At 41.5% G+C, this 57,671-nt stretch carries 45 protein-coding genes, 2 tRNA genes and 1 other RNA gene (2 of these 48 cut by a window edge); 23 read left to right on the top strand and 25 right to left on the bottom strand.

Features of this window, described 5'->3' with window-relative positions:
* Positions 1 to 17, top strand: the end of a protein-coding gene (locus I3249_RS06530; protein WP_102078541.1) for a ClpXP protease specificity-enhancing factor. Its footprint begins 421 nt before the window's first position; 17 of the gene's 438 nt are visible here — the last part of the coding sequence; the start codon falls outside the window, past its left edge; its stop codon occupies positions 15 to 17.
* A 120-nt stretch (positions 18 to 137) separates the two neighbouring features.
* On the opposite strand, the gene dcd is transcribed toward I3249_RS06530, so the two are convergent.
* The 8 genes from dcd to I3249_RS06490 form a co-directional block, all read right to left on the bottom strand.
* On the bottom strand, positions 138 to 713 hold the full coding sequence (gene dcd / locus I3249_RS06525) for a dCTP deaminase (RefSeq protein WP_058024138.1): 576 nt from the start codon (positions 711 to 713) through the stop codon (positions 138 to 140).
* A gap of 128 nt (positions 714 to 841) precedes the next feature.
* On the bottom strand, positions 842 to 2,011 hold the full coding sequence (locus I3249_RS06520) for a DUF2804 domain-containing protein (protein ID WP_238069181.1): 1,170 nt from the start codon (positions 2,009 to 2,011) through the stop codon (positions 842 to 844).
* A gap of 12 nt (positions 2,012 to 2,023) precedes the next feature.
* On the bottom strand, positions 2,024 to 2,461 hold the full coding sequence (locus I3249_RS06515; protein WP_238069180.1) for a hypothetical protein: 438 nt from the start codon (positions 2,459 to 2,461) through the stop codon (positions 2,024 to 2,026).
* Positions 2,462 to 2,525: 64 nt separating this feature from the next.
* Entirely contained in the window at positions 2,526 to 3,749 is a 1,224-nt protein-coding gene (apbC, locus tag I3249_RS06510; protein ID WP_238069179.1) for an iron-sulfur cluster carrier protein ApbC, read from the bottom strand.
* A gap of 196 nt (positions 3,750 to 3,945) precedes the next feature.
* On the bottom strand, positions 3,946 to 4,746 hold the full coding sequence (locus I3249_RS06505; protein WP_238053161.1) for a 3-hydroxybutyrate dehydrogenase: 801 nt from the start codon (positions 4,744 to 4,746) through the stop codon (positions 3,946 to 3,948).
* A 141-nt stretch (positions 4,747 to 4,887) separates the two neighbouring features.
* Positions 4,888 to 5,517 (bottom strand): 3-oxoacid CoA-transferase subunit B, encoded by a 630-nt coding sequence (locus I3249_RS06500; protein WP_238069178.1) that lies wholly within the window; start codon positions 5,515 to 5,517, stop codon positions 4,888 to 4,890.
* Positions 5,518 to 5,658: 141 nt separating this feature from the next.
* Complete coding sequence (locus tag I3249_RS06495; RefSeq protein WP_238069177.1) at positions 5,659 to 6,372, bottom strand: CoA transferase subunit A; 714 nt, start codon at positions 6,370 to 6,372, stop codon at positions 5,659 to 5,661.
* 255 nt (positions 6,373 to 6,627) lie between these two features.
* Positions 6,628 to 7,968: a TIGR00366 family protein gene (locus I3249_RS06490; RefSeq protein ID WP_238069176.1), complete on the bottom strand. Its 1,341-nt coding sequence runs from the start codon at positions 7,966 to 7,968 to the stop codon at positions 6,628 to 6,630.
* A 392-nt stretch (positions 7,969 to 8,360) separates the two neighbouring features.
* On the opposite strand from I3249_RS06490, the gene I3249_RS06485 reads away from it, so the two are divergent.
* Both I3249_RS06485 and metG read left to right on the top strand, forming a co-directional pair.
* Positions 8,361 to 9,776 (top strand): GntP family permease, encoded by a 1,416-nt coding sequence (locus tag I3249_RS06485; protein ID WP_238069175.1) that lies wholly within the window; start codon positions 8,361 to 8,363, stop codon positions 9,774 to 9,776.
* A gap of 376 nt (positions 9,777 to 10,152) precedes the next feature.
* Positions 10,153 to 12,246 (top strand): methionine--tRNA ligase, encoded by a 2,094-nt coding sequence (metG, locus tag I3249_RS06480; protein WP_238069174.1) that lies wholly within the window; start codon positions 10,153 to 10,155, stop codon positions 12,244 to 12,246.
* A 93-nt stretch (positions 12,247 to 12,339) separates the two neighbouring features.
* On the opposite strand, the gene I3249_RS06475 is transcribed toward metG, so the two are convergent.
* Complete coding sequence (locus I3249_RS06475; RefSeq protein ID WP_238069173.1) at positions 12,340 to 12,741, bottom strand: hypothetical protein; 402 nt, start codon at positions 12,739 to 12,741, stop codon at positions 12,340 to 12,342.
* Positions 12,742 to 13,360: 619 nt separating this feature from the next.
* Here I3249_RS06475 and I3249_RS06470 point away from each other — a divergent pair.
* The 11 genes from I3249_RS06470 (at position 13,361) to I3249_RS06420 (ending at position 26,087) form a co-directional block, all read left to right on the top strand.
* A complete protein-coding gene (locus I3249_RS06470; RefSeq protein ID WP_102094939.1) occupies positions 13,361 to 14,410 on the top strand; it encodes an ABC transporter substrate-binding protein in 1,050 nt (349 codons plus the stop codon).
* Between the two features lie 77 nt (positions 14,411 to 14,487).
* Positions 14,488 to 15,528, top strand: coding sequence for an ABC transporter substrate-binding protein (locus tag I3249_RS06465; RefSeq protein ID WP_160020900.1), 1,041 nt, complete (start codon positions 14,488 to 14,490; stop codon positions 15,526 to 15,528).
* A 441-nt stretch (positions 15,529 to 15,969) separates the two neighbouring features.
* The gene (locus I3249_RS06460; RefSeq protein ID WP_101204314.1) at positions 15,970 to 16,869 is read left to right on the top strand and encodes an ABC transporter permease; all 900 of its coding nucleotides are present in this window, start codon (positions 15,970 to 15,972) and stop codon (positions 16,867 to 16,869) included.
* 64 nt (positions 16,870 to 16,933) lie between these two features.
* Positions 16,934 to 17,728: an ABC transporter ATP-binding protein gene (locus tag I3249_RS06455; protein WP_057759272.1), complete on the top strand. Its 795-nt coding sequence runs from the start codon at positions 16,934 to 16,936 to the stop codon at positions 17,726 to 17,728.
* Between the two features lie 216 nt (positions 17,729 to 17,944).
* Positions 17,945 to 20,266 (top strand): FdhF/YdeP family oxidoreductase, encoded by a 2,322-nt coding sequence (locus tag I3249_RS06450; protein WP_238069171.1) that lies wholly within the window; start codon positions 17,945 to 17,947, stop codon positions 20,264 to 20,266.
* Positions 20,267 to 20,353: 87 nt separating this feature from the next.
* On the top strand, positions 20,354 to 21,436 hold the full coding sequence (fdhD, locus tag I3249_RS06445; RefSeq protein ID WP_238069170.1) for a formate dehydrogenase accessory sulfurtransferase FdhD: 1,083 nt from the start codon (positions 20,354 to 20,356) through the stop codon (positions 21,434 to 21,436).
* A 785-nt stretch (positions 21,437 to 22,221) separates the two neighbouring features.
* Positions 22,222 to 23,871 (top strand): sodium:solute symporter family protein, encoded by a 1,650-nt coding sequence (locus tag I3249_RS06440; RefSeq protein WP_319823146.1) that lies wholly within the window; start codon positions 22,222 to 22,224, stop codon positions 23,869 to 23,871.
* Between the two features lie 91 nt (positions 23,872 to 23,962).
* The gene (locus I3249_RS06435) at positions 23,963 to 24,097 is read left to right on the top strand and encodes a putative transporter small subunit (RefSeq protein WP_219621825.1); all 135 of its coding nucleotides are present in this window, start codon (positions 23,963 to 23,965) and stop codon (positions 24,095 to 24,097) included.
* 181 nt (positions 24,098 to 24,278) lie between these two features.
* Positions 24,279 to 24,352 (top strand) — tRNA-Cys (locus I3249_RS06430).
* Positions 24,353 to 24,476: 124 nt separating this feature from the next.
* A tRNA-Leu gene (locus I3249_RS06425) sits at positions 24,477 to 24,563 on the top strand.
* A 165-nt stretch (positions 24,564 to 24,728) separates the two neighbouring features.
* On the top strand, positions 24,729 to 26,087 hold the full coding sequence (locus I3249_RS06420; RefSeq protein ID WP_238069169.1) for a tyrosine-type recombinase/integrase: 1,359 nt from the start codon (positions 24,729 to 24,731) through the stop codon (positions 26,085 to 26,087).
* A 708-nt stretch (positions 26,088 to 26,795) separates the two neighbouring features.
* On the opposite strand, the gene I3249_RS06415 is transcribed toward I3249_RS06420, so the two are convergent.
* The 3 genes from I3249_RS06415 to I3249_RS06405 are packed head-to-tail and all read right to left on the bottom strand — an operon-like array spanning position 26,796 to position 32,930.
* Positions 26,796 to 29,978: a type I restriction endonuclease subunit R gene (locus I3249_RS06415; RefSeq protein ID WP_238069168.1), complete on the bottom strand. Its 3,183-nt coding sequence runs from the start codon at positions 29,976 to 29,978 to the stop codon at positions 26,796 to 26,798.
* Complete coding sequence (locus tag I3249_RS06410) at positions 29,978 to 31,351, bottom strand: restriction endonuclease subunit S (protein WP_238069167.1); 1,374 nt, start codon at positions 31,349 to 31,351, stop codon at positions 29,978 to 29,980. The genes I3249_RS06415 and I3249_RS06410 overlap by 1 nt, the downstream gene beginning before the upstream one ends.
* Positions 31,341 to 32,930 carry a class I SAM-dependent DNA methyltransferase gene (locus I3249_RS06405; protein WP_238069166.1) on the bottom strand — a complete coding sequence of 530 codons (1,590 nt, stop codon included), beginning with the start codon at positions 32,928 to 32,930 and terminating at the stop codon, positions 31,341 to 31,343. Before I3249_RS06405 ends, I3249_RS06410 begins: the two co-directional genes overlap by 11 nt.
* Before the next feature lie 492 nt (positions 32,931 to 33,422).
* On the opposite strand from I3249_RS06405, the gene I3249_RS06400 reads away from it, so the two are divergent.
* Complete coding sequence (locus I3249_RS06400) at positions 33,423 to 34,415, top strand: DUF2939 domain-containing protein (protein WP_238069165.1); 993 nt, start codon at positions 33,423 to 33,425, stop codon at positions 34,413 to 34,415.
* Between the two features lie 119 nt (positions 34,416 to 34,534).
* Here I3249_RS06400 and I3249_RS06395 read toward each other — a convergent pair whose 3' ends face one another.
* Both I3249_RS06395 and I3249_RS06390 read right to left on the bottom strand, forming a co-directional pair.
* Positions 34,535 to 35,341, bottom strand: coding sequence for a tetratricopeptide repeat protein (locus tag I3249_RS06395; RefSeq protein WP_238069164.1), 807 nt, complete (start codon positions 35,339 to 35,341; stop codon positions 34,535 to 34,537).
* A 143-nt stretch (positions 35,342 to 35,484) separates the two neighbouring features.
* Entirely contained in the window at positions 35,485 to 36,546 is a 1,062-nt protein-coding gene (locus I3249_RS06390) for a hypothetical protein (protein WP_238069162.1), read from the bottom strand.
* Positions 36,547 to 36,657: 111 nt separating this feature from the next.
* Between I3249_RS06390 and I3249_RS06385 the strand changes: the two genes are divergently transcribed.
* The 6 genes from I3249_RS06385 (at position 36,658) to I3249_RS06360 (ending at position 41,748) form a co-directional block, all read left to right on the top strand.
* Positions 36,658 to 37,554, top strand: a complete 897-nt coding sequence (locus tag I3249_RS06385; protein ID WP_238069160.1) for a competence protein CoiA family protein — start codon at positions 36,658 to 36,660, stop codon at positions 37,552 to 37,554.
* 90 nt (positions 37,555 to 37,644) lie between these two features.
* Positions 37,645 to 38,028, top strand: a complete 384-nt coding sequence (locus tag I3249_RS06380; protein ID WP_238069158.1) for a Holliday junction resolvase-like protein — start codon at positions 37,645 to 37,647, stop codon at positions 38,026 to 38,028.
* Positions 38,029 to 38,127: 99 nt separating this feature from the next.
* A complete protein-coding gene (locus tag I3249_RS06375; protein WP_238069157.1) occupies positions 38,128 to 38,859 on the top strand; it encodes a DUF3944 domain-containing protein in 732 nt (243 codons plus the stop codon).
* Between the two features lie 12 nt (positions 38,860 to 38,871).
* On the top strand, positions 38,872 to 39,777 hold the full coding sequence (locus I3249_RS06370) for a hypothetical protein (RefSeq protein WP_238069156.1): 906 nt from the start codon (positions 38,872 to 38,874) through the stop codon (positions 39,775 to 39,777).
* 235 nt (positions 39,778 to 40,012) lie between these two features.
* Positions 40,013 to 41,215, top strand: coding sequence for an ATP-binding protein (locus I3249_RS06365; protein ID WP_238069155.1), 1,203 nt, complete (start codon positions 40,013 to 40,015; stop codon positions 41,213 to 41,215).
* Positions 41,216 to 41,226: 11 nt separating this feature from the next.
* Entirely contained in the window at positions 41,227 to 41,748 is a 522-nt protein-coding gene (locus I3249_RS06360; RefSeq protein ID WP_238069154.1) for a hypothetical protein, read from the top strand.
* A gap of 36 nt (positions 41,749 to 41,784) precedes the next feature.
* On the opposite strand, the gene I3249_RS06355 is transcribed toward I3249_RS06360, so the two are convergent.
* The 7 genes from I3249_RS06355 to I3249_RS06325 form a co-directional block, all read right to left on the bottom strand.
* Positions 41,785 to 42,036: an AlpA family phage regulatory protein gene (locus I3249_RS06355; protein ID WP_238069153.1), complete on the bottom strand. Its 252-nt coding sequence runs from the start codon at positions 42,034 to 42,036 to the stop codon at positions 41,785 to 41,787.
* Between the two features lie 166 nt (positions 42,037 to 42,202).
* The gene (locus I3249_RS06350) at positions 42,203 to 43,114 is read right to left on the bottom strand and encodes a hydrolase or metal-binding protein (RefSeq protein ID WP_238069152.1); all 912 of its coding nucleotides are present in this window, start codon (positions 43,112 to 43,114) and stop codon (positions 42,203 to 42,205) included.
* Between the two features lie 140 nt (positions 43,115 to 43,254).
* The gene (locus I3249_RS06345; protein ID WP_238069151.1) at positions 43,255 to 44,376 is read right to left on the bottom strand and encodes a lambda-exonuclease family protein; all 1,122 of its coding nucleotides are present in this window, start codon (positions 44,374 to 44,376) and stop codon (positions 43,255 to 43,257) included.
* A 104-nt stretch (positions 44,377 to 44,480) separates the two neighbouring features.
* Positions 44,481 to 45,473 (bottom strand): DUF932 domain-containing protein, encoded by a 993-nt coding sequence (locus I3249_RS06340; protein ID WP_238069150.1) that lies wholly within the window; start codon positions 45,471 to 45,473, stop codon positions 44,481 to 44,483.
* 34 nt (positions 45,474 to 45,507) lie between these two features.
* The gene (locus I3249_RS06335) at positions 45,508 to 45,798 is read right to left on the bottom strand and encodes a hypothetical protein (RefSeq protein WP_238069148.1); all 291 of its coding nucleotides are present in this window, start codon (positions 45,796 to 45,798) and stop codon (positions 45,508 to 45,510) included.
* 153 nt (positions 45,799 to 45,951) lie between these two features.
* The gene (locus tag I3249_RS06330; protein WP_238069146.1) at positions 45,952 to 46,410 is read right to left on the bottom strand and encodes a hypothetical protein; all 459 of its coding nucleotides are present in this window, start codon (positions 46,408 to 46,410) and stop codon (positions 45,952 to 45,954) included.
* 329 nt (positions 46,411 to 46,739) lie between these two features.
* Complete coding sequence (locus tag I3249_RS06325; protein WP_238069145.1) at positions 46,740 to 47,678, bottom strand: inovirus-type Gp2 protein; 939 nt, start codon at positions 47,676 to 47,678, stop codon at positions 46,740 to 46,742.
* 414 nt (positions 47,679 to 48,092) lie between these two features.
* Between I3249_RS06325 and I3249_RS06320 the strand changes: the two genes are divergently transcribed.
* Positions 48,093 to 49,214 (top strand): hypothetical protein, encoded by a 1,122-nt coding sequence (locus I3249_RS06320; protein ID WP_238069143.1) that lies wholly within the window; start codon positions 48,093 to 48,095, stop codon positions 49,212 to 49,214.
* Between the two features lie 1,376 nt (positions 49,215 to 50,590).
* Here the strand turns inward: I3249_RS06320 and I3249_RS06315 are convergent.
* The 4 genes from I3249_RS06315 to I3249_RS06300 form a co-directional block, all read right to left on the bottom strand.
* The gene (locus I3249_RS06315) at positions 50,591 to 52,792 is read right to left on the bottom strand and encodes an ESPR-type extended signal peptide-containing protein (RefSeq protein ID WP_238069141.1); all 2,202 of its coding nucleotides are present in this window, start codon (positions 52,790 to 52,792) and stop codon (positions 50,591 to 50,593) included.
* A 679-nt stretch (positions 52,793 to 53,471) separates the two neighbouring features.
* Complete coding sequence (locus I3249_RS06310; protein WP_238069140.1) at positions 53,472 to 55,100, bottom strand: long-chain-fatty-acid--CoA ligase; 1,629 nt, start codon at positions 55,098 to 55,100, stop codon at positions 53,472 to 53,474.
* A 292-nt stretch (positions 55,101 to 55,392) separates the two neighbouring features.
* Positions 55,393 to 55,751: a transfer-messenger RNA gene (ssrA, locus tag I3249_RS06305) on the bottom strand.
* Between the two features lie 85 nt (positions 55,752 to 55,836).
* Positions 55,837 to 56,508 carry a dienelactone hydrolase family protein gene (locus I3249_RS06300; protein ID WP_238069139.1) on the bottom strand — a complete coding sequence of 224 codons (672 nt, stop codon included), beginning with the start codon at positions 56,506 to 56,508 and terminating at the stop codon, positions 55,837 to 55,839.
* 397 nt (positions 56,509 to 56,905) lie between these two features.
* Here I3249_RS06300 and I3249_RS06295 point away from each other — a divergent pair, with 397 nt between their 5' ends.
* On the top strand, positions 56,906 to 57,671 hold the 5' portion of the coding sequence (locus I3249_RS06295; protein WP_238069138.1) for a glycerophosphodiester phosphodiesterase family protein. Its footprint extends 605 nt past the window's final position; the window shows 766 of its 1,371 coding nt (coding positions 1-766); the start codon lies at positions 56,906 to 56,908; its stop codon lies off the right edge, out of view.

Raw genomic sequence — 57,671 nt, 5'->3', positions numbered from 1 at the left:
TAAAGGTCTTAAAGTAGAAAGTCTTGAAATAAATAGAACCTTAGAACAGTTCTATTTAACCCAATAAAAAAGCTAGCCATATTTAATATGACTGGCTTTTTTATTACCTGTTTAAGACCCTAATTGGGTGTCACTGACTAGGTTCTTGGCAGTGTCACGCCGCGCTGACCTTGGTATTTACCACCGCGGTCTTTGTAACTGGTCTCACAAACGTCATCAGCATCGCTTTGGAAAAACAGCATTTGCGCAACGCCTTCGCCAGCATAGATACGGGCTGGCAGATTGGTCGTATTACTAAACTCTAAAGTGACGTGCCCTTCCCACTCAGGCTCAAGCGGGGTTACGTTGACGATAATACCGCAGCGCGCGTAAGTCGATTTACCTAGGCAAATAGTCAATACATCACGCGGAATACGGAAGTACTCCATAGTACGGGCTAAAGCAAATGAATTTGGTGGAATGATACATTCGTCACCAACGATATCGATAAAGCTTTTATCATCGAAGTTTTTAGGATCAACGACCACTGAATGTACGTTGGTAAAAACTTTAAACTCAGGAGCACAGCGCACATCATAACCGTAGCTTGAGGTGCCGTAGCTAACCAAACGCTCGCCTGCATCATTGAAGCGCACTTGACCTGGCTCATACGGTTCAATCATGCCGTGCTCTTCGGCCATTTTACGAATCCAGCGGTCAGACTTAATAGACATTGTTGTTCCTTAGCAAATATTTAATAGCGACGATTATACGGAATTGGTGGCTGAATTTATAGAGGAGCGGCTACTTAAAGCTGAATACAGCCATTAATCTCATTTATTCCCATGTTATATCTTAGAAGCTACCATTTGGCAAAATGATCTTCTGCGAGCCCCATGACATTATCAAGCCTAACAACTTCATCTCTTATTCGAATTTCACCACTATAAAAACCTATCCACTGCTCAAAGATACTGGCTATCACACCAAAATTATCGGTCTTTTTATAAACGGTAATCGGTGTGAAGCTCAAATCAATATCGACATTGCTCCACCCGAGATTTTGATGATAGATACGCCATGGCTTTGAGATGCTAGCGTCAGTTTCTACACTTTCTATACTTGGCTCAAGACTATCTGGCTGATTTGATCGAATACTTGAACCTTCACGAGCAAACATAACGGGTGGTAAATAGAATATTTGCCCCTCAAGCCAACACGCATTTTCACTGACTCCTGTCTCATTGACACCCATAGACAGATTGAGCAAAAAGTGACGACCATCTGACAAATAGCTAGTGATACAGCTCCAAAACCAATTGGTCTCATGACGCATATAGCCGAGCGTCCAATCTAGATTGGCAATAGTAGCATCGGTGAATTTTATTTTTTGAGGTTGAGCATCAGGAGCATCAGGAGCATCAGTATGAAATTTTGACTTGGCTTTAATGAGTAAATGCCCAGATAGTGCGGTCAACGGCTCTTTTTGCGTAAACGTCCAGCCACGCCTACCAGTGGGCGTACATATGGCTAACGGTTGTGCGCTTCGTGCTAACGCTGCCGTTATTGCAACATACTGACTGTCGAGCGCAATATTCATCTGAGCAGGACTAAAATCCAAGGTGACGCTGAGCTTTGTATGTGTAAATACCATCTGCCCTTGATAACCATCACCATCTAAGTGCGTATGATGCGTCAAAGGCTGTAGCGCCTCACAGACTTCCAGCTGCTGAGTATCTTCATTATAAATGTAAACGAAAGCACTAGTCGCAAGCTTAATCGTTGCGAGCGCGAGGCACATTCGATACGGGGGCTGGAGTATCTGAATAAAGCAGAATTGGTTGGCTTGTAATTCTTTACGCCAGTTAGGTAAGGATTTTTGTGAAATGAGATGACTATAATAGTCTAAGTAGTTGATACTTTTGACTTGGGAGAAAACACCAAAAACAGGCTGACCATTTTGGATAAGATATTCGAGATTTGCCAGTTTTAAGTTGGCGGCAGTATACGGTTTGTCGTGGCTTTTATTCATGATATCTGCATCCTAGCCAAATTTTTCTAAAGGTACTATCTGTCCTTGATAGCTAACGGTGCTATGTAAAATTCTTCTTTTTGCCTGTACAGAACCCTCAAAAAACGCTTCAGTTATCACCTTAACTTCAATACTGGTTAATCCATCTGCTAGTGTTTGTGTAACATTGATTGATGCAAGCGCACTCATCCATAAAAAGTGTCTTGGAAACTTTTTTAACAGCTCAGCGAGAGCCTTTGCGAATTTGTTAAAATCGGCAATTACCATTCGGCGATTGCTAAAGTCAGCATTAATCTGATAGCGTTTGCTACTGCCATCTTTATAGTAGCAAACGGCAATCAACTGATTGTTTGAGAGTTCAATGATGTATATCGGCGGGCGAAATAATCGTAAGACTCTATACTGCTTGAGAGTATTGTCTAAATGGCTTTGATAAATAGATAAGTTCAAGATATCTTCTTTTTAGACAATACATTTACTTTAAAAGTTGCCAGCTTAGGCTACTTCTCCATCATCAAAAAATCCGCTTATCATCGACAGGCTTTGCGAATTTATTGATGTTGGTTTCGATGTTTTTGGCAATATCTAGATAATATTGTGCAAACTCATCATCAGCTAAGACGCTTGGCACGCCTTTATCAACTTGTGCACGAATGCCACTGGCAAGTGGTAGCTGACCCAATAGCGGTACCTGATACTGCTCAGCGATAAATTCACCGCCACCCGTACCAAAGATCGCTTCGGTGTGATTACAGTTGCTACAGGTATGTAGCGCCATGTTTTCAACTACGCCAAGCACAGGAATGTTGGTTTTGTTAAACATCTCAACGCCTTTTTGCGCATCGAGCAAGGCAACATGCTGCGGTGTCGTGACAATGACAGCACCCGTGACTGGAATACGCTGCGCCAATGTCAGCTGTATATCACCCGTACCGGGTGGCATATCAATCACTAGGTAGTCTAGCTGGGGCCAATTGGTTTGATTATATAGCTGCATCAATGCACCCGTGGCTTTTGGTCCACGCCATGCAACCGGAGTATTATCTCCATCAAGCAAGCTACCGATAGAGAGCATTGCCATACCATGCGCATCGACCGGTACGAATTGCTCGTTTTCTAGTTGCGGCTTCACATCAGCAACGCCTAGCATCGTTGGCATACTAGGACCATAGATATCGGCATCTAGCACACCAACGCGATTGCCAAGCTTCTGTAGTGCTAAGGCAATGTTGACCGTGGTGGTTGATTTGCCAACACCGCCCTTACCTGATGCCACAACAATAATATGACGGATACGAGGATGCGCGGCCAACGATGCTTGCGTAGGTGCAGCTTTCGTAATCGGTGGCTCAGCGTTAGTGTTACTATCATTGTTATTAGCATCAGATGAAGGCTGAGACTCCATCGCATTGGTTGTCTTTGGCATCTGCTTTGGTAAGCTTGAACCTGAACCCTTTTCTGGCGCAGGCAGACGCACGTTCATATGAATCGTGGTAATACCATGCGGGTGTAGCAACTGCCCAAGCTCCTGCTGGATAACTTCAGGATTGCTGTCTTTCGGCAAACGCAGGTCTAACGTAAGTGCTTCGCCATCACGCTCAAGCCCTGTGACCATCGTGGCAATACTGACAGCACCTATCTCATATCCAAGTAGGACTTTGTCGACGGCACTATCACGCTCTGCCTGCTGCTGAGGCGTTTCGGTTTTTGTGGTTTTTTTCTTCATAAAGTTAAACATAGCTACTATTATGGCCTATACAAGTGGGTAGATCTGGCAAATCGCTCAAGTTGTCTCATTGTGTATCTTACAGCTGATAGCGTTAATGAGTATATTAGCCAAACCTTCTATCGTGACAGTGTAGCTGAATTGGAGGCATAAAAAAACCACAACGCCAGTAGGTCTGGCGTTGTGGTATATGCAATTTGTACATATATTAATTCATAAACCAACCATGACTGGCCACGATAGATTGTCCAGTGAATACATTGGTTGGGAAAGCCGCTAAAAATAGTGCCAATTGAGCAATATCTTCTACTGTCGTAAACTCTTTATCTACTGTATTGACCAACATAATATCATTAATAACTGACTCTTCACTGATGCCTTTTTCAGCTGCTTGCTCTGGGATTTGTTTTTCGACCAATGGCGTTTTGACAAATCCTGGGCAAATCACATGCGAGCGTACTTTATGCGCTGCACCTTCTTTGGCCAATACACGGCACAGTCCTAGTAGTCCGTGCTTAGCAGTCACGTAAGGGGCTTTATATAATGAGGCCTCATGCGAGTGCGCAGAACCCATATAAATAACTGTGCCGCCCTTATCACCTTTATACATGTGCTTAATCGCGGCTTTAGTGGTCAAAAAAGCGCCATCTAAGTGGATGTTAAGCATTTTTTTCCAATCGCTAAACGCCATTTTATCGATAGGGTCAATAATCTGAATGCCAGCATTAGAAACCAAAATATCAATACTACCAAAAGTATCAACTAGCTGTTGTACACCGTCGTTTACCGCATCTTCTGAGGTAACATCCATGGCAATTGCTAGAGCACGTCCACCAGCAGCTTCAATAGCATCAACGGTTTTTTGTGCCGCTTCGAGATTAATATCGGCAATACCAACCGCTGCGCCTGCTTTTGCATAAGTTTCAGCGATGTCACGTCCGATACCGCTTGCAGAGCCAGTGACCAATGCTACTTTGCCTGTCAAATCTTGTTCTAATTGGGTCGCCATACATATTCCTTATCATGGTCTAAAATACTATTAGTTTTTATAAAATTGAACTGAACAAATACGCCACTATGATTATAGTGGCGTATTTATTTGCGGGATAAAACAGATTAATCTTACGACAGTCACTTTACTGTACAAAGTTTACTGAATAATACTTACTGGCGTTTTTTCTTGTAGATCATCAAAGCTCACACCATCTGCTAATTCAACCAGTTTGAGGCCTTCATCAGTAACATCTAATACAGCAAGCTCAGTAATGATACGATCAACCACGCCTTTACCCGTCAATGGTAGCTCACAGTTTGCCAAGATTTTTGGTTCGCCATGCTTATTGACTTGTTCCATTAGGACAATCACACGCTGTACGCCTGCAACCAAATCCATCGCCCCGCCCATGCCTTTAACCATCTTTTTGGGAATCATCCAGTTGGCAAGGTCGCCTTTTTCTGAGACTTCCATTGCACCCAATATTGCCAAGTTGACATGACCGCCACGAATCATTGAAAAAGACTCTGAGCTACTAAAATAGCTAGCACCAGCTTCTGCAGTCACCGTTTGCTTGCCCGCATTAATCAAGTCAGCATCAACGTTTTCTGCTGTAGGGAACTCACCAATACCTAGCAAGCCATTCTCTGATTGTAGCCATACGTCCACGCCTTCAGGGATGTAGTTGGCGACCAACGTTGGAAGACCGATGCCTAGGTTCACATAGTAGCCATCTTGTAGCTCTTTTGCAGCGCGTTGCGCCATTTGCTCTCTTGTCCATGCCATGCTGATTTCCTTATTTTTTGCGATATTCTATTTTTATTCATTTAGATAGCCAGTTATCGAATCAATTAGCTTTCTAAACTATTATCAATCTAAAATTAACTGTTGATTTCACGTACGATTAAGCGTCGACCACGTTTTTATTTACGCGCCTTCTACAGCTTTAGTCGTGGTCTTTTCAATACGTTTTTCAGGGCTAGCATTCAATACAATACGCTGAACAAAAATACCTGGCAGATGCACTTCGTCTGGATCAAACGTACCTGTCTCAACGATTTCTTCGACTTCAACAATTGTGATTTTACCGGCCATCGCACAATCTGGATTAAAGTTACGAGCCGTTTTATTAAATATCAGATTGCCCGCTTTATCAGCTTTTTGCGCTTTGATTAGAGCGATATCAGCACGTAAGGAATGCTCCAACACATAAGTACGACCATCAAAATCACGCGTTTCTTTGCCTTCAGCGACTAATGTACCTACGCCTGTTGCGGTATAAAACGCAGGGATACCAGCACCGCCTGAGCGCAGTTTTTCAGCCAAGGTTCCTTGAGGCGTCAACTCAACTTCTAACTCGCCTGCCAAATACTGGCGCTCAAACTCTTTGTTTTCACCCACATAAGATGAAATCATTTTTTTGATTTGGCGTGTCTGTAGCAATAGCCCAAGACCGAAGTCATCGACACCAGCGTTATTACTGATACAAGTCAGCTCTTTAACTTTGCTATCACGCAGCGCTGCAATTAATGCTTCTGGAATACCGCATAGACCGAAGCCACCGATCGCGAGCGTTTGCCCGTCACTAACGACGCCTTTTAGCGCTTCTTCAGCACTGTTATATACTTTTGATTGACTCATGCTTGTCTCCTATGACTGTTATTTATATTTTTAATCCGTGCATAAACTAATGCTGAATTAAGTGTCTCAATTATCCGTTTGATTGTTGCTTTTGATAAAACCTAACAGTGAAAATTCATTATGCTTGTTTTTCTTTTGAGCGTTATAACGCCATATAGACGATTCAATTTAAAAATAGTACAAGGCAACCGAGTGTAGATGTATATTAAATACTTCAAGCGAGGTTAACGCAGTAATACTTTTATAGTGGAATGACTATACCAATAGCCAAAACACGCTCATGATAATGGCACCAGAGACTGCCAGTACTATTAGGCAGTAGCCCATGATAGCGCGTGCATCCAAACCTGCGATACCCAACAATGGCAAAGCCCAAAACGGCTGAATCATATTGGTCCACGCGTCCCCCCATGCAATCGCCATCGCAGTAATGGCTGGACTAACACCTAGCTCAATGCCAGCTGGAATCATAACGGGGCCTTGCACAGCAAACTGTCCACCGCCCGATGGCACAAAGACATTGACCAAGCCAGCACTTAAAAATGCAAAAATTGGGAAACTGTCTGCAGAAGCGGAATTGACAAAAAACTCGGTGACTTGCGTACTGATAGAGATGCCATCCGCATTGGCACCCGTCATAATTCCCATGATACCGCCATAGAAAGGGAACAGCAGTACAATACCTGTGATGCCGCCGATGCCTGAGTGTACGGCACGATAATAACGCTCTAGCGTGCCATGCGATAGCAAACCTATGAACAAGAATAGCCCAATAACGGTATTAAGCCCGAGGTTAAAACCGTTACTACCAAACTCGCTAATATAGTACATCAGTGCTAAGGCCAATAAGATGACAGCAATAATACGGCTATCATCTAATTTTTGTGCAGGCGTGTCTCTTTGTGGCGCGACGTAGATCTCTTCTTTGATCAGCTTAGGATCAATAACCGTAGGATTTTTAGGATGCATAAAGCGATTGACGAGTGGCAAAATAACGATAAGTAAACCCACTAGCAGCATGTTGTAGCCTGCAAATACCGTCTGCGATAAAGGCACTGCTTCTGTCATAGTATTGCCTGACAACGTCAGGAGCGTATCACCGCCCGAGCTAAGTGTCAGCGGTATCGAACCTGAAAAGCCACCATGCCAAATCACAAAGCCTGAATAGGCAGCCGCGACCAATAGCGGATAGTCGACATTAGCGACTTTTCTGGCCAAGGCCTTTGCAAAGATTGCCCCGATGATTAAACCAAAGCCCCAGTTTATCCATGAGCCAACCAATCCCACCAAGGTCGATACGATAATGGCGGTCGTAGGAGAGTGAACACGACTAGCCAGATTGTCCAATAAGCGTTGAATGAATGGCGCACTAGCAAAGGCATAGCCTGTCACTAAAACCAATGCCATTTGCATGGCAAAGCTATGCAGTGACCACAGTCCATTGCCCCAATGCCCTGCCATCGCAATCATATCTTGGCCAGTAATTGCCAGTCCTACAGCAAATGCAATGAGGGTCAATACGATCGAAAACACGAATGGGGATGGTAGATAGCGGTTGACTAACTGTACGCTCGCATTAGTGATGGCACTAAACATATTCACATTCCTTGTAAATTTGATGTTTGGTTTTAAGAGTTATTATTAGAGCTTTATCAGACTTGAGAGCGACGACTGCATACTCTACCTGATAAATGGCACGCATTATATTTTACATTATTATCCATAACAATACATTTTATCTCGCTATATCATGCGTGAAACAGTTGTGATAACTTAACATATTATTTTCGTAGTGATTAGAAAATAACCCAAGAGCACGCGAGTCAACAAAGTATTCCTTATCCTTCAATAATATCGCAATTGGATTTATGTTTAATAGAATATAAAAAAATAAGGTTTTTTGATTAATTTTATTGACCTAAATCTTATTGACCTACATCGATAAGCGCGACATACTCGCTGTCTTAATTTTGCCAAGGAGGGCTATCATGTTTAGTACATTTGCGATTGTCATCACCCTATTATTACTCATGTTTTTTGCTTATCGCGGTTATTCTGTGCTGATCCTAGCACCGATTATGGCGACGCTGGCAGTCTTACTATCAGGTGACTTCTTAAACACCATCCCCGCTTATACCGATGTTTTTATGGGCGCGTTAAGTGGATTCTTGCTTAAGTTTTTTCCTATATTCTTGCTAGGGGCACTATTTGGCCGCCTAATGGCAGACTCTGGCGCAGCAACCGCCATTGCCAATACGGTCGTCGAAAAGCTCGGTGCTAGCAAGGCCATCCTTGCGGTGATTTTGGTCTGTGCTATTTTGACCTATGGCGGCGTATCGTTGTTCGTTGTGGCTTTTGCTATTTATCCAATCGCCAAAGACTTGTTTAGAGCAGCCGATATCCCAAAACGTTTGATTCCAGCAGCGATTGCTCTAGGATCATTTACGTTTACGATGACTGCACTGCCAGGCACGCCAGCCATTCAAAACGCTATTCCCATTCCTTACTACAATACCAACGTATTTGCCGCCCCTATCTTGGGTATCATCGGCGGTACGATCATGTTTATTTGTGGTTGGATGTGGCTGCAATCACGTGCCAGAAAAGCCAATGCAGCGGGCGAAGGTTATGGTCAGCATGACGAAGAAGATGTAGGCGGTGTTGGCGCAACGGCAAAAGAAGCTGAGGTATTAAACACTCATCACACTTCATTCACCGTTGCCATGATTCCGCTGGTATTGGTCATTGGCTTGAACGCTATATTGACCTATGTGGTATTCCCATCGATAGACTTTAGTAGTCTACAAACTCAATTCCCAGACTTGAATATCGCAGGCTCGCTAGGGTTATGGTCAATTATTATCTCGTTGGTCGTAGCTTGTGTGGTGTTAATTCTGCTACGTATTGGACATTGGAATAATCTACAAAAAACCATTAACCGTGGTACTTATGATTCTATGTTGCCGATTTTTAATACCGCATCAGAAGTAGGTTACGGTGCAGTTATCGCGTCGCTCGCAGGCTTCCTTATCATTCGTGATAGCATCCTAAACCTAAACCCTGACAACCCTCTGATCTCAGAAGCGGTCGCTATGACTACGCTTGCTGGTATCACAGGTTCATCGTCTGGCGGCTTGAGTATTGCGCTATCTACATTGGGTGAAGATTATTTAAGAATGGCGGTCAATGCCGGTATCGACCCTGAGCTAATGCACCGCGTAGCCGTCATGGCGGCAGGTGGTCTCGATACGCTTCCGCACAGTGGCGCTGTCATCACCTTGCTAGCGATTTGTGGTCTGACCCACAAACAGTCTTATTTGAACTTGGCGATGGTTACAATGATCATTCCATTGGTCGCTGTGGTCGCTGTGATTATCTTAGGTACGATGTTCGGTTCATTCTAAGCTAACTTAGTCATTTAATCATTTAGTCACTTAGCTATTTATTGTGACTAACTATTGGTATCTAGGTGAATAATGGATAAATAAAAAACCCACTCGGCATACTGCTTGGTGGGTTTTTTCATGGCTGATTGATAACTATTCTATAACTATCAAATACGATGCAAGGCTATTGTTTATGGTTAATAAGTGCTTGCCAAATGAGAAGTAATTACCAAGGAATATCACAAATTTATTTGATTTACGGTATCATAGGCACACTTTTTGAATTTTTATTATTTTTAGAAGTTTTTAGCATTAACGATGTCGCATCGATGAGCGATGAATCGTTTGAGATGTTCGATAACTAACCCGTTTATATAAAAATATAGGTGATTTTGTGCGTGAGATTCTAGTAACCAGTGCGCTGCCCTACGCCAATGGCTATATCCATTTGGGGCATCTTGTAGAATATATTCAAACTGACATTTGGGTACGTGCGATGAAAGCGCAAGGCCATCAGGTTACCTATGTCTGCGCGGATGATGCACACGGTACGGCAATCATGCTCAAAGCAGAAGCCAACAGCGTAACGCCAGAAGAGCAAATTGCCTCAGTTAAAGCCTCACATGAAGCGGATTTTTCAAAGTTCCTTATCAACTTTGATAATTACCACAGCACTCATTCAGAAGAAAACAAACAGTTCTCTGAGCTGATTTATCGTCGTCTCAATGATGCTGGTCATATCAGCACAAAAGACGTCGAGCAGCTATTTGATCCTGAAAAGCAATTATTCTTAGCCGATCGCTTTGTCAAAGGTACTTGTCCAGAGTGTGATTCACCAGACCAGTACGGCGATAACTGTGAAGTATGTGGCACCACTTACGATGCAACGGATCTAAAAGACCCGCATTCGACACTGTCTAATGCAACGCCAGTACTTAAAACCTCTAAGCATTATTTCTTTGATTTGCCAGAGTTTGAGCAGTTCCTAAAAGATTGGACGCGCAGTGACAACCGTTTGCAAACGTCAGTGGCTAATAAACTTCAAGAATGGTTTGAAGCAGGACTTGCCAGCTGGGATATCTCACGCGATGCGCCCTACTTCGGCTTCCAAATTCCAGATACCCCAAGCGATGAGCCAGACAAATACTTTTATGTGTGGCTAGATGCGCCAGTCGGCTACATGGCAAGCTTTAAAAACCTATGTGATAAGCGTGCAGGGACAGACCAAGCACTTGATTTCGACCGCTACTGGGCACAAGAAAACGAGCACAAAACCGAGGTCTATCACTTTATCGGCAAAGACATCGTTTACTTCCATGCCTTGTTTTGGCCAGCCATGCTAGCTGGTAGCGAATACCGTACACCGACAGGCGTCTTTGCCCATGGTTTCTTGATGGTTAATGGCGAAAAAATGAGTAAGTCACGCGGTACTTTTATTAAGGCCGAGACGTATGCTGAGCACTTACATCCTGAATATCTGCGTTATTATTTCGCCAGTAAACTGTCTGATAAAGTTGAAGACATCAACTTAGATTTAGAAGACTTTATGCAGAAGGTAAACTCTGACTTGGTTGGTAAAGTCGTCAATATCGCCAGTCGTAGTGCAGGGTTCTTGGTTAAGAAATACGACGGTATGCTGTCAGAAGTTTGCGTCGAATCAGAGCTGTTAGAAGACATCACCAAAACGGGCGATGAGATTGCTGCTGCCTATGAGAATCGTGAATTCTCGCGTGCTATGCGTTTAATTATGCAGTGTGCGGACAAAGCCAACGAATATATCGATGCCAAAAAGCCATGGTCACTAGCGAAGTTGGAGGGTACTGAGCAAGAAGTTCAAGACGTCTGCTCGGTCGCTATCAATATCTTCCGTCAATTGATGGTTTATCTCGCGCCAGTACTACCTGAGCTGACCGCCAATGCGAAAGAGTTTTTGAACCTTGATGATCTAAGTTTTGCCAGTCGTAATGAGTGGTTACTAGGTCATAAAATTAATAAATTCAAACCACTCATGCAGCGTATCGAAGAAAAAGATATTGAGGCCATGGTGGAAGACTCAAAAGCCTCTCTCGCACAAGTAGACGCTCCTGCCGCGACTGACAATAGCAAGCCTGCCGCAAAAGACAAAGCACCTGCAACAGACGCGGATGCTGAACAAACTAACTATATTGGTATCGAAGACTTTGCCAAAGTCGAGATGAAAGTCGCACACGTTTTAGAGTGTAACCATGTAGAAGGTGCTGATAAGCTACTACAGTTCACGCTAGATGTTGGCGAAGACAAACCACGTAACGTATTCAGTGGTATTCGTAAGTTCTATGAGCCTGAGCAACTGATTAATAAAAAGGTTATTTGCGTGACCAACCTTGCCCCGCGCAAGATGAAATTTGGCGTATCAGAAGGCATGGTATTGTCAACTGGCGAGCCAAAGACAGGCTTAACAGTCGTTACCTTACCGGATGCTTGTGTTGTTGGCGACGTACTGGCATAACGGTTATTTTTAGGATTAAGAAATAAAAAAGATGCCACTAAGGCATCTTTTTTTATGGTTGATTTGTCAAATTTATAAAAACCAAGCCGTAACTTATCTACTCAAGATATCGATAATCTGCAACGTATCATTAATCACTGTCACAATGTTATTCTCTGGGGTACGAATACGAACGTAACGGTCATCATAACGGTCTAAAACGACAGAGCGGTCATAATCCCTTCTATCAATCTTGCCGACTATTCTATAACCGTATCTATCAAGATCACGCTTAAATGAGGCATTCGGGCTAGCATTGCGATAAGCGTTGATACTTGGGTGGGCGTTGCCATTATGCTTATAATTTTTACTGACATGGGCAGAGTTACCTTTGCTATTACCATGTCCATTACCGTGCCCGTTTCCATGACCATCTTTTGCCATAGCAGGCAATCCAATCAAAGAAGTAGCAGTGATACCGGCGATGGTTAATAATTTAAGATTAGCAGTGTTCATAATATTATCCTCAAAATAGTCATTCGAAAAATGGTCATTTGAAAAAGTTAGATAAATGATAGAGTCTATTTCACATCCACTATGGCAGCACAATGTCACCAGAATGACTAGATTATCCTTAGACCTATCATGTTTCTCGTATGAAAATTAGCTTACGTTAATTATGAAGTGAGTACGTAATAGATGCGTTGCTAGGATGTAAGTCTTTTGCATATGGTTTGAGCGAATAAAAGTACCCTAGTGGCATCCGTTATATTTAGATCTGCATAAGAGCTTCAATGCATCACGCGTCTTAATAAGATAAAAAGAAGTGATGATTTTTTTATTATCCATCACCATGACCGCTACACATTAATTTCTTATTGCGATAACTTACATTACTGTCATAATATGAACATAATAATCGATGGAACGATTACTTTATTTAATTGTTAGCCTGCTATCTCAGCATCAACATAGCATTGACTTGGCTAATCTGCATTCTTCAATATCATGGTAAAAAACCAAAGTACACCAAACAGATGAGCAAAATGACTACTATATAAGTTAGTAGGCTCAATCAGTCTGACCGTATCCATTTGGTTTTTACAATTGATATAACCTATGAGTTAACCTAATAATGACTATCGCTTCTACTCTACGCTTAAGCCTATATGGCGTTGCTCTTAGTGCCATTAGCACACTTGGACTAATCGGCTGCTCAAACTCCTCTACCGAGACCGCAGCGACTGCTGAAAATAGCACGGCTACAGACAAACCTGCCAAATCTATTGCCATTACTCAAATCGTTGAGCATCCATCATTAGATGATATGCGCCGCGGTATTATTGATGAGTTGGCTGATAACGGCTATGTCGAAGGTCAAAACCTAACTGTTAACTTTCAAAGTGCGCAAGGGAATACAGCGACCGCAGGACAGATTGCCAAGCAATTTGCAGGAGACAATCCTGATGCAATCGTAGCAATCTCAACGCCTTCTGCGCAGTCAGTGGTAGCCGCGACCACCACTATCCCTATTATCTACACTGCTGTGTCAGATCCGCTAGGTGCCAAGCTCATCACGGCAGATGGCAAGCCTTTTCAAAGCAACTTGACTGGACTATCAAGCCAGTTACCGCTAGAGCCGCAGTTAGATTTGTTACAGCAGATAAAGCCTGACTTAAAGACCATTGGTTATGTCTATAGCCCAGGTGAGGCAAACTCAGTGTCATTACGTGAAAATCTAAAACAAGCTCTGCCAGCACGAGGTCTGTCACTATTAGACATTCCTGCTAATCGCCCAACGGATATCGGTATGGCGACACGCAGTTTGCAAGGACGCGCAGATATCATCTACACCTCATTTGACAACAATGTTGCTTCTGCCTTTGAGGCCATGACCCAAGCAGCAAATGAGCTAAAGTTACCAATTATCGCGTCTGATGAATTCAGTGTAAAACGCGGCGCGACTGCTGCGCTTGGTGTTAATGACTATGATTTTGGTCGTACCACTGGCAAGATGGTATATCGCGTATTAAATGGCGAAGCGGTCAACACCATCAAACCTGAAGTCATGAATGACCTGACCTTATATGTCAGTCCTAAGCACGCCAAAACACAAGGTGTCAGCTTGCCAGCAGAGTTACTAAAAAACGCCATCAATGTTGATATTGATGCTGAAACCAAATAAAAAGTAGTAAGCTATCTATTAGCTCGTCAATTATTTATATAGTGTACGGACACACTATTATTTTAGGAGTAAGACCCATGTTGTCTCAAAATCGTTTTGGTCGTTTTAATTTCGGTAAGGCTTTATTATTAGGTGGTGTATGTACGGCTATCTTGACTGGTTGTAATCAATCAGCACAAGATGATGGCTCCACTGATGCTGCCGCTAGTGGTGATGCAGCGACGGCTATGAAGACCGTTGCTATTACTGCTATCGTCGAACATCCAGCGCTTGATGATGTACGTAAAGGTGTCATCGATGAGCTAAACGAAGCAGGCTTCAAGGACGGTGAAAACCTAACCGTTAACTTCCAAAGCGCACAAGGAAACACTGCTACTGCTGGTCAGATTGCAAAGCAATTTGTCGCTGATGCGCCAGATGTTATCGTCGCTATTGCAACACCGTCTGCACAGTCTGTTGCCGCTTCTACTAGCAGCATTCCATTGGTATTCTCAGCAGTTACTGATCCAGTAGCAGCAAAACTGGTACCTAAGCTAGATGGCTCTGGCACCAATGTTACAGGCGCATCAGATGCCCTACCGTATGAGCCACAAATTGATTTGATGCGTCAAATCATTCCATCATTAAAGAACGTCGGTTATGTCTATAGCCCAGGTGAAGTCAACTCAACGATTATCTTAAAAAATCTAAAAGAGAAACTAACGCCGCTCGGTATCAATGTACTTGAAGCACCTGCACAGCGTAGTAACGACATCGCGATGGCAGCCCGTAGTCTCGAAGGTAAGGTCGATATGATCTATACTTCAACTGACAACAACGTAGTATCAGCGTACGAATCACTTTATCAAATTGCTAAACAAAGTAAGATTCCTCTAATTGCCTCAGATACTAGCTCAGTTGAGCGCGGTGCCGTTGCTGCTCTAGGCGTGAACTACTATGAGCTTGGCCGTGAAACTGGTAAAATTGTCGTACGTATCTTAAACGGTGAAAAAGCAGGTGCTATCCCTGTTTACACTCCACAAGCGCTTGATCTATACGTCAGTCCAAAACATGCTAAAGAAGAAGGCATTACGTTGCCACAAGCGGTTATCGATAAAGCAAAAGAAGTGGTAGAATAACGCACCTTTGTATTTGGCTCACAATAGCAGGTATAAATAGGAAAGCGACACTACTTGATACTGTGTTGTATACCTTAAATATACAGCTAATGATTAAATAAGAAACCCAGCTATGAGTCATTAGGCTGGGCTTCTTGTCTAAACAGAGTCTTTTTTGGAAGCGTGTTTAATAGTGCTGTATTTGTCTGCCAATTTATCTGATACTTGTTAAGTAGAGGATATGTTGATTGATTACACTGCAGTGCCTTGAACCATCGCTTCAAACCAAGGTAGCTTATGATCGTTGTTAATCGTGATATGTTTTGGTTTACCCTAACCGCAGATTGCTTAATCTGTTAAATTCACCGCTTAGCTGTTTAGCAGGTAGATGATTTTGGCAATTGCCATTTACTTATCTTGGTACCATACGCTAGACACTTGGTTATGACTTACTGATCTCTTATGTCTTTAATTGCTTTTTTTGGTGCGCTTGAAAGTGGTCTGATTTATGGCCTAGTAGCACTCGGTGTGCTTATCTCATTTCGTACGCTCGACTTTCCAGATTTGACCGCTGACGGTAGTTTCCCGTTAGGTGGTGCAGTCGCTGGTATTTCTATCATCGCTGGTATCAACCCATGGTTGGCCTGTGCTTTTGGGATGTTAGCAGGTTCAGTCGCTGGTATCGTCACTGCATGGTTGCATGTCAAACTTGGCATCTTGCAACTGCTTGCCAGTATCTTGGTCATGGTTGCCTTATATTCTGTCAACCTACGCATCATGGGCGCGCCAAACCTACCCCTCCTTGGCGAAACCACAGTGTTTAGCACCTTGGTGACCGATGGTAATGGTTATTGGATGCGCTGCCTGATTATCGGTGTCGTTGTCGCAGCTGCTATGTTATTTTTGAACTGGTTCTATAGCACTGAGACAGGTCTGTCGATGCGCGCTACTGGCTCAAACCTAAGAATGGCACAGGCCCAAGGTATCAATACCTCGTGGATGACCATCATCGGTATGGCGATTTCTAATGGTTTGATTGCCTTAGCGGGAGCGCTGTTCGTCCAGACTCAGGGCGGCGCGGACATCTCGATTGGTATCGGTACGATCGTTATCGGTCTAGCAGCGGTCATCATCGGTGAGACCATCATTCCTGCCAAGCGTATTTGGCTGATCACCTTTGCCGTTGTTGTCGGCGCGGTATTGTACAAACTGTTTATTCAGGTCGCACTATCAAGCGATACGCTACGTAGTATCGGCTTTGGTCCACAGGATTTGAACTTGATTACTGCACTGCTCGTGGTACTAGCCTTGGTATTGCCAAAAGCGAAAACCAAGTTTTTATCACGCAAAGTTCGCGCCTAATGACAGTCAAAGCAGGTATTTATAACACTTGCTTCGCTTGAAGAGACAATAAGGAATAACGATTATGATGCAAGCCACTGATTTACGGTTGACCTTTAACCCAGGCACGCCCATCGAAAACCCTGCCCTACGTGGTATCAGCTTAAACATTGCTGATGGTGAATTTGTCACTGTCATCGGTACCAATGGCGCAGGTAAATCTACTTTTTTGAACGCAGTAAGCGGTACGACACGCGTCGATAGTGGCTCAATCTTGCTAAATGGTATTGATGTGACCAAAAAGTCTGCTCATCAACGTGCGCATTGGGTTGCTCGTGTTTTTCAGGATCCGATGGCGGGCACTTGTGAAGCGCTAACGATTGAAGAAAATATGGCTTTGGCCTACAAACGTGGTGGTAATCGCGGTCTGAAATTTGCACTGAACCAGAACAACCGCGATTTGTTTCGAGAAAAACTATCCGTTTTAAAATTAGGTTTAGAAAATCGTCTAACCGATCGTATGGGCTTGCTCTCTGGTGGTCAACGTCAAGCGGTAAGTCTGCTAATGGCATCATTGCAGCCCTCTAAAATCTTGTTGCTTGATGAGCATACTGCAGCTCTCGATCCTAAGACTGCGGCGTTTGTCTTAGAATTGACTGATAAGATTGTCACGGACAATAAGCTGACTACGATGATGGTCACCCATTCAATGCAACAAGCCTTAGCACATGGCACACGCACCGTTATGCTACACCAAGGTCAAGTCGTGTTGGATGTGGCTGGTGACATTCGCAAAGGCATGACCGTACATGATCTACTCGATATGTTCGAGCAAACACGTGGCGAAAAAGTTGAAGATGACAGCCTGATTTTAAGCTAAGTTTTTGAGCTAATACTACCAATAACTTACGACTTATAAATCTGTACCTGTCGAATATAACCACTTCCGACAACTTCAAAGACCTTCAAGAGAATTGATTTTTCTTGGAGGTTTTTTGTTATCTATAGTTAATGATCATATGAACTTTCCACTGACCATTATATAGTTGTCGTCTATCAAAGCTTCGCTGTTGTCACTTACTATATGAGGTCTGTCATGCGCAAAATTCCTATCTACTCCCACCCTGCTGCTGGTTGGCCTGCGCTGATCTCATCTACCCAAAAGCTAATGGACTATAAGACATTTTTGCGCGGCGGTATAAGTGTATTCAAAAGCAATCAGCCCCAAGGCGGATTTGACTGCCCAGGCTGTGCATGGCCTGACCATAAGTCACACAAAGCTATCGATGTTTGTGAGAACGGTATTAAAGTCATTGCCAGTGAGACCATGACCCATAAAGCAGATGCCGAGTTTTTTGCAAGGCATACCGTCACTGAGCTACAAGGATGGTCGGGGTACGAGCTTGAGCATAGTGGTCGTTTATCAGAGCCGATGTATTACGATGCGGCGCAAGATCGCTATGTTCCTATTCCTTGGGAAGCCGCTTATAGCATAATTGCTGAGCAGTTAGGACAGTTAGGTTCACCTGATGAGGCGCTATTTTATACATCAGGACGTGTGACTAACGAGCCTGCCTTCTTATTTCAATTGTTCGTACGCTGCTTTGGTACCAATAATTTGCCTGATTGCTCAAACATGTGTCACGAGCCAACCTCAGTAATGCTAAGCAGACAGCTAGGTATTGGTAAAGCGACAGTGATGTTAGAAGATTTCGAGCAGGCTAAGCTGATATTGATGTTTGGGCAAAACCCAGCGACTAACCACCCACGTATGTTAGAGATGCTCGCCCATGCGCATGAGCAAGGGTGTCGAATCATCTCAATCAACCCGATGCGTGAGCAAGGCCTGAGTAAATTTAGAAATCCACAAAAACCAACGCACATGGCAGCTGGTCAAAGTGCTGATATGGTCGATGATGTTGTTCAAATTCAAATCGGCGGTGATGCAGCGCTATTGACTGGCATTGCCAAGTGGTTAATTGAAAACGATAAAATCAATCATGATTTTATTACCACTCATACTTCAGGATTTGAACCTCTAAAACAGTGGCTAACAGAGCAGTCATGGTCAGATATCACACTTGGCTGCGGTATTTCTCAGACAGATATTATCAATCTCGCTGAGCTAGTAGCTGATAGTCCAGCAACGATTTGCACTTGGGGCATGGGCATTACTCAGCATGTACAGGGTGATGACAATGTCGCGATGATTACCAACTTGCTCCTGCTGATGGGTATGATTGGTATCGACGGCGCTGGTGCATCCCCAGTACGTGGACATTCCAATGTACAGGGCGATCGCACTATGGGTATCCATGAGCGTCCTAGCAAAAGCTTACTAGACAGTTTAGAGCGTGTGTTTGAGCACCCTATGCCGCAAGAGCATGGCTACGATGTCGTTACAGGTGCCAAGGCTCTTATCGCAGGTAAATTGAAAGTCTTTATGGGCATGGGTGGTAACTATGCAGTGGCCGCCCCTGATACCAGCGCGATTGAGCAAGCCTTAACCACTACTCAGCTTAATATATTTGTCGGCACTAAGCTTAATGAGACTATGCTATACCCCAGTGCTAATAATTTGATCCTGCCCTGCCTAGGTCGTACCGAGCGTATTGTCACAACAAAGGGTGAGCAGTTTGCCACTATCGAAGACTCCATGTGTCAGATCGTACCCACTCAGGGCAAACTCAAACCTGTTAGCGACACTTTAAAATCTGAAGCGCAAATCGTAGCGGATATCGCGACTCATGTACTCGGCGCCGACACGTCTATTCCTTGGCTGGCGATGAGTGAAGACTTCAATATTATCCGGGACTATATCGCTCAAGCTATTAATGGATTTGAAGACTTTAATCAACGTATTCGCACCTCTGAGCGTGGCTTTCATTTGTATCATGCAGCGCGTCATCGTGTATGGAATACCGAGAGCGGCAAAGCCCAGTTTGAAGTGCCACAATATCCGATTACTTTTGTCGCTGCACAAATGGCAGCTGCAAATGATATCGATGACCATGCAGATACAGCACAAAAGGTTTGGCAATTGACTAGTGTCCGTAGCCACGATCAATTCAACACTATGATTTTTGGGTTTAAAGACCGCTATCGTCAAACGGATCGCCGTGATGTACTGTTCATGCATCCAGATGAAATAAGCCGTTTGGGTTGGCAAAAAGGTGACCGTGTTATGGTCACTCGCCAGCGTGCTAAAGATAGCCTAGAGCAACCGCGTGTATTAGGCCCATTGGTATTGAGCGAGATGGATATTGCCTCTAACGCTGTTGCCGCTTACTATCCTGAATGCAATGACCTCTTTGATTTGGAGACACATGCGCCAGACTCTCATATCCCAGCTTACAAATCGACCACTGTCGTTTTAGAGCGCGTAGAAGCAAATACGTCGATCACTACGCCTGCGTAAATCATACTGCGAAGAGCCAATAATGATATTTTCATTGGCTCTCTAAATGACCATAAGCACGCCCCTACTTTTAGGCCATGATAAACCGTGATAACCATTGAATATAACGCTGAGCAAAGTGAGGCTATTATCGACCCCGCTATGATAGATAACTCAACCGACATTAAGAGAGTTGTACCTAAATCACCTAACGATGATAGGTTGTCAGAGACACCACTTGCTCGTAGTCACTTAGCACAAAAGCATCATTACCCGTCAGTTATTAGCAACCCTAATAATGACTCTCACCTTCAAATCGAATCTCAGACCACCAGCTTAGCAGTCGAAGCTGCGGTCTCTATCATTATTAATGGGATTCATTATGCTGTGCTGATGGCCAGTCCTCATCAGTTAGAGTATTTAGCTGTTGGGTTCTTATTTAGCGAAGGATTAATTCAATACAGTCACGAGTTACTCGACTGGGAAGTGACTCACCTTGCAGATATCGCTAGCTACCAGAAGTTCGTTCAAGATTCGAGTGACGAAGATCTTGACTCAGTATCAATTGAGCAAAGCTTAGAACAATTTCAAGACTACGATATCTATGTCGTGGAGTTGGTATTGAGCCAACGCTGCCATCAACGTATACAGGCACAAAAGCGGCAGCTCGCAGGGCGTACAGGCTGCGGTATGTGCGGTATTACTGGACTAACGCAAGCTTTGCCTGATTTAAGTACTTACTCACAAGACCATTTACACCATGAACATAACCGACAGATAGGTATAAACGGCATTCAAACGAGCGCACCAAGTCTTGACTCCCTATTGGCACTGCGTCAACAAGTGGATGCCGCGCAACATACGCATCAACTGACAGGTGCGGTACATGCCGCAGCGACGATACATAATCAGCAGCTACATTTATTTGAGGATATAGGCCGCCATAATGCACTTGATAAACTCATCGGTTGGCAATTACGCCAAAAAGCAGACGTTAGCTGTGTGCTTATGACTTCGCGTCTCTCTATTGAACTGGTTCAAAAGTCTATTCGAAGTCAAATCCCGTGGCTAGTTGGCATGTCAGCGCCTACCAGTACAGCAGTGCGCGTGGCTGAGCGTTATGGCCTTGGATTGGCTGGATTTTTACGTGATAACCGAGTCACTTACTATACCAAACAAGATAATATATAAAAATTCACTTCTACTTGTTCATTGAGAGCAACCATCATCTATCGCTCATCATCTATTTTTCTAATGAAAGCTTCAGCTACTCATTCATGGTTATAACTTAGCTCATAGCGATATATCACTCAATGCTACTAATAATAAAACCTTATCTTTCAATGCTTTATTAAAAATCTTATTAAATCTCTTTAAATAAATACTTATATGTCATCTTCGGTCATTGTTTGGTAAATATCGGATAATGTTTGAGGTTAATGACATAATAGGTTACTCTTATCCCGCAAATATGTTACAGGCACTTAACAAATATGTAGTTTTATTTATTAATGCCGCTTAGTAACACATCAATCGCAATAGATGAGTAGAGATTTCTCAGCTATTGTTTATTACAGCTGATAAGGCTGTCTAAATCGAGTTCGGGTCATTTTATCATGGCTTAGTGCTTATTCGTAATTCCGCTATAGACACTCATCACATGAGTTTTCTTTAGCATGTAGCTACCTTTGTGTATGCCTATTAATAGCGTGATGGTTTACCCATTAACTGACGCCTATTGAAAGTAGTCCCTGTCTTTTTGATTTGACAGTATCTGTCTCATTAAGATTTGGGCGTAACACTTAGCATTTGCTTACCACTGCAGTTGGTATTTTCGCTATTTATATTAGCCACATACGTTCGGTATGAGGACTGTGTAGGCTATGCTGTATTCCTAATGGTTTGGTATCTTTCATTTTTGCTGAACTTTATTCATCAACTAACAATTGCGAGGTCTGAGTTTGAAAACTGAGTCATTGTTCCAATTTTCATCATTAACGATTATTTTATTATTATTAGCATTTTATGGCGGCACCTATTTACTGTCCTTATTAATCAAAAAAGATAAAGAGACCACTTCTGGATTTATGGTCGCAGGTCACGGTGTTGGCTTTGGTATGGGTGCAGCCAGCATGACCGCCACTTGGATTTGGGCAGCCTCATTTTACGCTGCGGCCACCTCTGGCTATAAGTACGGCGTATCAGGGCCGATACATTATGGCTTTTGGGGTGCATTGATGATTTTGTTCATCTACCCTTTTGGTATGCGCTTTCGTGAATTGGCACCAGATGGCCATACACTAGGTGAACTGATTCATGCCCGCCACGGTTCATCAAGCCAATTAATCTTAGCCATATCCAATATTATGGGCAGTTTAATTAGCTTGATGGTCAACTTTACCGCTGCTGGGGCATTGGTGTCAGTCCTGTCGCCATTATCGTTCCAAACAGGGGTAATGATCGCAGGTATCGGTGTCCTGAGTTATACATTGACATCAGGGTTTCGAGCATCTGTCTTTACGGATTTCGCCCAGTTGGTCGCTCTAATGGCCATTGGCATTGTCATTATTCCCGCCGTGTTATTTGGCATGGGTGGCCCTGAGGTTATGGTCAGCGGGCTGTCGAACCTGACGTTAGAGCAGCAGAACTTTTTCTCCTCTGAGGCATTCTTTCAACAAGGTGCGCCTTACTTCGTCGCTGTATTAGCATATGCTATCGGTAATCAAACCATCACTCAGCGCCTATTTGCGATTGATAAAACTAAGATTAAAGCGACGTTTATCACTGCTACAGTCGGCTATGCTGGTATCGTTATTGGTCTTGGAATGATTGGACTAATGGCTGTGACGATTGGCGTGGAGCCACTCGATGGCAATATGAACAACCTCATTCCTCAAATGGTCAGTACTTATCTGCATCCTGTCTTTATCGCCTTATTCTTTATCTTAGTGATTGGGTCGTTGTCCTCGACCGCTGACTCAGATTTATCAGCGCTATCAACCATTATGATGGCTGATGTCTACGGTAAAAATATCGCCAAAAAAGGCCATGTTAAACCTAAAACAATGATGCTAATTGGTCGCGGCACGATGATTGTTGCGACAGCAGCTGGACTAATTTTTGCGAGCTTTAAGCTTGATATTCTCGTCATGCTAGTATTCGTTGGTGCACTATGGGGGGCTATTGTCTTCCCTGTTATCGCCAGTGTGTTTTGGAATCGCGTCACCAATACTGCCTTTACCTCAGCAGTGATCGTCGGACTACTCTTATTTTGCGTTGCCCGTTTCGAATTACTCCCAATCACTGGTGTCACCGCCCTATTCTTTGAAATACTGGCCAGTGTCGGTGCAGCGGTTGTTATTGGGCTAATGGTCTTTGGATTCTTAGGTCGTAAGATTGGCATGGTCGCCGCAGTTATCACGCTAGTGCTGATGCTTATCTTCGCTACTGGCTTCTTACGTCAATATATGGTCCTGCTAGCCTCTCTAACAGCTTACGGCGCTAGTACCGTCGTCTGTGTGATTATCAGCCTGATGGGAGACGAACACTTCGACTTCGACTTAATTAAGCAGCGTGTGGGCAATTACGATAAAAAGTCGGAAATCCCATCGTCACTTAAATCTTAAATCTTAAATCAAAGTCGCTTTATCCAAGTGCCGATTGGCCAGAAGTATTTGGCTAATCGCTACTTACTTAGCGATATTATAAGGAGATATCATGGACAACGTTTTTATCTACGGCTTATATATCTTAATTTGGCCCGCCATTACTCTTGGCGTACTCGTATTAATTTGCACGGCCACTTATCGTGATGTGAAAAGTGCCAAACGTAACAATAAAGATATTGTTTAGCGCACTATATTTTAAACCATCATCATTACACGCTGGTTTACTGACGGCTTGAAAAAGCCTATTAATAGCATAAATGTCCTGAAATTGGTGCTAAATATAGATAAGATAATAAATAAGCTGTTTTTAATTAAAAAAGGACTTGTAATTTACTATATTTTTGCTAATATAGGCGACCTTGATTGGCTGGATGGCAGAGTGGTCATGCAGCGGACTGCAACTCCGTTAACGCCGGTTCGATTCCGACTCCAGCCTCCAATTATTTATTAACTTTACGTTAATTTTGGCTTGCATTATTATCACAACCGATTATAATAGCGACCACTTATCTAGTAACTAGATGGTCTATCAGCTAGTTTACATCTTAGATAAAACAAGTTTTGCCCGGGTGGTGAAATTGGTAGACACAAGGGATTTAAAATCCCTCGCTAGCAATAGCGTGCCGGTTCAAGTCCGGCTCCGGGTACCATTACATAGTCCTATACTATCTTATAGAACAGCTAAAGCCCCTGATATCAGGGGCTTTGTTGTATCTGGCGTTCCATACTGTCCTGCTCTATCTATCCCAATCCATGCACTTTGAGTATACTGTCAAGTATACCGAGTTTTGAGTCTACTCATGGAGACCTAGGATATGGAAAGAAAAGCGATCAGTTCAGACCGAAGCATCAGCAGCCATAAGCCTGAAGATAAAAAATACTTCGTTCCTGTCAAAAATCATCCCAAGCTATTCTTAATGGTACGTCCTACTGAAACCAAATCATGGATGTATCGCTACTACCCGCCTTCAGACCTTAAGCAAAGTATTATCTCCATCGGTATATATCCAAGTACCTCATATGCTCGTGCCTGTGAAGTTTGGCGTGAATATGAGGACTTACTAAGTAAAGGTATTGACCCTAAAAATCATCGTGAAGAATTAAAGAAAAGTATTATTAGTAAAACTAAAAACTCTTTTAATCATTTTGCTTGGGAGTATTTTGAAGGACTAGAACATACTCAAAAAGGTAATACGTTGATTCGTAAGAAAGGCCGTTTAGAGCTTATATGCTCCTATATTGGTAATGAACCTATCAGTGAAATTGACTCACCTAGAATGCTTGAAGTGCTACTAGATATTCAGGCTAACTCATTAAATAAAGCTGGCAAGCCCACAGATAAGGCTGAACGCTGTGCTGGTATTGTCAGTGATGTGTTTGTCTATGCTGGGGCACGAGGCTTCTGTACGAGTGATCCTGCGGCGCTCATTAAGAGCCAGTTGGCCAAGTCAAGTTACGGTCATCGTCCTGCGGTTACTAAACCGCAGGACTTGGCTAAACTTCTTAGAGATATTGAAACAATAGAAGGTGATCCAAACACCATAAATTCCCTTAGGCTATTAGCGCTTCTGTTTGTTCGCAATGGTGATTTAAGACGTATGCGCTGGGCTGATCTAGACCTAGAGGCTGGCAGGTGGCGGTTGAAGCCATTGAAAGGACAAGGCAAGGTAAATATGGTCAAAGACATGGTCGTTCCCCTACCTCGGCAAGCGGTAGCTATATTACATGAACAAAAAAAGATTAATGGCCATACTGAATACGTATTTTTTAGCCAGACGGCAAAAAAGCATCAGATCATATCTGATGCGACGGCGAATAAGCGTTTGAAGGATTTAGGCTATAAAGATATACATTGTGCTCATGGCTTTAGAGCGACAGCGAAGACCATCCTACAAGAGCATTTAAAGTATCCGCTTGTGCTTGTAGAGATGGCATTGGGTCATACGACTAAAGATCCTAATGGCACAGCATATGGTCGATTTGAATACATTGATGATCGTAGTGATATGATGCAGAAGTGGGCGGACTATTTAGATGCTTTAAGAGAAGGTAGAGATACGGCAGAGTTTAAAGTGAATACAGACGTAAAGGCTAATCCTACTGCACAGTTACAAGCGTTGATTGCTCAGCTTGGAGAGAATAAGGTATTGGAGCTATTGAGAAATAAGGAGTAGTACTTTAATGCCTAAATAGATTGAAAAACACACTATATCTAAAAAATTCCTTTTTAGCGTATATGGTATCTAAAGAGGTATAGTTATAACGATAGTACCTTTTTATTGAAGAAGTAATTATTGCGGCTACGATAGAACTGACCCCTTCTGTTAGGTATGTATATTAAGATATCTAGAATGATTATGAATTTTAGTGATAGTAAGATGAATGATGGAGGTGTTGTATTGCTATCAAACGTGTTGGATTTTCCACTACTTTTAGGCAGATTGATCTCTAATAAGAGGCGTATTTGGATGGATGCTTTAGCTTTTTCTGAACTACTATGTGTGTTGTAGGCCTTGGTAATAAAGCGTTTTACGGTTCGTGAAGCAATAGTTTTATAAATAGCTATTATAATTTCTTATATGCACCTAATGTCATGATCAATATTATTCTGTTTTAGTATCTGATAATCATATCTCTCTGGTTAAGAATGAAAAATGACTTTATCTATCAAAACTTCCCTACGGGATGATTCAATAGCTAAAGTCATTTTTTGTTGGTAATATTCCAACCCTCGTCAGAAGCTTGCAACTGGAAAGTGAACCGCCCCGACTATATCGAAGGCTGATTCACTTGAGTCAGGTAGCCATGCCTTACATGATGAAGTTAGCATAACCATGCTTTGCAAACTCAAAGAGGTCATACCAAACTCTGTCTAAGTATAACTAAACCACCCGATTTTTCTTAAAGTTCTCAGCCTGCTCAAATATCTCTTTATAGACCTCTTTTGAGTCCACAGGTGGATAGCCCCATTCATCGAGCAATACCATTAGATCAAACTGTAGCTCAGCTCGGATATCCTCTTTTTTATTCCAGTCAGTGTATTTAGACTTCTCATCGATGAGCTTTTTCACTTCTTTTGACAGCTCAAGCAGCTTATCTTCTGGATAGGTAAAATCGTACTTATGCGCCAGTGATAGTAAGATGTCGTAAAATGCTTTTTCTTCAAAGTCGATACCCATCTCACCAAACGATGCCATCTCAACCCGTAGCTCGTGATACAGCTTGATGATCTCATCCGAGAAATCGCCAATGACTTCAGCGCGTAGTACATCTTGCTCATCACGGTCGTTATACTTCTCGACCAAAGCATTCATCTTCTTACTGAAATCGACACCCTTTACCTTGTTGGTTTTTTTCAGCTCACCAATGGCTTTAGCGAGCAGCTGTTGCAGTAACTCTAACTTGGTATTGGGCTGCTTAATCACTTCAAGCTTGGCTAGATAATCTTCATCGAAAATATCGATCTCACCATCAGTGTTATCACCCAGCTTAAATATCTCTTCAACACCATCACTCATCAGCGCGTCTTTCACCAGGTCACGTACCTTTTGGTTCATTTGCTCAACGTCAGGTGCGCCCCCAGTCGTGATCTTAAAGATGATGGTACGAATGGCTAGGTAGTAATGAATCTTGTCTTTGTGCGCCTTGGTGAGCGCTTCACTACCCACGCAAATATCATAGGCAGACTTCAAACGCTTGGCTAAATCCATAAAACGCTTTTCTAGCTTTTTAGATCGCAGTGCAAAGTCAGCCGCCGCATTCAAACAGTTGAGCTGCTCTAGTGGTGTACCGTTGAAGTACAGGGTGGAGTCGAAGTTATGGTAGACAGTATCTAGTAGATTTAAGTGGTCTTTCACCACCACGACTGACTTTTGGATATCGTCTAGGTTTTGAACCTGACCGCCTGTGTAATGCGAGAGCGCAAGGTTCATCTGCTTTTTTATGCCGATATAATCGACCACCAAACCGCTTTCCTTGCCTTCAAATTTACGATTGACCCGTGAGATGGTCTGAATCAGGCTGTGCTTTTGTAGGGGTTTATCTATATAGATGGTATCTAGAAACGGTACATCAAAGCCTGTAAGCCACATATCAACGACGATGGCGATCTTAAAGTTAGACTTGCCGTTTTTAAACTGACGGTCGAGCTCCTTGCGGTAGTCTTTATTACCAAGATTGTCCCACATACCTTTTTCATCGTCTTTGTTACGAGTCATGATCATCTTGACGCGCTCCATAGGCATGACATTTTTCTTGTCGCTCTCTGACAAGGTTGAGCCTTCCTCACACGCTCTTACTTCATTCCATTCAGGACGCAGCTCTATAATGTCTTTATATAACTGATAGGCAGCTTCACGGCTGCTACAGACAAACATCGCCTTACCTTTTTGCGTTGTGCCCTCTTCTACTCGCGCTTCATAATGTGTCACAAAGTCTTCAGCAATGGCTCTGATGCGATCAGGGTCACCAAGAATGGTAGACATACTCGCCATGGCTTTTTTACTTTTCTCTATCTGATACTCATTGGTGCCAGCATCTGCGCTTTCTTTATAGTATTTTTCTACTTCATCAAGCTGTTTGCTATCGAGTAGTACTTTGGCAGCGCGGCCTTCATAGACAATACGTACCGTGATTTCATCGAATACCGACTCAACCATGGTATAGCTATCAATGACTGGACCGAAGACATCAAGCGTGGCATCAATCGGTGTGCCCGTGAAGCCAACGTAAGTGGCATTAGGTAGTGAGTCATGTAGGTACTTAGCGAAGCCGTAAGTCTTTTTGACGCCATCTTCGGTGACGGTGACCTTTTGCTGGAGATTAATTTGGCTGCGGTGCGCTTCATCTGAGATACAGATAACGTTGGTACGCTCGGTGAGTAGGGCTAAGTCTTCGGTGAACTTATGGATGGTGGTCAAGAATACACCGCCACTTCTGCGACCTTTTAACTGTTCGCGTAGATGCGCTCGACTTTCGACACTGATGATATTGTCATCGCCGATATAGGTCTTAGCATTGGTAAAGGTTTCAGACAGCTGACCGTCTAAGTCGGTGCGATCAGTGATTAAGATGATGGTTGGACTGCCAAGCTCAATATCGCGCATTAGCAGACGTGCGAGAAACAGCATGGCAAGACTCTTACCACAGCCAGTGGCGCCAAAGTAAGTACCGCCCTTGCCGTCACGTAAGCCATTATCGTTTATTAAGTTGCCATGACTATCGAGCAACTTCATGTGCTGCTTGATATTGGCGTATAGCTTGGTGGCCGCATAATACTGCGGATAGCGACAAACGATTTTTTCTTCCTTGCTTGATTTGTCAGGTACGTAAATAAAATTACGGATGACATCAAGCAAGCGCGTTTTATCAAATAAACCGCTCATCATGGTCAATAAGGAGTGGATACCGTCTTTCTCTAACTTTTCTTCTCCTGTGACTTTACGCCAAGAATAATAGAACTCATAAGGGGCAAAGAATGAACCCATCTTTGAGTTGACCCCATCGCTAATCACGCATAGGGCGTTGTATTTAAACAGCTCTGGAATATCGCGCTTATAACGGGTGGTCAGCTGGGTATAGGCATCAAACATGGTGGCATCTTCGCGGATGCTGCTCTTAAACTCAAACACCACCAGTGGTAAGCCATTGATATAGAGAATGCCATCAGGAATACGCAGCTCAAAGCCTTGTATCTCCATCTGATTGACGATGCGAAAGCGATTGTTATCGAGTGCTTCATAATCAATCAGCTGGATGTATAAATCTTTTTGAGTATAGTCTTCACGCTTGAGTGTGAAGCCATCAGCAACAAGCTTCATGATGGCTTTGTTGGTGTCGTATAAATCAGACGCAGGGAGGTATTCAAGCTTATGAATGATGGACTCAATCTCATAATCTGTGATTGATTCATCGCGGTAACGAGTCGCTAGAAACTGTCGAAGATCAGACTTAATCAGCACATCATCTGGATTGCGGTCAAGTGCTTCACCAACGGTATGTGGATAGCCCTCGTCTGCTAGTAGCTCGATAATGGCTTGCTCAAGCCGATCTTCAGTAAATTTCACTATACATTCTCCACAAGAACTTCAGCGTCTGGAATTCTTAGCTCACCTGACATGAGCTTAGGTAAAAGGGTGTCTCGGAGTTTTTCAAGATTCCTTATTTCACCTATATTGTTATTAACCGACGTAAACAACGGTTCTACAATTTTAGTAAAACCATGTAAAAGGTTTTCACTAGGTAAGCATAAGTAATAATCAGGAACAGCATTTTTTGATAAATGTAATACTGTCGTACCAGTTGAATGTGAATAATTATGGCTTTGAAAAGCTTCGGTTTGTGCTAGTCCATACAGATAATATTTTTGGCTATCAATCTCTGGTCGTACTACCGCTACATCCAATGAAATTACAAGATGCTTATATCTGATATCATCAATAACCATTGCTGGCTTTCCAATAAGATCAGCTGCTTGCGTTACATCGGTATAAGCAATAACCAAATCTCCAGCTTTTACCTCCTGCTCTTCTTTATACTTCCCAGTGTATTCTTTCAGACCATCTAAGCGATATCCTCCACCTCTCTTAAATGATTTCAGAGTTACTAAGGCAGTTTCAGATTCCGACAACTCAGAACTTTTATATGATTTTCCTTTAACTACTTTTGCAATATCTTTTATTTGTAACTCTTGCCAACCCTTCGGAATCCAACCCATCTCTTCCGTAAACTCAAACTCATCAGGAAATAAGCTTTGAATATCTGAGTTGTCTTTTTTCTCAATCCCTTTACGCAGCTCAGCACGCTCAAAGAACTCATCAGGAATGGCATTACCAGCCGCGAGCGCATTATCAATCACTGGATCAAAATCCACAAACCAGCTTTTAAACAACGCCTGCGCCATCGCTTCTAGCGTTTCGTTCATTTGACGGTTTAGTTCGATTTTATCGTCTAACGAACCAAGGATATAAGCAATGGCTTTTTGTTCTGTGAGTGGTGGTACAAACATTTTTATCTGACTAAAGTCACTTTTGTTCAAAATCGGTTGTGCCGATCCTCCAGCCAGTCCTCTAATTTCCGCCTTTCTTGAGCTTAAATTATAGTAAACAAATTTATAATAAAACTCATCGCTTACTACTATAGAATTAATTTGTTGATTCGTTACAGACAGATATTTTGTAATAGCTGATTTACCCATGTCAGAACCAATACATGACACCGAGATACTATTAGCAGGAATGATAGAGTTTTTGACTGATACAGATCCAACTTTACTTAAATATCTTTCAGTCTCACTAATAATCCTCTGGTCATCCATATCTCTAGGTGTAATAAATGGAATTTCGTGACCAAAATTTTCTATTACTTTTGTTTTAGGTGTTTTCCCTGTAACTACTCTACCAATTTCTCCAAGACTAACCTCTTTCCAATCACTCCCCATAACCCAATACCTCCAAGTTCTGACGAATGGTCGCATCAAGCTTCTCAGATTCTTGCATCTGTGCATATAGCGTTTGGCTTAACTCCAGCATTTTAGTTTCAAACGGAATGCCGTCATCCTCAATCGCAGCAGCACCCACATAACGCCCCGGGGTCAGCACATAATCATTGGCTTTGATATCATCTAAGCTCGCTGATTTACAATAGCCTGCTTCGTCTGCGTAGGCTTCATAACCACCTGCTTCTTTCTCACCGCGCCATGCATGATACGTCTTAGCAATCGCTTCGATATCATCTTTCGTAAGTTCTTTATTCGTGCGGCTAATCATGCTACCGATAGCGCGTGCATCGATGAATAAAGTTTCGCCACTACGGTTACGCAAGCCTCGAGCTTGGCTGTCAGCGGACTGGGCGGCTTTATCTTTACTGATAAACCATAAGCACACAGGAATCTGGGTGGTATAAAACAGCTGCCCTGGTAGCGCAATCATACAATCGACCAAATCATTTTCGATAATCTGCTGACGTATCTCACCCTCACCACTAGTCGTAGTGGACATCGAGCCATTTGCCAGTACGAAACCCGCAGTACCGTGCTCAGAAAGCTTAGATATCATGTGCAATATCCAAGCGTAGTTGGCATTGCCTGTCGGCGGTGTCGGATAGCCTGCCCAGCGTGGGTCATCGACCAGCTCATCAGACGCACGCCAATCCTTTTGATTAAAGGGTGGGTTTGCCATGATGAAGTCAGCTTTGAGGTCTTCGTGCTGATCTTTAAAGAACGTATCAGCAGCCACATCACCCAAGTTGCTAGAGATGCCACGAATAGCAAGGTTCATCTTAGCCAATTTGTACGTGGTGCTGGTGTACTCTTGCCCATAGATAGACACGTCTTTGGTATTGCCGTGATGACTCTCGATGAATTTGATGGACTGGACGAACATACCGCCTGAACCGCAGCAGGGATCATAGATTTTCCCTTGATACGGCTCAACCATTTCTGCAATGAGATTGACCACAGACTTAGGCGTATAGAACTCACCACCGCCTTTGCCTTCAGTCGCGGCAAACTTACCTAAGAAATACTCGTACACGCGCCCGACCGTGTCTTCTTCTGGATTACCAATAGTATCAATGTTATTGACCACATCAATCAAAGCAGCAAGCTTACTGGCTGTTAAGCCTAGACGTGAGAAGTAGTTGTCAGGCAATGCACCTTTGAGTGATTGGTTGGTCTTTTCGATGGTGCTAAGCGCTGTGTCGATTTTAAGCGCGATGTCTTCTTGCTTGGCATTCTGCTGGATGAAACTCCAGCGACTCTCCTCCGGCAAATAGAACACGTTGTCTTTGGTATAGGCTTGTACCATATCGATATGCTTTTCATACCCCGTATCGATCAGTTTTTGGCGCTGCTGCTCAAAGGTATCACTGATAAACTTTAAGAAAATCAGGCTAAGGACAATGTGCTTATATTCTGATGATTCGACGCTACCTCGTAGCTTGTTAGCAGCATCCCAAAGGGCTTCTTCAAAATTGCCATTGTCTGTTTTATCTTTTTTGCTTACCGGTGTTTTAGCCATGTTTTTTGATTCTCTATGTTCTGATAGCTAACCATGCAATAAATGCATGATCAGCCGTACAAGAAAGTGATTTGCTTTGTGGTAACAATTTTAGCGAGATTGTGCTTTTAAGCAAGCTTATCTATCAACTCATTTTTGGAAGGAACTGTTATCTCGTACTCAATATAGATCATAAACAATGGTTAATTTTTATTTTGCTGGACTCAGAATTTATATAGACCTAAGAATATTATCGTACGGACGACAACGGTGATGTTCCTGTCGAATACTAAAAGGTATTTTTGATAAATAGAAGTTTATTAAATTGTTTTACAAGTCAACTAATGTTAGCATTAATTTCTAAATGTTACTACTATGTAAACCTGTATAAATTTGAGAGATTCGCGAGAATTACACTTCTTCAGTATAGCAGCTAAGCATTTCAAACTAAGCGTTAGCTATCCGTATTGCTTCATCGTCTTTTAATATTGTTAAAAATTCAGGAGAGATTTTTTGAAAAAGCTTTTACCTTGGTTGGCTGGCTTGTTTGTTATATTTGCGATTTACCTTTACGCTTCACCATATATAGCTTTGTATAACATTAAAAATGCTGCTGAACAGAAAGACGCAGATAAGCTGTCAGGGTATATTGATTTCCCTAGTGTTAAGCAAAGCATAAAGGATCAAGTCAAAGCCGCTATGGCTGAAGAGCTTGCTGCAAGTGATGAGCAAGATGGCTTTGAGGCTTTAGGAACTATGTTAGCCGCTGCAATGATAGACCCACTTGTTGATGGTTTGGTCACACCTGATGGTGTTGCATTAATGCTTCAAGGGCAAAAATTGGATTTTGACTCAAGTAATGACACGTCTGAAGATAAAGCGAAAGCCAAAAATGAGGATATTGATTATAAAGCTGGCTATCTATCATTTAATCGATTCAAAGTTCAGATCATTGATGCTGATGATTCGGATGAGTCATTAGATGTGATCATGCATAGAGATGGTCTTAGCTGGAAAGTTACAAGGATTTCTTTTTCGTTAGACTCAAAAGATAAAAATTCTAATAAGAACATCGAAGACTCATCTGTCGCTGACTTCGGCTTGATTGATGAAGAGGTTGCAAGTGAAACCTATGATGATATATTCCAAGATCTAAGTGAGCAGCTGGATGCTGACATTACATCCATATCAGACATGAGTGAAACTACTCATGAGATCTCAAATGATGACTACTACGATAATGGGACCGGTGATCACGCTGTAGAAACGACCGAACTACTGACACCAACGCAAGCAGCACACATTGATTACCTCGTTAGTAATGATATTGAAGTATCACAAGACATGGTAGATTTATTAAATGACTTTACCCTTGGTGGTGGCACAGATGCTGATCTGCGTAGATTCATTATTGAACGTTCAGGTTATGACGACGGATATGATCCATCAACCGATTGTCGCAACCCAGATTTAACAGAAGCACAGCATATGAACAACTGCACTTGATAAATAGTAGATGAGTGATAGTTCTAGTAAAAAAATAAGCCACCTTGCGAAATGCGAAGGTGGCTTTTTTATGGATAAAGGGTTGTGAGCAGTTATACAGTTTTTGGGAACCTCCCGTGTTACCTACTCAATAAAACATATTCAGCACAACTAGGCTGATACCCATTATCACAAGATTTGCTATACCACTCTTGGGATTGAGCTTTGTCTTGCTCCACGCCTCTGCCCTCAAAATACATCAAGCCAAGACTATTCTGTGCCTCGGCTATGCCTTGATTTGCAGCTTTCAGATACCATTCGGCTGCTTTTTTATCATTGAACTCAACCCCTTTACCAGTTTCGTACATGTCACCAATATTGTTTTGAGCAGCAGCGTATCCCTGAGCAGCAGCTTTTCTTAACCACTTTAGTGTCTCAGCATAGTCCTGACTTACTCCTTGACCCTCATAGTACATTGCAGCTAAATTGTACTGGGCCAATACAAAATCTTGATCAGCTGACTTCCGATACCATTTCACTGCTTTATAATAATCTTGCGGAATACCTTCACCATTCTGATAAAGCGTTCCAAGATTATATTGAATTTCAGCATTACCTTGTTTAGCAGCCTTTTCATACCACTCAATAGCCTTAGCATAATTTTGACGTACGCCTATGCCATTACTATACATCTCTCCAAGTGCATATTGAGAAAATACTCTACCTCTATAAGCAGCTTCTTTAGTCTTTTCAAATGCTTTAACATCATCTTGACTAATACCATCTCCATTAAGGTACATGTGGCCAAGAGTGGCTTGAGTAGTCGCTACACCGTTATTTACTAATTTACTTACGACACCAAGATCAGCAATAGCTGGTAAGGTTAGCCCACACGATAATCCTATTACCATGATTTTATAGATTACTGTCTTATTGAATTTTTGCATGATAATTATTCTTTCTCATCCAGTTTTTGATTAGTATCCCAGCCTGCTTGATCACATTGATCACTTAAAAACAATCCATGCTATGACTTTAATAATGAAATCGGTACTGTACTAATAACAGCGTTGATGCTATCTCAACTATTCTATGTCTCACCTGTCAAATATCTTGGAACACCCAAAAAGCAACCCTTCATCGTCATCCGATCAAAGCTATACACATGAGCATGCGGCGCTTCCCTACAGCGTCCTACCAATGGCTGTTTTTGATCTGGCTTGCCATTAGCTAGCTCTATCAATCCTGAGCAAATTGGACAAGTTGCAGTGAACTCTGTGACTCTCGCTACATTCAGCCTATCTTTATCCCAATACATCTCAATATCCGCATTAACGACATTAATATTTGCAAAGAACATAGGCGCTTTAATAACACGATAATAAGGTAGTCTATATAACGGCACAAAGAAATATCGCCAGTTAAGATAAGCCAGAGGAATAAATGCCACAAAAAGTATGGCTTGCCAAAGCTTAAAATTTGGCAAATCGCTTAGTAATAAAATGACGAGTAACGAAAATATAGCAATAAAGATATCTACCAAAAAACTTAGCATCAGCAAGATCATTAGCAAAACGCCTCGAAAGCTTAAGATCTTTAGCTCACCCTTTTTGAAGAAAAGCCGAGTGAATAAAGATGGCTTAATCTCAGAAGCCGCTTTGCGCTCATAAGTAATACCACTTAAATCCTCATCATCCTCATCAGACTCAAAGACAGCAGATTCAGCTATTCGCTCTTCATCTACTTCCTTGTTTTCAATAGCTTTAATACTCATCCATATTAGGGTTCTGTTCTTGGCACCACCCTCTGATACAGATGAAATAACTTCTGGTAAATAACCTATATCCTTAAAAGCCTGTTTACAGTCTGGTTGTGATTCGATAAATTTTTCTAACTCTACATTTAATCTATCCGTTTTTATCTTATTTTTAGCAACTTGACTGCTCACAGTATTTTTATTCACGCCCCTCGCTTTGGCATAGATATCTTGTCTTGATAACTTATTAGGTTCAAACGCTTCATCCGAATACTTTATTTTGTTGAGCTGTGCTTCGACTATTATTCTGAGGCAATGATCATAAAAAGTATTTCTTGGAAAATTAAGAAATTGTTTTTCGAGCTCTTCAAAGACACCTAAGTGTATGTTTTTCATAGTTAAATACCGATTAAAATCCTATTACGCCCCCAATAGCAGTCTGTTTTAGAGGCAGAATTCTTCTCATAATTACCTCACTCCTAACCAACTAACAAGAGGATGGTAACTATGACTATGTCAATAGCTGTTAATGAGCAAAAGCAAATCGTCAATGTTAAGCAAGTCGAGCGAGGGCTGGCTTGTATGTGTTTTTGCTTTGAATGCGCGGAGCCTGTAGTGGCTCGTAAAGGTGAAAAGAATGAGCACCATTTTGCACACCTAAACAATAAGGAAAGCTGCACTATTCATCCTGAAAGTATCCTACACAAGTTTGCTAAACAAGTCATTATGCAAGAGAGGTATTTAACACTGCCATCACTACCTGATGACGAACGCAGTGAGGATAAAACGTGGCAATTTGATCATTTGATTGAAGAGCAATCTGTAGGCTGTATTCGACCTGATATAGTCGCAACGGTAGATGATGAAATGATGTTTATTGAAGTTGCTGTGACTTCTTTCATCGATACTGATAAAGCGGATTTTATTAAGCAGTTAGGTATTAAGACTGTTGAGATCGATTTGAGGGAGATTATGACACAAGGTATTGAGGTACCGAGTGAGGAAGCCAAAGATTATGTTCTAAACTGTGTCAGTAATAAGCAGTGGATATTCCCAGCACCAAAATCATTAACGATACCAGTAGCCCCTACACCATTACCTGAGCCTATCTATAGTTGCCAAAGCAGCACTGACGAGAATAGCAACGGAAGCTTTGATAAAGGCTATATCATCTATCGATTTACCATCAAACACGCTTGGGTAGATGTCAGGGTCTTTAATTCAGGCATGGTGTCTATTAAATGTGTGACCTACAACCATGATGTTATTGAGATACTCAAGCAATGGCGTAACGAAGGCGGTGGTCAATACAATCAAAAATATAAGTCATGGAATTACTTCAAGCCGTTTTCAGACACTGTCTTTCAACGACTACAAGAAATGGATATGACCCCTACTGCTTAAATATGCCCTACTTGATACTACGGAGAATAAGATCATGACTCTTACTACAATACTACTAATTATCATCTTGCTAATGATGGCGTTACTTGTATGGACTATAAGCGAATACAATTGCAAAATAAGGCTCTACTGGAGAGCGAACGGGATATTGCGCAAATTAAGAACGATATGCTGGAAAAAGAAGCAGGCTTTCAACAGCGATTAGATAAAGACATTAAAGAGGCGCAAAAGCGTTCAAACAACATGCGGATTAACGTCCTAAAAGGTCAAATAGGTGAACAGTTCACGCCCTTTATTACTGATTTTCCTTACAACCCTTCAGACTGCCGATTCATGGGTGAGCCGATTGACTATTTCATCTTCCAAAACTTACACGAATGCGCTGATGGCAATTGGCACGTTAAAATCGATTGGAAGATAGACCTATATTTTTTAATTGAAAGACTTGCTAACAAAAGAATACGATTCATATAATTTCGTTAATATTTGTGTATCATTATTCCTGACTATTGCTTAGAATTACATCTCAAATGACCATATACCCTAAACTGTGGAAATGTAGGAGCCTTAGTGATGGCAGTAGAATCAAAATTTCGTGAAGATAAAGATCTCGCTTTTCTACAGTTCGCTGACTGGAAAGACTTAAAAATATTAGCAGATGCTTTAATAAAAGACAGTAGTGGTACAGAGCAGTGGACAGGACAGCTTAAAAAAGCACTTGATAAAAATATTAATATGTATAGAACAAGTAAAGAAGCTTATGAGAACAGCTGGAAAAGTATCGCTGCTGAGCTTCAGCTTTTTGGTGGAGATACTATTGCGAACCTTGCCCGTCGCAAAGGAGTTCTGTACGAAGAGCTACTACACGATGTAGCAGGGAAAGTTAATGTTGATTTTCACAAAGGAACGGCCTCAATAGCAGAAGTAGAAGAAAGAGTGTTGAGAATACTATTTAAGCGGATAACAACTTTGGAGGATATAAGCGATATCTATAAGACTCTAGAAAAAAAAGGTCTATTAGGACTTACTTCGTTAGAGTCTAATCCATGGGAAACTATTAAAAATGGTTTAGGTGTTGGTGCCGGTACAGGAGTTGCAGGAGCAGGTGCAAGTGCCATTTTTGCTGGTATTAAAATGATACCTAAATTTGCAAAAGCAAACCCTATAGTTGCTGCTGCTACATTACCTTTGACTGTCAAAGATTTCTCATCTCCTGCTTATCGAGTTACCGTACCAGCCGTTTGTATCATTGCAATGATGCGTACAAAGTATAATGACAATAGCTCAGACTACGATGAATTTTAAGGATAGCTATATATGAAAACTAAAATCTACGCTTTTGATGAAAGTCTTTATAATCCAAAGCTAATAGAAGCTCTAAAAAATAATCAGGCTATTTTTAGAGACGGCGTCGCATATTGGAAAAAAGGTCTAAAAACGTCAGGTATTATTCAGCATATACCTTTAAAGGAAGTCAGTGCGGTGACTTCCGAAACCTTCGTTAAAACGCTCGGTTCATTGCAATCAACACTACAAGGTACTATTGTTGCAGCACAGGCTGTCTCATCAGCTACCCTCATGATTGCAGTAGTAGTACAAACGCAGATACTTAGTAAAAAAATAGAAGCTGTGAGAAGCTCAGTATTACAGGTTTCTCAAAACGTTAATGAGCAAAATATACTCTTTTATACAGACAAGGCTAGTGAGTATTTATCTGTAGTACATAACCTTAAATTAATTCTAGAATCCAATGAAGATATTCAAGTCATTGAATCATTAGCTAATACAACCCTTGCTAACTCTATGCAGCTTAAGAGTCATTTATCCTTTTTCATTCTGAACCTTCTTAACTTGATCAAATCAGAGCAAATACAAGACAAGCAGCATGCAGGTTTAGTATTAAACTTCATCCAACAAATGATGGAGGTTTTACCAGTGGGCATGCATTTAGAACATCTTGTGTCTCATAGGCTTGGTCAATACGAGCTTTCTCAAACGCTAATTAAAGACAGCCACAACAAATACTCTATTTTATTAGAGAACTATAGGGGCTACTTGAACACCACAAACAATCGTATGAAATTATCCCAAGCAGAAGCTGAAAACCTGTCTTATTTTAATAAAATCAAACAACCAGCTTTAAATCTTATATCAAATCAAATTCATGTTGAATTGTTAGAAAAACCAGCACATGAACAGTTATCTATTATGAAGTGTGCCTAGCAACCTAATACTTAATATTTCTATCTAACTCCAAGCATCCTGCTATTAACTTGTCAGATTCTTGTCTGATAAGTTAATACATCCGAAATCCCCTACAAGAAATTTCTCTAAGATTATATTGAGCTAGCACAAGCATTATAACTACGTGTTCCTTTATAAACTCAACAACACTCTATGTACATTAATATGCTATATTATCAGTGAAACCACAATATTTTGTTAAAAGTGACTTAATATGATTACTTATATTCGCTTTGAAAACTTTCATTCTTATCAAGATGCTACTGAATTGTCATTCACTTTAGGTAAACAACCTACTAAGACTGACTATGACTTTTATGTTGATACCAAGCAAGACCAATATCGATTAAACAAAGTCACCGCCATACTTGGTGCTAATGGCTCTGGTAAGACACAACTGTTAAAAGCGATTGCATTTTTACGTTGGTTTATGTGTGGCTCAACCAGTGGTATTGATTCAGAAGAGCCTATACCATTTAGTCCTTTTGCACTCAGCAAAGATAAGCAATCTTATTTTGAGCTCGGCTTTTTACTCAAAAATTCTGATGACGTCTATGAAGAATACCGCTATGAACTGACTGTGACACAGAACAGCGTTATCAAAGAGGCCTTGTACAAAAAGACCAGTAGCCAATTTAGCTATATATTTATACGTCAGCATGAAGATGGCAAGCTTAGCTATAAGCATCGTAACTTTGTTATCCCTTCTTTAGCAGATGATGTGAAAAAAAATGCCTCACTTATCAGTTATGCTAATTTGCTTGATGAGCCCCTGGCAGAAGCAATTACAGAGATGTTTAATAATTATAAAACCAATGTGGTTGCTATGGGTCGCATTGGTAGTATCAGCCAGTCCATACCTGAAATGACAGAATTGTTTGCTAAGGATGAAGGTCTAAAGCAAACTGCTGAAAAGCTACTTTGCCAGTTCGATACAGGTATTGACGAAATCAATATAAAAAGCGTAATAACGGTAAACGAAGGTAAACAGCAAGAGATACTGCTACCTTTTGGTGTGCATAAAGTCGGTGATGACTCGTTTGAGCTTATGATTTATGAAGAATCTAATGGTACACAATCCGCCTATAGCTTACTTGGGCTTATACTGCCTGTTCTTAAGAACGGTGGTGTAGCCATTATTGATGAGCTTGATAATGACTTACACCCACTGCTGTTACCTGCTATTTTTGATTTGTTTCGCTCCTCGCATCACAATCCTCATAATGCGCAGCTTATTTTTAGTTGCCATACCCCTGAGGTGTTTAATTTATTGAACAAGCATCAAATCTATTTGGTCGAAAAATACGAGCAGGCTTCAGAAGCTTGGCGACTTGATGAGATGGAGGGAATCCGTAATGACGATAACCTTTATGCAAAATACATGGCTGGCGCGTTTGACGCGATACCAAATCTGTAAGGGGCTAGATTATGGCAAAGCGCAAACCTACTAGGTTAGCCAACAAAACCACCCTACTCGTTATGGGCGAAGGTGAACACGATAAGGCATTTTTAAGTCATATGAAAGGCATCTATCATGAAAGACGCTCTGGCAGTAAAATCACTTTAGATTTTTCGAGTGGTGGCTCTCCACACGACATCATCAAGGACACGGTTAAAAAGAGTCGTCACGTTGATTATGACCAGAAGTTTATTTTGATGGATAACGATGTTCCTATTAAGCAAGAAGATATTAAAGCTGCTAAAGATTCAGGCATTGCTATTTTATATTCAGAGCCGCTCTGCTTGGAAGGTATGCTACTTAGCATACTTGCGCAAAATGTTCCTAGTACCGCTCAAAAGTGTAAAAGCGTACTACACCCTCAATTGTCCGATAAACCTGCCTTATCGAAAAGCTACGAGCCCCTATTCGCTAAGCCAGTGCTTGATAAGACCAATCATGCCACAGTAGTGACGCTACGCTCATTACTAGGCAATAAGCAAAAAAAATAGCCATCTCACATTTGAGTGAGACGGCTGATGCACTTACTAGGCTAATCGCGCATTGATTTTAGATTCAATCCATTCTGCAATCTCACTTGCTACCCACACTACCCTAACCTGCGTAAGCTGTACTTTCTTAGGAAAGGTTGGATCATAGCGTTTAGAGCTTTCATCAATCATCTCATAGATCGTCGAGCGGCTAAGATTTGTATAGTTACCAACTTCTTTAATATTCAGTAGCTGTGGTATATGATTGCATTGCTCGATTGCTGGCTGTACTGCGTTTAAAGTTTCCATGATTTTCTCCTTGTAAGTGAATGAGAGCATCTCCTCTCATATACTTAGCGAGTCCTATATTTTTTTACTGCATCCCATGCAGTCCCACGCTTAGCCTTGACTGAAGCCATAAAAAAAGAGCTGACTGAGTCAGCTCTTTTTATGCTGTATATGCGTGTCAGCTGTACTAACTTACTGCCGTCACACTCTGTCGCAGCCCTTGCTCAATGCTGGTTACGTCACGAGTCGCTAATCCATTTTGATAGTCACCCTGTTGACCACTGCTAACATCGTCTGTCTCTACTGAATAAAACTCCTCTACCACCTCCATGGCATCTTCGCTATCGATACCAAAGCACGAGTTCACATAGCCAAGCTTTGCCGCCGTCTCTAATGCCGCTTGATCAAAGCCATGTTCGCTCAGCTCCTTATCAATGGCCCCAGCATCTTGTACGGCCTGTTTGAGTGTTACGTCATCACGAAGGGTTAAATCCACAAAGTAGATCGGCGTACGATAGCTTTGCGTGGTGCTCTTACCTCTAAGCGTGAGTTGTAGTGGTAGACAGGACAGCTTATTGCCTGATACCGCTGCGAAGTAGCTCAGCCGTGCTGCCAAGGTACGGATGCTGTTAAAGCCAGTAGTTCGAAAGATAAACGTGCCAATCTCATCGTCCTCAGACAAGTTCGCGTACAGCCTACCGTATGGCTTACAAGCACCGCCTTGTGCTAGTGGACAGCGATCAGGTGATGGGCAAGGCAGTTGCTCTACGCCATTATTGGTTCGACGTTGGCACTGCTCACCGTCGCCCACGCATAGTGGACGGCCGGTCTGTCTATCAAACAAGGTATATTCTGCTCGCAAATTAAGCTCAGGATCGTTAAACAACATGCGTACAGGTATTTGTCTGAGCTTGCCGTCATTCTTTTCGCGTAGCTTTGCATCGAGTGGATGATTGATCCAGCCATCCTTGTTTTGAACTTGGCTGGTAATGGTGAATTGATCGTCTTTGGCAGGTAAACGCTTGCCATCTTTTTGAATGACACGTCCTATGCTGATACGACCTAAAACTGGTGGAGTGATTGTTAGACCTTTAATCATGGTGATATTCCTTATGTGTTTAATAGATTATGTTTAGCCATAAAAAAGCCCACCTGTGCTAGGTGGGCGGTTATGCGCTTGCTTTGATTCATTAGCTTTGACTGATTGATTGCCGCGCTGATGATTGAGTGATCTTCAGCTCAATCATTGAGCACAACGAAGCGTCTGCTGCCTTGCTTTGTTTTACTGAACTTGGCTAATAGCTCAGGATGAGCTTTGATAACGGCTTTACTATCAAGACCGACACTGTCTTTCGAGCGCTTCCAAGAGATTGCGCCTTTCTCAAACACGGCAACCTCGTTATCAGCAATTAGCGTTTGCAGCTGATGCTTCACTTGGTCATGACGTTCTTCTAGCTCCTGCATATAGTCACGATAGCTAAGCAATTGCTCAAACAGCTTATTAGCACCATCATCATCCGTTAGATCAACCTTGCTTGATGGCTTAGCGATGGGATACAGCTGTTTTAAGGCTTTGGCTGCGGACTCAGAGTGATCCGGTGTGGGCGGCGTGTCTGTTGCTACGTATTGCCAGAACAGACGCTCGTGCTCCATGATAGAGTCAATCAAGCGCTCATCACGCTCAACCTTATATATCTTGGCTTCATGTCCACACAGCAATACGCAGATATGCGCAGCTTGTTTGCCAGTGACTGCTAACTGATGCTGTACTTGGCACGTCACATATAACGGCACACCATGCTTCCATAGCTTGGCACCATGTTCACCAGCGGTCTTACACTCTAAAATCTGTACCTCATCGTTGCCTGTAATGGCATAGTCTAGGTTAGCTAGCATAAAGGCTTTGTCAGGATCAGGGTGCTGCAAGATGGCATTGACTCGGCGTACCCTATTGCCTGTATGCTCTTGGTAGAACTTAGCCACCATCGGCTCTAAGATATTGCCCCAGTAAAGTGGCGAATAGCCTTCGATGCTCTCATCGATGTTCGAGGTCATGCGTCCTGTCTTGATCATCCATAGCTCAAGCATTGATAAATACGGATGGATGCCGCAGGCAGCGGCAGCATCCGAGCTACCAATACCTTGCTTGCGAACTTCAAGCCACTTCTCATGGCTTAAGCCTTTGGTATTGATTAGACGCTTGGCCGTTACCGAATGACTAGCGGACGGTTTAACTGGTTTATGCTTCGCTTTGGGTATGTCTTCTATGACAGTTTTAGCATTCAGGTTTGCTTTAGCCTTAACGGTTGCACGCTTAGTTTGTCTGGGCTGAATGCTGGTGTTTAATGCGATCATATTCATGATGAATTCCTTCGATAAATTTATTATTGGTAGTAAGTGAAATAACAGGCATAAAAAACCACGCCCTTAAGCGTGGTTTGATTGATTAAATTTACTAGTAGAATCTAGGCAATCAGTGCAAAGGCTTCCTCTAGGCTCTTGTCTTTCAGCTTTGCCCCTGCGCCAAACCAAGCAGAATCTAGTCTGTGATCCGTTGACATTGCTCTACGCTCATGATCAACAAATTCCGTCATCGCGCATAGCAGTCCATAAGCGGTATCACGAGCCGCATCAAGGTCTGCACCGCGACCTTGACCATTAAACATGCTCATCACCTGATTCATGGCTTTGGCATTAGGCACCACATCCTTCTCTTTCTTAGCACGGTTAAACAAAATGATGTCATTGTCCTGATCATTGAACACACGGTTTAGATAATTAGCCGCTTGTGCCTGCGTGACGCGGCGCTGAGTGAGCTGCTTCATCTGATACATATGCTCATCCCACTGCTTCACAGAGACGCCTAATTGGTGTTTCACTCTGTCACCATCAAAGGAAGTGCTGTGTGGTACTTTCACCATACCGCTGCTTCCATTAGCGAGGCTAATCGCTAAGGTGTTATTGCATACCACACGGATAGAGGTGAACTGTGCTGTCGTCGCTAGAGTGCCGTCACATGCTGTTGCAAGAAGTAGGTATCCATTACTAACATCACCGCCCTTTAGGGTTGCTGACTGGCCTGTACGGGCCAATGCCCACATCTTACGACCGCCCTTTAAGACACCTGCCGTCTCAAGTTCAAAGTCAGACTGCTCTGTAAGATCGCGATAGAACTCCAAGATCTCGCGTGGCTGTACTTCTTGATAGCGTTGACTGACGACACTGAGTGGTTCTAACGTGTCAGAGCGGTATAAGACTTTGTTATTGTCAAAGGGCAAGATCAGGTTTTGACCTTTGTCATTGTTTGCCATGTAGCTGACATCAGATGATTCGATACGCCAATCCATACCAGCCTCGCGTGCCCAGACTTCGATAGGTTGATTCTTAGGTAGCTGATTACCGAGACCATGCCAAGGGGTCTCACCAACATAAGCCATATTTTCGATTAAATGTGCCATGAGAGTATTTCCTGTATTGATAGTAAGTTAAGGGTTAAACAAATGGATAGAACACCGTGAAGACTTTGTTGCAGTCCTCACAGCGATAAGGCTTCTGCGCCAAGGGCAATGATTCGTTATTGAATTTAATGTAACTGGTAGCAACGACAAGCGTCACCCCAAGAAATACTTTGATAAGCGGATGTAAGCTAAGCGACTGGCATAGCTCGTGAACAGCACCTTCTAGTACAGCAACGTTACTAAGCTGATCAACAGCTTGCTCAGCAGCATTATCAGTTGATTCGCAAACAGAAGACGCGTGACAGTACGGACAATCTACTTTCATAAGAACTCCTTTTATTAACGGCATAAAAAAGGTCTGCACGAAGCAGACCTTTAATGGTTAGAATAGATAAGGATTAAGACAGTAATGCTAGATCTCACAAAAGTAGTATGTATTTGAAATTATTTTACGATTGTTAATATATTCTCTATCAAATTAATAGGGTGAGCCACCACGCCTCATCTCTTCAATTTCTTCTAAACTAGACCTTCCTTCTTCCGCGCCCCCAGTTGCCTCATACCATTGCTTAGCTGTTACTTCGACCCCATCCACCCAATATAGTGGTTCTCCAGTCGCTGGATGATAATCATCTGTCTCATCATAGAGAACACCCGTACCAGCTGAAACATACTCATCGTCTTCAATTTCAACATTTTCAACTACTCTATCTTCACTGATTTCTATATTTTCCACGTTTTGCAAAGGCTCTTCTATTAGCATCTCATCCTGTAGACTATCTTCTGGCACTATCACTTCTTTAATTTCTGAAGTTACATTGTCTTGCTCAGTAGTAGGCTCTTGTGATTTAAAAACAGTTATACCTACCCATATCACAGCTATGGTTAAAACTGATAGCACAACTGCTATAAACACTAACAACCTGTTGTTTGTCATTATTGATCCTTAATATCTAATGTATGGCATATGTGAGTAGTCTAGAGTAGTGTCTTATATGTAAATTTCTTGTTGATTTTTACTACAATCCAAATTGACTATGATTGCTTATGTATAGAAGAGTCATTGAAACTCTTCTATACATAAATTTGGTTCTATTTTACTAGAGAGTATTTATACATTAATACTCTCTGATATGTCACAACTATTATCATTACACTCGATGATAATCTCGTAAAGTTTAATAGTTTGACCAATATCATTTTTGATAAAGCTACAATCTAAAACGATTACAGTAATCTATTTATTATTTTAGTGTATACACGAAATTAGTTAGCTATCGGTGGTAGGCCTCGACGCTTTGTATTACGATAAGTGCCATGACCAAAGGTACGCATGTTGGGAAGCTTTGCTTTAAGACGCTGCTCATACTTGTCCTTTTTTGTGGTGAGATACGAGGCTGTATTAATGGTATTTTGAACTTTGTCAGAATCTTTTCTACGTGTCATTTCTATACCAAGTGTACCTTCCTCTTTGAACTGGTTAAAATACTTAGGATCATTGCAATTGAAGTAACTTCCTTGCCCATCAGTTATAGACACCCACTTCTCACCAACGCTACGACCAACGCAATAACCATTATCTTTTTTTGAACCGTCATACAAAAGCAGCAAGTGACAATGCAAACTTCCTTTACTATCATGTTTGTCAGTTTGTTTATATCCTTGTTCAAGTGACCAAGCAAATCCTTCAAGTGCCCTGAAACAGCTCTTCTGATTGCTCATACGCTCTCTTAACACTTTCATATGCATTTCAAAATCGCTGACACTAATCTGACCGCTGTATTTAACTTGATACTGCAAATCTATTCTGATCACGAGCAAACGTGAATAGTGCTCTAATAGTTGTGTCAAATACTCTTGAAGAGTATTTGTATTTCGTTTTTCTTGTAGTAAAAAAGCTTTTCGATTAAGACGGTGCTCAGGTAGATACTTTTGAGTTTCATATATAAAGGCATCAGTTGATTGCTGATCCCAAGTTACTTCCCACATTTCGTATTTACCCTTGAGTAGCTGCCCAACAGCTACGAACCATTTTATTGTTTCTGTGTATTCAATATCATGATTGTAGTAATACATCATAGTTGGATATAAGTAGGTTAATAATGGATCTAGATGACTACTTTTGATTTTATTATTTAAAATAAGAATCATTAACTGATCAACTTCTGTCAGCACCTTTCCTTCTGATGGGTAGCAGCTATTCATAATATTTCTCCTATAGGTATTTAGTTCATATGACTAGGAGAATATGTAAAATATTAGTTAAGAGAATATATGATTGAATAAGCTGATCTTTGTGATCAGCTTATTATATTATTTGTATATTATATATTACCCGCTAAGAAGACAAAGATCAGCTGCGCCTCAGCAGATTCATTACACTCCAAATTGCAATGAATTTGCTGCTAGGTCGAGACAATTTAAAAAGATAGAGTTAAGTATAAAATCAGATTATACTAAATAACGGCTGTTTTCAGCTGGTAGACTGAAAAGCTATAAATTCAAAGGATTTCTTGTAATATTTTTCTAGAAATATACTAGATAAATAGTATGGCCTTACTATTGTTTTAATAACTATTTATTAGAATATTTCTAATTATAAACAAGGTGTTTTTCATTATGGCTAACGAGTTACCACCAACAGTTAATAATGTTTATCCAGCAACAGTATTTTACGATAATCAAGTAATACCAATTTTTAGCGAGTCATCGATAGTCTATTCTCGTTCTAAAGTCTTAAGATATGTGACGGATGAGTTTATAAGAGCATGCCAATCTAGGACAACCTTGGTTAAAGAATTCTATACCTCTTTGACCAAGATGGATGACCTTGATGCTAAATCGCTTTTATATATTAAGAACTTTTTGATAAGCAGAAGTTGGGAAAATATATCGTTAGATACAGATGATTATAAAAATATGCTTATCATGTATCTGAAAAACTGCGACAATCCTCTGGTAAAATTTAACGAGTTGATTACTTATAAAATTAATAATCTGCTACCTGAGGAATACTTAGGTTGGTTTAAAAATGATCTGCGTTGCTCACTATTTATAGCCCATCTGTTAGGCGAATGGATGCAGATTAAAGCTTTTAAAGGTAGAGATGAACTCCTTGATGACGTCGCTAATTTCTTACGCTATAACATTCACGTATTTATTGTTAATTATGCAAAAAACATGCCTACATATTCATTAACTATTGAACGTCAAGGTGAATGGAAAACAGTAGATATACTATCTGTTAAAAGTGCTTATTTTAAGAATCGTTTAGATTACGAGGATGATATTGATTGGATAGATGCTACTAACGCTCAACAGATCAACTGGATTTACAAGTACCTTAGTAATGAAAATCGACAACATATTATTTTGAATAAGGTCTTTTTCCCCCAGAATCTTGAAGAGAAATACGAGCTTATACTTGCAAGTTTAGACGTGCTGTCTAACGTTAAGAGTTCTAATATAGGCACTAAAAATAATAAAGGTTTCTCTCTAAGAAGCTACACACTGTACAGCATGAAAAAAGCATGGGATGGTCAAAAAAGTTATGAAGTCAAAAGTAAAGTGAGCGATGGCAAGATAAAAGTGTATAAATCAAACCAATCAAAATTAGAAGCATTGATGGCTTTCAGTGGATTTACAGCGAATCAGTTTATCAATAATTCGATAGAGGCAATGTATGATGAGCTCATTGTAAATAATACTAAAGCATTAAATCAAGGCGGTGCTTCAGACTAACCTCATACGTGTTACAAGTCTATCAACAGCTTCTGCCGTACCGTATTACGTTCATAGCTTGTGTTATACTAAAACCTCTTCAAGTAATAATATTTAGTTACTCTTAAATTATAAAACTGAAAAACAAATCTTAAGTATACTCACAAGTGTACTAAATTATAAATATAGGTATTTACCTATATTTATCAGGCACTTAATTACATGTTACCGTTCCGGCTCCGGGTACCATTACATAGTCCTATACTATCTTATAGAACAGCTAAAGCCCCTGATATCAGGGGCTTTAGCTGTTCTATACTGTCCTGCTCTATCTATCCCAATCCATGCTTTATCTCACGGTTAGACCTAACGGTACTAAGTCTTGGGCTTATCGCTACCTATCTCTTGCTCATTCAAAAAACAAACGTATCGTTTTCACGTGCCTGTGAAATCTAATTTGACTATGAAGAGCTATCACTAACATCAACTATGAAGAATTAAAGAAAAATATTTTATGTGAGAATATTTTGATAGTTTAGAGCAGATGCGCAAATACATAGTCAGTTCAATATAAAAGAGGTACGTTCAAGATAGCTTTCTACTGGGATAAATTTTACTCGCTTGCTGTGCGCGTCGCACTCCAGAGGCTTCGTAAAATTTATCCCAGAAGTACTATGTTTTTTTAAATTGAATCGACTATATTTTAGCTACAAGTATTAATCAATCAACTAGAAGAAGCCAAGATATATAGCTCGTTGAGACATCATATACTACCTTCTTATTTCTTAAAATAATTATTAAAGTCTGTTGAACATTCATAAGTTCAACAGGAGATAAGTATAAGCCACGGTCTTTTCACAACTCTATTTGAGCTGGTCAAATACAGTTGCAACTGCTCTATAGTTCTTCAATTTAGCAAAAGTATTTGCGACTAAGTGTAGCGCTCTGTTCATGATGAATGTTATCAAAGCAACCAGCTTACTTAATATGCGCTTGTAGCGCATTAGAATTATAATCCTGATCAGTGCATAAAATATCTGTGTCGCTTGAATCCATTTTATCAATTAAGTATATTACCATTTGATAAAAAAAAGTAATAAGATTGCCATGAAAATCAACCACTAAATATATCTTGGCTCCATAACCTACCATAATTTTACTTATTTCTTTTACATTCTCATAATCACCACTACTATGTTGATGCACTTAAACATGATTACCTTTGATAAAAACTCACTCACAGTCCAAGACTTTGACTAAAAGCACGAAAGGGTCAAGTCACACCAAAGGCGCTCAACACGCATGCGATAAAAAAACACCTCATAAGCTGTTTCCAACTTATGAGGTGTTTTTCTATCAGGTTATGAGTTTTTTAAAAACTAAAAATTAACCCAGTCTTACCAGCTAAAACCTAGGCCTACACCACCAGAGGTTTCTTTCTGGGTAAAAGCACCACCAAGACTTATGCTAGCATTGGGGTTAATAGCTCTCTGATAGCCTACCGAAACAGCTTGCTCAGATCCCTGAACCCCAAAACCAACACCTACTCGATTTTTACCCTGTAGGCTTGCCGTACTAGTCGCCATATTTAACATCGCAGCACTCATCGCTCCTTGACGTTCAAAACGCTCATCGATCTCTTGGAAACGGTGTTCATTTTCATAAGCATAGTTATAGAAGGTATCATTCAAATTAGCAAACTTAGTATCAGTATAAGTCTGTGATGTCGTAATGGCATTACTTTGTGCAGACTGTAACTGACTAACATTGACTGCATCAGTATCAGCTGTACCCGCAGCTACATTGACAATTTGACGTTGAACAGTAGCAGAGCCAACGGCCACTGTATTATCTCGGTTAGTGCTAGAGTTATTGCCTAATACTACGGCATTTGTAGCCGAGGTACTGACATTATTACCCACCACAAAAGTATTATCACCCGAGACAGTATTATTATTTCCTAAACTATAACTGTCATTTCCGCTCACCACGCTAGGGTCACCAAGTGCACCTGAGTGATTGCCTGTTACCTTATTCCCTGTGCCTATACTAATAGATTGCAACCCACTAGCTTGCGCACCATCACCTATAGCAATGGTTTGGTCGCCTTGAGCTAATGTATTTAAACCTAATGCTATGGCATGGCTACCACTAGCTGCTGCTGCATTACCTGTAGGCATACTATTGACTGCATTATTGCCATTGATACTGATATATTGACTACGCTCTTCTAGGCTCTGCTGTACAGCTGCTACCTGACTTTTGGTATAGCCATTAGCCGCTGTGACTGCATCAGAGGATTTTTGATTAGTATAGCCATTAGCCGCTGTGACTGCATCAGAGGATTTTTGATCGGTGTAGCCATTAGCCGCTGTGATTGCATCAGAGGATTTTTGATCAGTATAGCCATTAGCCGTCGACAAAATAGCGATATCCTGTGCATCAACGTAATTTTTTAAGCCAGTAAGCGAACTTTTGATTGAGGTTAATTGACTGTCTACTTCTGTAAAAGCACTACCAATATTGTTGGCCTTAACATTTTGAATGCTATAGCTTGGAGCTATAAATACACCATTGTCAAAACCAGCGCCACCACCAAAGGCTGTGGTTATAGCATCATTGGTATTCTTTATATTTTGATTGGTAATGTATAACTGCTTACCAGTTACGGCTTCTGTCGAAATGGCATTTAATTCTGCATCTTGCAGATTGCTGATCTTAGTTCCAGTTATACCTACTAAGGATATACTATCTTTGTCAGTGCTGTCATATACTACGGCACCAGCACTTAAGCCACCTAATCCTGATTTTAAATCAATAATATCTTCTGTATTGGTAACGACACGACCATCAAGACCTGTAATTGCTGTCTCGTTCGCTCCTACGCGTGCATCCACTGAGAATAACTGCCTACCCGTGACCGCGTCGGTTGAAGTAGAACTTAAAGTCGCATTTGCTACATTAGTAATGCGCTTTTCTGCTCCTGCCTTACCCACAGAGACAGTATTGGCCTCATCAGCCAGTGAGTTATTACCAATAGCAGTAGCTCCTATTGCGGTCGCTTGACTATTGTTGCCAAATACGCTGCTATTTTCAGATAATACCAAGTTGTTATTACCTACTGCAGTGCTATTATTAGCATTTACTCTATTATAATAACCCACTGCGGTGGTAGCCAATCCTGATGCTATATTGCTAGCACCTACTGCACTGCTAGCACCCCCCGATGCTGCATTGTTAAAACCTACGGCTGTACTAGACTCATTAGATGCTACATTGTTAGAACCTATGGCTGTAGTATATGGCTTGGATGCTGTATTTCTGTATCCACAAGCTAGCGACGGATTTACTGATGTACTGCCATAGGTACCACTATTAGTCTGACAAACTGCACCCCACGAATTTGTAACGCTGACCGCTGCAATACTTAACACCAAGCTTCTTAAGCTTAAGCTGAGTACTTTATAGTTGCTCAGACCAGTTACTCGGGCAATAGTGCCCGTAATATTGTTGGTTTTACCGCCGCTTTTAGCATTTTCTGACACTACAACTATACAACCAAGAGACTTATTCCAAACTTTTTTGAAAATATGATTCATGATACCATCCAGTATGCTTACAAATTTGATACTATCAAACAACATATCGGTATAGTTTGTAAATAAATATATGCTCTTTTTTGAATAAAGTTACTACTACTCATTCTTATGCATAAACTTAATGAATATTAGCTGATTTAGATTTTTCAGAAACTAAGACTTACCGAATTTTCACAAACAAGCATTGATCAATATACAAGAATAGACTAATGCTTAGACTAACCTATGCAATGAAGTTTCAAATAGCAGTCGAACAATACATCGCCTTACTTTTATAGTTAGGGCAGTTTATTTTTTAGCCTGAACGCTCAGCGATTTTTGTATTAATCCACTCTGCAATCTTGCTTGCTATTCACATTACTCTAACTGGTATCATTTGCAACTTTTTAAAGTACCATTACATAGTCCTATACTATCTTATAGAACAACAAAACCCCTGATATCAGGGGTTTTGTTGTATCTGGCGTTCTATACTGTTCTGCTCTATCTATTCCAATCCATGCATCTGATGTACCTTAACCTGTCAGTGCTCATTTGAAATAATGATCATGACAAGCGATATAGATGATGAGCATCTCAAACGCCCTACTCACCTATACCACTATTCTTAAAAAACCTATCTAGATTACACACTTGGTTTGGCAAGTAGCATTATCAATTTATGCTCTTAACAGCCAAATCAGCTACCTAATAACACATTGCCATAGTCATCACGCAGGTCTTTTTTGACCATTTTCCCAGCGCCATTCAGCACAATATTATCTACAAATATGACTTTATCGGGTATTTGCCAGCTGGCGATTTTACCTTCGTAAAAGCTCAGTACTTGCGACTCGTCGATTTCTGAATCTGGTTCTTTCACCACAATCAATACTGGACGCTCGCTCCATTTTTTATGCTTTGCAGCAATAGCGGCTGCCATTCTTATCTGCGGATGGGCGACTGCGATGTTTTCTAGCTCTACTGACGATATCCACTCCCCACCAGATTTAATCAAATCTTTTGAGCGATCCCGAATATTCATATAGCCATCGGCATCAATGGTTGCAATATCCCCTGTGTCGAACCAACCATCTTCAGTTATCGCATCAGGGTTCTCTGTGTAATAATCATTGATGATCCAGTGCCCTTTGATCTGTAAACGACCTTGAGACATACCATCTTCTTCGACTCGCTGTAGCGGCTCGTCAGTATCTATGAGACGTAGCTGAACGCCGTAGGGTGGACGACCTTGAGAGTTACGCAACTCATTAATCTCATCTTTACTCAACGATTTATGCTTGGCTTTTATTTGATTCATCGTTCCAAGTGGGCTGGTTTCTGTCATGCCCCAACCATGTACTGCATCACAATTAAAATCCTCTCTGAACGTTTTGATTACTGATGGTGGACATGCCGCTCCTCCGACAATGGTACGCGTCATACTATCAAGCTTACTACCTCTGGCTTTGGCAGCGGTCAATAGACTTTGCCAAATCGTTGGAACCCCTAGAGCAACCGTGACATGACAATCATCAATGAGAGATACTAGGCTGTCACCATCGAGATTTGGACCAGGAAGTATGAGAGAGCAACCAGTCAAGGCAGCCGCGTAAGGTGTGCCCCACGCATTGACATGGAACATCGGTACTACGGGTAACAAAACATCTTGTGCAGAGAGCGCAGAGACATCAGGCATGCATAACGCCATCGCATGTAGCACAGAAGAGCGATGCGTATATAAAATTCCTTTAGGGTTACCGGTAGTTCCGGATGTATAGCACAAAGAGCTAGCTGTTGCTTCATCGAATTGAGGCCAATCAAAGTCAGTCGAGTTTTCTGCTAATAGCTCATCAAAGAACAGTACATTAGGCAGTTTTTCTACGACACTATCATCTCGATCACTTAGACAAATGAAGTGTTCAACACCTTTGATATGCTCTTTGATTGCCATGATTAGCGGCAGGAAAGTAGTATCAAAAAACAGTACACGATCATCAGCGTCATTGATAATGTAGCTAAGCTGCTCGGGGAACAAACGTGGATTGATAGTATGGCAAACCATGCCACTACCTGAAATGGCATACCAAGCTTCTAAATGACGACGATTGTTCCAAGCCAAAGTTGCTATGCGTTCTGATGATTTAAGTCTCAGTGTAGCCAATGCATTGGCCAATCGTTTTGAGTTATCTGAGACAGTGCGCCAATTGGTATGAGTCATCTGTCCGTCGACTTCTTTGGACAAAACCGCCGTATCGCCATGATAACGGGCAGCGTGTTCGATTAAACCACTGATCAGCAATGGCTGATACATCATTTTTCCTAACATAATACATTCCCTGTAGTTATTTGAAAGTCCGCTCATTCTTGCTACTGCATCGCCTGATGCGAAGAATAGGCTTCAACTAAGAATAATCAGAATTATTCTTTAAGACAAGTTAATATTATGTTCTCCATAGACAACAAAAAATTGTGATTCAACTTTAAAGACGTAATGATTACTCTATATAAATAGTTCTTATTTTCTCATCAAAAATTCATTAGCATCATGACTCGCTTAATTGACCATAAAATTTAGACAAAAAAAATCCGACCACCTAAGTGATCGGATTTTTAATGTTTGGTGGAGATGGCGGGAGTTGAACCCGCGTCCGCCAGCATTACGCTCATGAATCTACATGTTTAGTTTCTGTCTTTAGTTTTAATCCGCACCGATCCGACAGTCAGGATGGATTGGACGATTCTCTACTTTTGAACCCAAGCAATTGAGACAATCACTTGTGGCGAGCCTACATGCGGACGCTTCAACTTAGTTAACCAACTGTAGGTGATCAGCAACTAAGTAAGCAGGGTTTAAGCTGCTAGAGCGTAAGTTTCGTCGTTTGCGACTATAACAATATATGTTTGATTAACGAGAGGACATACACTCTCGACATGCATCATTGAGTTTCATCACCAGCGTCGAAGCCAGAACATCCCCAATAAGACTGGCTATTATATAGGAGATATCGGTTATGTTTCAACCTATAAGTAGCCTGCATTACATTACGTTACAGCTTAATAATTTACGCCAAAACAGTGTTTAACCATTTACCGATATTTTGAATCTGCGGCATACAGACTTGATGTGCCATCGGATACGTATTGTAGGACACATTATAGTTCTTTGCCGACAATAACTGCTGGGCTTGCTCACCTAGGATGACAGGCACAACTGGATCATGAGAACCATGCTCAATCAAAATCGGCATATCTTTATTGGCAGCACTATACTCAATATTGTCATTGGTTGCTAAGTAGGTAGAGAGCGTCATCAAGCCAGCCAAACGTTTTGGATAGCCAAGTGCCACATGGTACGCAACTGCCCCGCCCTGCGAAAACCCTGCGATAACGATATGCTCTGGTAACACGCCGCGTTCTATCTCACGACTAATCAAATCTTGTATCTGCTGAGCAGACTCTTGAATCTGAGCCACATCTACTTTACGCTCTAGACTCATCTCTATGATGTCGTACCATGCTGGCATCACCATGCCGCCATTTACTGTGACTGGGCGTTTAGGTGCATGTGGGAAGATAAAACGTACTGCCATATCATCAGCCAACCCAAGCTGCGGTACAACTGGCTCAAAATCATGACCGCTAGCACCTAAGCCGTGTAGCCAAATCACCGCGCGATCTATCTTTTTTTGAGAGGGATTGTGCTCAACGACGACGGCGTCTAAATAGTTACTCATAGTTATCCTTAATAATGTAGTGAGATATGCCTTAAGCATTTCTATATTTTTTGCCAAAATAATGTGTGTGTCATTATATGGTCAATATCATCTGTTAGTTTGAGAGTATGGTCAATAGTGAGGTACTAAATGGTCAATAGCAAAAATGTGAACAGTATAAGAAGACACGTATGATTTTACGACCGATAAGCTCAGTACTATTAAGCTCAAATACTGTCAGCTGCCTATTCTTTAGTACATGTGCCTACAATTGTATCCGCATTAATGCTAAGTTCTTACAAGAATGCACGACTTTTTGCTTCTTTTGGCAAGTAGCAACCAATAGTCAAACGTTAATTTTTCAATTCCTATCAATCTGACCGATGGGATTTTTTATAATTTTGCAGGAACATTTTACATGACAATTTCTAATAAATCAGCGCTTGAGCTGAGTAAGTACACGCTGGCTAAAGTTAATAAGATTAATCTCGCCTTACCTTTAACGCTGATCAGCTCATTATTGATAGTAGGCTGCACTACTGACAGCCGCTCAGTGCTCACATCAAAAGCCCCTTTATCGACAGCGCAACCACAATCACAGCCACAATTGTCCTCACCTGTCGCATATACCTATGGAGTGCGTCCGTTTTATCTGATAAACGATATGGACGAAGGACCACTAAAAGAAGAGCTACAGGCATGCAGGGGGCAACTGCCAAGTAAGACAGACTTCTCTATTGCGCATCGAGGTGCGCCATTACAGCTCCCTGAACATACTTATGATAGCTACGTGGCGTCAGCACAAATGGGTGCTGGCATCTTGGAATGTGATGTCGCTTTTACCAATGATGGTGAGCTTGTCTGTCGTCATGCCCAAAACGATTTGCACACCACTACTAATATTCTAACCACGCCGCTAGCAAACCAATGCACTGTACCGCCCATATTAGATGCTAAAGGCAAACTTACTAATGCCGATAGTATCGAATGCCGTACCTCAGATATCAGCGCTGCTCAGTTTAAAACCTTGACGGGTAAGATGGATGCTGCCAATAAAAAAGCAACCAGCATTACCGAATATATGAACGCAACCGCGCCTTGGCGAACGGATTTGTACTCGCAAAATGGCAAAGTGTTAACTCTAAAGGAGCATATCGCGTTGGCACGCAAGCTAGGTATGAAGC

Source organism: Psychrobacter sp. Ps1, assembly GCF_022129425.1.
In the GTDB taxonomy this organism is placed as follows: Bacteria; Pseudomonadota; Gammaproteobacteria; order Pseudomonadales; family Moraxellaceae; genus Psychrobacter.
This window is presented reverse-complemented; position numbering and strand designations above follow the sequence as displayed.

What these genes read in the sequence shown, in the direction of transcription:
- dcd (WP_058024138.1), bottom strand. Translation starts at nt 713, where the DNA reads ATGTCTATTAAGTCTGACCGCTGGATTCGTAAAATGGCCGAAGAGCAC.
- I3249_RS06520 (WP_238069181.1), bottom strand. Translation starts at nt 2,011, where the DNA reads ATGAATAAAAGCCACGACAAACCGTATACTGCCGCCAACTTAAAACTG.
- apbC (WP_238069179.1), bottom strand. Translation starts at nt 3,749, where the DNA reads ATGTTTAACTTTATGAAGAAAAAAACCACAAAAACCGAAACGCCTCAG.
- I3249_RS06505 (WP_238053161.1), bottom strand. Translation starts at nt 4,746, where the DNA reads ATGGCGACCCAATTAGAACAAGATTTGACAGGCAAAGTAGCATTGGTC.
- I3249_RS06500 (WP_238069178.1), bottom strand. Translation starts at nt 5,517, where the DNA reads ATGGCATGGACAAGAGAGCAAATGGCGCAACGCGCTGCAAAAGAGCTA.
- I3249_RS06495 (WP_238069177.1), bottom strand. Translation starts at nt 6,372, where the DNA reads ATGAGTCAATCAAAAGTATATAACAGTGCTGAAGAAGCGCTAAAAGGC.
- I3249_RS06490 (WP_238069176.1), bottom strand. Translation starts at nt 7,968, where the DNA reads ATGTTTAGTGCCATCACTAATGCGAGCGTACAGTTAGTCAACCGCTAT.
- I3249_RS06485 (WP_238069175.1), top strand. Translation starts at nt 8,361, where the DNA reads ATGTTTAGTACATTTGCGATTGTCATCACCCTATTATTACTCATGTTT.
- I3249_RS06475 (WP_238069173.1), bottom strand. Translation starts at nt 12,741, where the DNA reads ATGAACACTGCTAATCTTAAATTATTAACCATCGCCGGTATCACTGCT.
- I3249_RS06470 (WP_102094939.1), top strand. Translation starts at nt 13,361, where the DNA reads ATGACTATCGCTTCTACTCTACGCTTAAGCCTATATGGCGTTGCTCTT.
- I3249_RS06465 (WP_160020900.1), top strand. Translation starts at nt 14,488, where the DNA reads ATGTTGTCTCAAAATCGTTTTGGTCGTTTTAATTTCGGTAAGGCTTTA.
- I3249_RS06460 (WP_101204314.1), top strand. Translation starts at nt 15,970, where the DNA reads ATGTCTTTAATTGCTTTTTTTGGTGCGCTTGAAAGTGGTCTGATTTAT.
- I3249_RS06455 (WP_057759272.1), top strand. Translation starts at nt 16,934, where the DNA reads ATGATGCAAGCCACTGATTTACGGTTGACCTTTAACCCAGGCACGCCC.
- I3249_RS06450 (WP_238069171.1), top strand. Translation starts at nt 17,945, where the DNA reads ATGCGCAAAATTCCTATCTACTCCCACCCTGCTGCTGGTTGGCCTGCG.
- I3249_RS06435 (WP_219621825.1), top strand. Translation starts at nt 23,963, where the DNA reads ATGGACAACGTTTTTATCTACGGCTTATATATCTTAATTTGGCCCGCC.
- I3249_RS06420 (WP_238069169.1), top strand. Translation starts at nt 24,729, where the DNA reads ATGGAAAGAAAAGCGATCAGTTCAGACCGAAGCATCAGCAGCCATAAG.
- I3249_RS06410 (WP_238069167.1), bottom strand. Translation starts at nt 31,351, where the DNA reads ATGGGGAGTGATTGGAAAGAGGTTAGTCTTGGAGAAATTGGTAGAGTA.
- I3249_RS06405 (WP_238069166.1), bottom strand. Translation starts at nt 32,930, where the DNA reads ATGGCTAAAACACCGGTAAGCAAAAAAGATAAAACAGACAATGGCAAT.
- I3249_RS06395 (WP_238069164.1), bottom strand. Translation starts at nt 35,341, where the DNA reads ATGCAAAAATTCAATAAGACAGTAATCTATAAAATCATGGTAATAGGA.
- I3249_RS06390 (WP_238069162.1), bottom strand. Translation starts at nt 36,546, where the DNA reads ATGAAAAACATACACTTAGGTGTCTTTGAAGAGCTCGAAAAACAATTT.
- I3249_RS06385 (WP_238069160.1), top strand. Translation starts at nt 36,658, where the DNA reads ATGACTATGTCAATAGCTGTTAATGAGCAAAAGCAAATCGTCAATGTT.
- I3249_RS06380 (WP_238069158.1), top strand. Translation starts at nt 37,645, where the DNA reads ATGGACTATAAGCGAATACAATTGCAAAATAAGGCTCTACTGGAGAGC.
- I3249_RS06375 (WP_238069157.1), top strand. Translation starts at nt 38,128, where the DNA reads ATGGCAGTAGAATCAAAATTTCGTGAAGATAAAGATCTCGCTTTTCTA.
- I3249_RS06370 (WP_238069156.1), top strand. Translation starts at nt 38,872, where the DNA reads ATGAAAACTAAAATCTACGCTTTTGATGAAAGTCTTTATAATCCAAAG.
- I3249_RS06365 (WP_238069155.1), top strand. Translation starts at nt 40,013, where the DNA reads ATGATTACTTATATTCGCTTTGAAAACTTTCATTCTTATCAAGATGCT.
- I3249_RS06360 (WP_238069154.1), top strand. Translation starts at nt 41,227, where the DNA reads ATGGCAAAGCGCAAACCTACTAGGTTAGCCAACAAAACCACCCTACTC.
- I3249_RS06355 (WP_238069153.1), bottom strand. Translation starts at nt 42,036, where the DNA reads ATGGAAACTTTAAACGCAGTACAGCCAGCAATCGAGCAATGCAATCAT.
- I3249_RS06350 (WP_238069152.1), bottom strand. Translation starts at nt 43,114, where the DNA reads ATGATTAAAGGTCTAACAATCACTCCACCAGTTTTAGGTCGTATCAGC.
- I3249_RS06345 (WP_238069151.1), bottom strand. Translation starts at nt 44,376, where the DNA reads ATGAATATGATCGCATTAAACACCAGCATTCAGCCCAGACAAACTAAG.
- I3249_RS06340 (WP_238069150.1), bottom strand. Translation starts at nt 45,473, where the DNA reads ATGGCACATTTAATCGAAAATATGGCTTATGTTGGTGAGACCCCTTGG.
- I3249_RS06335 (WP_238069148.1), bottom strand. Translation starts at nt 45,798, where the DNA reads ATGAAAGTAGATTGTCCGTACTGTCACGCGTCTTCTGTTTGCGAATCA.
- I3249_RS06330 (WP_238069146.1), bottom strand. Translation starts at nt 46,410, where the DNA reads ATGACAAACAACAGGTTGTTAGTGTTTATAGCAGTTGTGCTATCAGTT.
- I3249_RS06325 (WP_238069145.1), bottom strand. Translation starts at nt 47,678, where the DNA reads ATGAATAGCTGCTACCCATCAGAAGGAAAGGTGCTGACAGAAGTTGAT.
- I3249_RS06320 (WP_238069143.1), top strand. Translation starts at nt 48,093, where the DNA reads ATGGCTAACGAGTTACCACCAACAGTTAATAATGTTTATCCAGCAACA.
- I3249_RS06315 (WP_238069141.1), bottom strand. Translation starts at nt 52,792, where the DNA reads ATGAATCATATTTTCAAAAAAGTTTGGAATAAGTCTCTTGGTTGTATA.
- I3249_RS06310 (WP_238069140.1), bottom strand. Translation starts at nt 55,100, where the DNA reads ATGTTAGGAAAAATGATGTATCAGCCATTGCTGATCAGTGGTTTAATC.
- I3249_RS06300 (WP_238069139.1), bottom strand. Translation starts at nt 56,508, where the DNA reads ATGAGTAACTATTTAGACGCCGTCGTCGTTGAGCACAATCCCTCTCAA.